Origin of the sequence: Acutalibacter sp. LFL-21, assembly GCF_025630755.1 — a bacterium.
GTDB lineage: Bacteria > Bacillota > Clostridia > Oscillospirales > Acutalibacteraceae > Acutalibacter > Acutalibacter stercoravium.
This window is the reverse complement of sequence record NZ_JAOTNT010000001.1, coordinates 1-55,474: the sequence shown is the minus strand read 5'-3', so window position 1 is coordinate 55,474 and position 55,474 is coordinate 1. Positions and strand designations below refer to the sequence as shown.

Annotated in this window: 59 protein-coding genes (1 of these 59 cut by a window edge); 19 read left to right on the top strand and 40 right to left on the bottom strand. The window is 58.6% G+C overall.

Annotated elements, in window-relative coordinates:
- The 3 genes in view from ODJ80_RS00295 to ODJ80_RS00285 are tightly spaced (at most 53 nt apart) and all read right to left on the bottom strand, a layout consistent with a single transcriptional unit that may run on beyond the window.
- Positions 1-426: the 5' portion of a hypothetical protein gene (locus ODJ80_RS00295; RefSeq protein ID WP_263040425.1), read on the bottom strand. It extends 201 nt beyond the left edge of the window; only the first 426 of its 627 coding nucleotides appear in the window; the start codon lies at positions 424-426; its stop codon lies beyond the left edge, outside the window.
- Positions 413-862 (bottom strand): hypothetical protein, encoded by a 450-nt coding sequence (locus ODJ80_RS00290; RefSeq protein WP_263040424.1) that lies wholly within the window; start codon positions 860-862, stop codon positions 413-415. The genes ODJ80_RS00295 and ODJ80_RS00290 overlap by 14 nt, the downstream gene beginning before the upstream one ends.
- A gap of 53 nt (positions 863-915) precedes the next feature.
- Positions 916-1,698 (bottom strand): hypothetical protein, encoded by a 783-nt coding sequence (locus ODJ80_RS00285; protein WP_263040423.1) that lies wholly within the window; start codon positions 1,696-1,698, stop codon positions 916-918.
- 323 nt (positions 1,699-2,021) lie between these two features.
- Between ODJ80_RS00285 and ODJ80_RS00280 the strand changes: the two genes are divergently transcribed.
- A complete protein-coding gene (locus ODJ80_RS00280) occupies positions 2,022-2,330 on the top strand; it encodes a helix-turn-helix domain-containing protein (protein WP_263040422.1) in 309 nt (102 codons plus the stop codon).
- A 61-nt stretch (positions 2,331-2,391) separates the two neighbouring features.
- Here the strand turns inward: ODJ80_RS00280 and ODJ80_RS00275 are convergent, their stop codons facing one another.
- On the bottom strand, positions 2,392-2,592 hold the full coding sequence (locus tag ODJ80_RS00275) for a tyrosine-type recombinase/integrase (protein WP_263040421.1): 201 nt from the start codon (positions 2,590-2,592) through the stop codon (positions 2,392-2,394).
- Between the two features lie 284 nt (positions 2,593-2,876).
- Here ODJ80_RS00275 and ODJ80_RS00270 point away from each other — a divergent pair, with 284 nt between their 5' ends.
- The 3 genes from ODJ80_RS00270 to ODJ80_RS00260 all read left to right on the top strand — a co-directional run bounded on the left by ODJ80_RS00270 (position 2,877) and on the right by ODJ80_RS00260 (position 4,581).
- Entirely contained in the window at positions 2,877-3,758 is an 882-nt protein-coding gene (locus ODJ80_RS00270) for a metallophosphoesterase (protein ID WP_317619837.1), read from the top strand.
- 76 nt (positions 3,759-3,834) lie between these two features.
- Positions 3,835-4,002: a hypothetical protein gene (locus tag ODJ80_RS00265; protein WP_263040420.1), complete on the top strand. Its 168-nt coding sequence runs from the start codon at positions 3,835-3,837 to the stop codon at positions 4,000-4,002.
- Between the two features lie 42 nt (positions 4,003-4,044).
- Positions 4,045-4,581 (top strand): metallophosphoesterase, encoded by a 537-nt coding sequence (locus ODJ80_RS00260; protein ID WP_263040419.1) that lies wholly within the window; start codon positions 4,045-4,047, stop codon positions 4,579-4,581.
- 70 nt (positions 4,582-4,651) lie between these two features.
- Here ODJ80_RS00260 and ODJ80_RS00255 read toward each other — a convergent pair whose 3' ends face one another.
- The 6 genes from ODJ80_RS00255 to ODJ80_RS00230 all read right to left on the bottom strand — a co-directional run bounded on the left by ODJ80_RS00255 (position 4,652) and on the right by ODJ80_RS00230 (position 10,323).
- Positions 4,652-6,466: a carbohydrate ABC transporter permease gene (locus ODJ80_RS00255; RefSeq protein ID WP_263040418.1), complete on the bottom strand. Its 1,815-nt coding sequence runs from the start codon at positions 6,464-6,466 to the stop codon at positions 4,652-4,654.
- Entirely contained in the window at positions 6,463-7,317 is an 855-nt protein-coding gene (locus ODJ80_RS00250; protein WP_263040417.1) for a carbohydrate ABC transporter permease, read from the bottom strand. Before ODJ80_RS00250 ends, ODJ80_RS00255 begins: the two co-directional genes overlap by 4 nt.
- A gap of 4 nt (positions 7,318-7,321) precedes the next feature.
- Entirely contained in the window at positions 7,322-8,647 is a 1,326-nt protein-coding gene (locus ODJ80_RS00245; RefSeq protein ID WP_263040416.1) for a hypothetical protein, read from the bottom strand.
- Positions 8,648-9,333: 686 nt separating this feature from the next.
- Entirely contained in the window at positions 9,334-9,588 is a 255-nt protein-coding gene (locus ODJ80_RS00240) for a hypothetical protein (protein ID WP_263040415.1), read from the bottom strand.
- A 117-nt stretch (positions 9,589-9,705) separates the two neighbouring features.
- On the bottom strand, positions 9,706-10,038 hold the full coding sequence (locus ODJ80_RS00235) for a hypothetical protein (protein ID WP_263040414.1): 333 nt from the start codon (positions 10,036-10,038) through the stop codon (positions 9,706-9,708).
- A gap of 3 nt (positions 10,039-10,041) precedes the next feature.
- A complete protein-coding gene (locus ODJ80_RS00230; RefSeq protein ID WP_263040413.1) occupies positions 10,042-10,323 on the bottom strand; it encodes a phosphodiester glycosidase family protein in 282 nt (93 codons plus the stop codon).
- On the opposite strand from ODJ80_RS00230, the gene ODJ80_RS00225 reads away from it, so the two are divergent.
- Positions 10,307-11,191 carry a HAMP domain-containing sensor histidine kinase gene (locus ODJ80_RS00225; RefSeq protein WP_263040412.1) on the top strand — a complete coding sequence of 295 codons (885 nt, stop codon included), beginning with the start codon at positions 10,307-10,309 and terminating at the stop codon, positions 11,189-11,191. The genes ODJ80_RS00230 and ODJ80_RS00225 overlap by 17 nt on opposite strands.
- 70 nt (positions 11,192-11,261) lie before the next feature.
- On the opposite strand, the gene ODJ80_RS00220 is transcribed toward ODJ80_RS00225, so the two are convergent.
- The 18 genes from ODJ80_RS00220 to ODJ80_RS00135 all read right to left on the bottom strand — a co-directional run bounded on the left by ODJ80_RS00220 (position 11,262) and on the right by ODJ80_RS00135 (position 27,108).
- Entirely contained in the window at positions 11,262-12,206 is a 945-nt protein-coding gene (locus ODJ80_RS00220) for a hypothetical protein (protein ID WP_263040411.1), read from the bottom strand.
- Positions 12,207-12,261: 55 nt separating this feature from the next.
- On the bottom strand, positions 12,262-13,317 hold the full coding sequence (locus ODJ80_RS00215; RefSeq protein WP_263040410.1) for a hypothetical protein: 1,056 nt from the start codon (positions 13,315-13,317) through the stop codon (positions 12,262-12,264).
- Positions 13,317-13,937: a 5-bromo-4-chloroindolyl phosphate hydrolysis family protein gene (locus ODJ80_RS00210; protein ID WP_263040409.1), complete on the bottom strand. Its 621-nt coding sequence runs from the start codon at positions 13,935-13,937 to the stop codon at positions 13,317-13,319. Before ODJ80_RS00210 ends, ODJ80_RS00215 begins: the two co-directional genes overlap by 1 nt.
- Positions 13,937-15,538 (bottom strand): vWA domain-containing protein, encoded by a 1,602-nt coding sequence (locus ODJ80_RS00205; protein WP_263040408.1) that lies wholly within the window; start codon positions 15,536-15,538, stop codon positions 13,937-13,939. Before ODJ80_RS00205 ends, ODJ80_RS00210 begins: the two co-directional genes overlap by 1 nt.
- 239 nt (positions 15,539-15,777) lie before the next feature.
- Positions 15,778-16,218, bottom strand: coding sequence for a GNAT family N-acetyltransferase (locus tag ODJ80_RS00200; RefSeq protein ID WP_263040407.1), 441 nt, complete (start codon positions 16,216-16,218; stop codon positions 15,778-15,780).
- 71 nt (positions 16,219-16,289) lie between these two features.
- Positions 16,290-17,093, bottom strand: coding sequence for a PHP domain-containing protein (locus ODJ80_RS00195; RefSeq protein WP_263040406.1), 804 nt, complete (start codon positions 17,091-17,093; stop codon positions 16,290-16,292).
- 7 nt (positions 17,094-17,100) lie between these two features.
- On the bottom strand, positions 17,101-17,841 hold the full coding sequence (gene phnL, locus ODJ80_RS00190; RefSeq protein ID WP_263040405.1) for a phosphonate C-P lyase system protein PhnL: 741 nt from the start codon (positions 17,839-17,841) through the stop codon (positions 17,101-17,103).
- Positions 17,828-18,637, bottom strand: coding sequence for an inositol monophosphatase family protein (locus ODJ80_RS00185; protein ID WP_263040404.1), 810 nt, complete (start codon positions 18,635-18,637; stop codon positions 17,828-17,830). The genes phnL and ODJ80_RS00185 overlap by 14 nt, the downstream gene beginning before the upstream one ends.
- Positions 18,630-19,862: an alpha-D-ribose 1-methylphosphonate 5-triphosphate diphosphatase gene (locus ODJ80_RS00180; protein WP_263040403.1), complete on the bottom strand. Its 1,233-nt coding sequence runs from the start codon at positions 19,860-19,862 to the stop codon at positions 18,630-18,632. Before ODJ80_RS00180 ends, ODJ80_RS00185 begins: the two co-directional genes overlap by 8 nt.
- 10 nt (positions 19,863-19,872) lie before the next feature.
- A complete protein-coding gene (locus ODJ80_RS00175) occupies positions 19,873-20,709 on the bottom strand; it encodes an ATP-binding cassette domain-containing protein (protein WP_263040402.1) in 837 nt (278 codons plus the stop codon).
- A complete protein-coding gene (locus ODJ80_RS00170; protein ID WP_178864301.1) occupies positions 20,702-21,586 on the bottom strand; it encodes an alpha-D-ribose 1-methylphosphonate 5-phosphate C-P-lyase PhnJ in 885 nt (294 codons plus the stop codon). The genes ODJ80_RS00175 and ODJ80_RS00170 overlap by 8 nt, the downstream gene beginning before the upstream one ends.
- A complete protein-coding gene (locus ODJ80_RS00165) occupies positions 21,570-22,655 on the bottom strand; it encodes a carbon-phosphorus lyase complex subunit PhnI (RefSeq protein WP_263040401.1) in 1,086 nt (361 codons plus the stop codon). Before ODJ80_RS00165 ends, ODJ80_RS00170 begins: the two co-directional genes overlap by 17 nt.
- Entirely contained in the window at positions 22,655-23,236 is a 582-nt protein-coding gene (gene phnH / locus ODJ80_RS00160; protein WP_263040400.1) for a phosphonate C-P lyase system protein PhnH, read from the bottom strand. Before phnH ends, ODJ80_RS00165 begins: the two co-directional genes overlap by 1 nt.
- A gap of 22 nt (positions 23,237-23,258) precedes the next feature.
- Positions 23,259-23,687 (bottom strand): phosphonate C-P lyase system protein PhnG, encoded by a 429-nt coding sequence (gene phnG / locus ODJ80_RS00155; RefSeq protein ID WP_263040399.1) that lies wholly within the window; start codon positions 23,685-23,687, stop codon positions 23,259-23,261.
- Positions 23,688-23,695: 8 nt separating this feature from the next.
- The gene (locus ODJ80_RS00150; RefSeq protein WP_263040398.1) at positions 23,696-24,574 is read right to left on the bottom strand and encodes a PhnE/PtxC family ABC transporter permease; all 879 of its coding nucleotides are present in this window, start codon (positions 24,572-24,574) and stop codon (positions 23,696-23,698) included.
- The gene (locus tag ODJ80_RS00145) at positions 24,571-25,365 is read right to left on the bottom strand and encodes a PhnE/PtxC family ABC transporter permease (RefSeq protein ID WP_178864306.1); all 795 of its coding nucleotides are present in this window, start codon (positions 25,363-25,365) and stop codon (positions 24,571-24,573) included. Before ODJ80_RS00145 ends, ODJ80_RS00150 begins: the two co-directional genes overlap by 4 nt.
- Entirely contained in the window at positions 25,358-26,149 is a 792-nt protein-coding gene (gene phnC, locus ODJ80_RS00140) for a phosphonate ABC transporter ATP-binding protein (protein WP_178864307.1), read from the bottom strand. The genes ODJ80_RS00145 and phnC overlap by 8 nt, the downstream gene beginning before the upstream one ends.
- An 11-nt stretch (positions 26,150-26,160) precedes the next feature.
- The gene (locus ODJ80_RS00135; protein ID WP_263040397.1) at positions 26,161-27,108 is read right to left on the bottom strand and encodes a phosphate/phosphite/phosphonate ABC transporter substrate-binding protein; all 948 of its coding nucleotides are present in this window, start codon (positions 27,106-27,108) and stop codon (positions 26,161-26,163) included.
- Positions 27,109-27,301: 193 nt separating this feature from the next.
- Here ODJ80_RS00135 and ODJ80_RS00130 point away from each other — a divergent pair, with 193 nt between their 5' ends.
- Positions 27,302-28,018: a GntR family transcriptional regulator gene (locus ODJ80_RS00130; protein ID WP_263040396.1), complete on the top strand. Its 717-nt coding sequence runs from the start codon at positions 27,302-27,304 to the stop codon at positions 28,016-28,018.
- Positions 28,019-28,028: 10 nt separating this feature from the next.
- Complete coding sequence (locus tag ODJ80_RS00125) at positions 28,029-28,856, top strand: hypothetical protein (protein ID WP_263040395.1); 828 nt, start codon at positions 28,029-28,031, stop codon at positions 28,854-28,856.
- Positions 28,857-29,208: 352 nt separating this feature from the next.
- Here ODJ80_RS00125 and rpiB read toward each other — a convergent pair whose 3' ends face one another.
- The 4 genes from rpiB to ODJ80_RS00105 are packed head-to-tail and all read right to left on the bottom strand — an operon-like array spanning position 29,209 to position 32,262.
- Positions 29,209-29,673: a ribose 5-phosphate isomerase B gene (rpiB, locus tag ODJ80_RS00120; RefSeq protein ID WP_263040394.1), complete on the bottom strand. Its 465-nt coding sequence runs from the start codon at positions 29,671-29,673 to the stop codon at positions 29,209-29,211.
- A gap of 12 nt (positions 29,674-29,685) precedes the next feature.
- On the bottom strand, positions 29,686-30,351 hold the full coding sequence (locus tag ODJ80_RS00115; RefSeq protein ID WP_263040393.1) for a ribulose-phosphate 3-epimerase: 666 nt from the start codon (positions 30,349-30,351) through the stop codon (positions 29,686-29,688).
- On the bottom strand, positions 30,348-31,268 hold the full coding sequence (gene alsK, locus ODJ80_RS00110) for an allose kinase (protein WP_263040392.1): 921 nt from the start codon (positions 31,266-31,268) through the stop codon (positions 30,348-30,350). The genes ODJ80_RS00115 and alsK overlap by 4 nt, the downstream gene beginning before the upstream one ends.
- Positions 31,269-31,281: 13 nt before the next feature.
- Positions 31,282-32,262: an alcohol dehydrogenase catalytic domain-containing protein gene (locus ODJ80_RS00105; protein WP_263040391.1), complete on the bottom strand. Its 981-nt coding sequence runs from the start codon at positions 32,260-32,262 to the stop codon at positions 31,282-31,284.
- 229 nt (positions 32,263-32,491) lie between these two features.
- Between ODJ80_RS00105 and ODJ80_RS00100 the strand changes: the two genes are divergently transcribed.
- Positions 32,492-33,277 carry an AraC family transcriptional regulator gene (locus tag ODJ80_RS00100; protein WP_263040390.1) on the top strand — a complete coding sequence of 262 codons (786 nt, stop codon included), beginning with the start codon at positions 32,492-32,494 and terminating at the stop codon, positions 33,275-33,277.
- A gap of 142 nt (positions 33,278-33,419) precedes the next feature.
- Here the strand turns inward: ODJ80_RS00100 and ODJ80_RS00095 are convergent, their stop codons facing one another.
- From ODJ80_RS00095 to ODJ80_RS00060, 8 genes are all read right to left on the bottom strand, one after another.
- Complete coding sequence (locus ODJ80_RS00095; RefSeq protein WP_263040389.1) at positions 33,420-34,127, bottom strand: SGNH/GDSL hydrolase family protein; 708 nt, start codon at positions 34,125-34,127, stop codon at positions 33,420-33,422.
- Positions 34,128-34,430: 303 nt separating this feature from the next.
- Positions 34,431-36,194 (bottom strand): glycoside hydrolase family 2 protein, encoded by a 1,764-nt coding sequence (locus ODJ80_RS00090; protein ID WP_263040388.1) that lies wholly within the window; start codon positions 36,192-36,194, stop codon positions 34,431-34,433.
- Between the two features lie 363 nt (positions 36,195-36,557).
- A complete protein-coding gene (locus tag ODJ80_RS00085) occupies positions 36,558-37,286 on the bottom strand; it encodes a sugar phosphate isomerase/epimerase family protein (RefSeq protein ID WP_263040387.1) in 729 nt (242 codons plus the stop codon).
- An 88-nt stretch (positions 37,287-37,374) separates the two neighbouring features.
- Positions 37,375-39,048, bottom strand: coding sequence for an extracellular solute-binding protein (locus tag ODJ80_RS00080; protein ID WP_263040386.1), 1,674 nt, complete (start codon positions 39,046-39,048; stop codon positions 37,375-37,377).
- Between the two features lie 100 nt (positions 39,049-39,148).
- Entirely contained in the window at positions 39,149-40,060 is a 912-nt protein-coding gene (locus tag ODJ80_RS00075; protein WP_263040385.1) for a carbohydrate ABC transporter permease, read from the bottom strand.
- A gap of 21 nt (positions 40,061-40,081) precedes the next feature.
- Positions 40,082-41,050, bottom strand: coding sequence for an ABC transporter permease (locus ODJ80_RS00070; RefSeq protein WP_178864318.1), 969 nt, complete (start codon positions 41,048-41,050; stop codon positions 40,082-40,084).
- A 257-nt stretch (positions 41,051-41,307) separates the two neighbouring features.
- Positions 41,308-43,491: an AraC family transcriptional regulator gene (locus tag ODJ80_RS00065; protein WP_263040384.1), complete on the bottom strand. Its 2,184-nt coding sequence runs from the start codon at positions 43,489-43,491 to the stop codon at positions 41,308-41,310.
- Positions 43,492-43,667: 176 nt separating this feature from the next.
- Positions 43,668-44,351 (bottom strand): HAD family hydrolase, encoded by a 684-nt coding sequence (locus ODJ80_RS00060; protein ID WP_263040383.1) that lies wholly within the window; start codon positions 44,349-44,351, stop codon positions 43,668-43,670.
- A 161-nt stretch (positions 44,352-44,512) separates the two neighbouring features.
- Here ODJ80_RS00060 and ODJ80_RS00055 point away from each other — a divergent pair, with 161 nt between their 5' ends.
- From ODJ80_RS00055 to atpC, 11 genes are all read left to right on the top strand, one after another.
- Positions 44,513-45,658 (top strand): NAD(P)-dependent malic enzyme, encoded by a 1,146-nt coding sequence (locus tag ODJ80_RS00055; protein WP_442863881.1) that lies wholly within the window; start codon positions 44,513-44,515, stop codon positions 45,656-45,658.
- Positions 45,659-45,773: 115 nt separating this feature from the next.
- Positions 45,774-46,343 carry an ECF transporter S component gene (locus ODJ80_RS00050; RefSeq protein ID WP_263040382.1) on the top strand — a complete coding sequence of 190 codons (570 nt, stop codon included), beginning with the start codon at positions 45,774-45,776 and terminating at the stop codon, positions 46,341-46,343.
- A gap of 197 nt (positions 46,344-46,540) precedes the next feature.
- The gene (locus tag ODJ80_RS00045; RefSeq protein ID WP_263040381.1) at positions 46,541-48,082 is read left to right on the top strand and encodes a S1C family serine protease; all 1,542 of its coding nucleotides are present in this window, start codon (positions 46,541-46,543) and stop codon (positions 48,080-48,082) included.
- A 929-nt stretch (positions 48,083-49,011) separates the two neighbouring features.
- Positions 49,012-49,698, top strand: coding sequence for a F0F1 ATP synthase subunit A (locus tag ODJ80_RS00040; RefSeq protein ID WP_263040380.1), 687 nt, complete (start codon positions 49,012-49,014; stop codon positions 49,696-49,698).
- Between the two features lie 73 nt (positions 49,699-49,771).
- Complete coding sequence (gene atpE, locus ODJ80_RS00035; RefSeq protein WP_178864322.1) at positions 49,772-49,990, top strand: ATP synthase F0 subunit C; 219 nt, start codon at positions 49,772-49,774, stop codon at positions 49,988-49,990.
- A gap of 45 nt (positions 49,991-50,035) precedes the next feature.
- Positions 50,036-50,524, top strand: coding sequence for a F0F1 ATP synthase subunit B (gene atpF / locus ODJ80_RS00030; protein ID WP_178864323.1), 489 nt, complete (start codon positions 50,036-50,038; stop codon positions 50,522-50,524).
- Positions 50,521-51,039 carry an ATP synthase F1 subunit delta gene (atpH, locus tag ODJ80_RS00025; protein WP_263040379.1) on the top strand — a complete coding sequence of 173 codons (519 nt, stop codon included), beginning with the start codon at positions 50,521-50,523 and terminating at the stop codon, positions 51,037-51,039. The genes atpF and atpH overlap by 4 nt, the downstream gene beginning before the upstream one ends.
- A 3-nt stretch (positions 51,040-51,042) precedes the next feature.
- The gene (gene atpA, locus ODJ80_RS00020; RefSeq protein ID WP_178864333.1) at positions 51,043-52,563 is read left to right on the top strand and encodes a F0F1 ATP synthase subunit alpha; all 1,521 of its coding nucleotides are present in this window, start codon (positions 51,043-51,045) and stop codon (positions 52,561-52,563) included.
- Complete coding sequence (atpG, locus tag ODJ80_RS00015; RefSeq protein ID WP_263040378.1) at positions 52,551-53,441, top strand: ATP synthase F1 subunit gamma; 891 nt, start codon at positions 52,551-52,553, stop codon at positions 53,439-53,441. The genes atpA and atpG overlap by 13 nt, the downstream gene beginning before the upstream one ends.
- A 70-nt stretch (positions 53,442-53,511) precedes the next feature.
- Complete coding sequence (gene atpD, locus ODJ80_RS00010; RefSeq protein WP_263040377.1) at positions 53,512-54,906, top strand: F0F1 ATP synthase subunit beta; 1,395 nt, start codon at positions 53,512-53,514, stop codon at positions 54,904-54,906.
- Between the two features lie 12 nt (positions 54,907-54,918).
- Positions 54,919-55,326, top strand: a complete 408-nt coding sequence (gene atpC / locus ODJ80_RS00005) for an ATP synthase F1 subunit epsilon (RefSeq protein ID WP_263040376.1) — start codon at positions 54,919-54,921, stop codon at positions 55,324-55,326.
- The last annotated feature ends 148 nt before the right edge of the window (positions 55,327-55,474 follow it).

Below are 55,474 nucleotides of genomic sequence, written 5' to 3'. Positions count from 1 at the left end.
ATACATATCCCGGCAGCCCGGTGTGGTGTTGTACAGCCCGCCCAGGCGGCAGCGGAGAAATTCCTGGTTGAGCTTCTCTGTCACCTGACGGTTCAATCGTTCCAGGGAAGACGGCTCCGCCATCGGCAGCTGGGAAGCCATTTTCCCCACAAAGTCTAGGGTGAGAAAGATGTAGGGCTTCTCCTGGATAGCTTGCCGCAGGTTATCCACCACATCTCCTTGGGGGTGGAGGGATTTCCCGTAGGCAGCCACCAGTTTTAGAACCAGCTGCTGCGTAGTGGGAATGCTTGTGTGCTTGTACAGCCACTCCCCGGCATAGAGGGTTTCCTCCACACATTCCAAGCTGCCGTACAAATGCTGGATCACCGGGAATGCTTCACCGTCCTGGCGCAGCATCCAGGCGGTAGGGGATTTAATCATGGGCACGCATTCTCTCCTCCTGTTCCAGGGCTTGGAGCGTCAGCCGGAAAATGTACAGGTTGGGGTAGTATCGGTCGTCCCGGAAAATCGCCATGCCCCGCTTTTCAAAGTGTTCCAGCAGAGCCGCCGCTACCGCTGCGCTGCGGGAGGAGCCATAGCAACACTGGCAGAGGAAAAGGCAGTCTAGGTGGTCGTAGACGAACCTGGCCACCTGCCCCGCTTGCTCCCGTGAAAACAGTCGGAATATGTCTTGCGGGTCGCTAAGGTTTACGAGGGCAGGGGTGATGTCGTTGCACAGCAGGCGCAGGGTGTGCTCTGGCTGCCGCGGCAGCGTGAACGGCTCGCTCCCCCAGTCTCCCAGGCTGATGAGAGCTGTTCTCGGGTCAAATCCTTTTGCCGCTTTGCGCCGCAAGTCCCATTGGCTGAGAATTTCCACTTTCATACTTATCCCTCCTGCCACCATTGTAACAGGAGGGATGGGGGGGAAAGGGGGCATTATTTACTGCAATAGAATATGTGTCCGTATGACCATATCTTCGGGGTGTAGCCCAACACCATGGCGCCTCCCGCGCTGGCACTGTATAGGGTTTCTAGCAGGCTGTCATCCACCCTCTCATCACTGTCAAAATCCATGTAGGTGTACCGTTGACTGCAGATCCGGCCGTTTTGGTACAGGGCCGAAAGCAGCAGCTCCACCTGCTTGTCCTGGGCCTCTCCCTCATCGCACACCAGCAGGTAATGGACAGGATGGCCACTGTTCACCAGTTGCACGGGACCTTGGTAGATGCGCTCCAGTTCCGGGTCAAATGCGTCTTGACAAAACAGCTGGGCTGTCTCCTTCTTTTGCTGCCCCAAGGTGGCTCGCTCCGGTAACAGAAATTCTTGAAAATCGTAAATATTGTGCTGAAGTTCCTCCAAATGGAACAGGTTGTACACGTCTCGATCGTCCTCTAAAAACCCCCAGCGTTCAGCGGCCTGCAGCAGAGAGCGGAGCACATCGTAGGTGATCTCCTGAACGGCCAGCTCTTTTACCGGCACTTCCGCTTCCCGGAGGAATTCCCGGCACCGGGCAAGAATGTTGTAGGATTCCAGGCTCACCGCCGCCAAAGTGATTCTTCCGCCCTTGATCTGCGATACGGTGATATAGCACTTGCCCTGCAACTTTTTTGAAAACAAGGTCTGCTTGGACTGAAACTCCTGAGCAGCCCGGCTGCGAGTCCCCCGGTCCTCGGGAAAGGTAAAACCATCTAAGACACCGTCAATCTTGTAAAACCACATAACCCTTCGCTCCTTTCGGTTCTGGCTTTAGGATATCAGTAGGGATGCCCTCTTTTCATCCCATGTCCTCCGCTACACTTTGAAGGATGGCTTTTCTCTCTTGCCGTCTCTGACGGCTGCGCTGGTAGGCGTGGGGATTTCTTCCCTGCCTGGTAACGGGAGACAGGCCTCCCCAGCCCTGCCTTTTTTTCATGTAGAAGGCTTGTTGGGCTTTTTTGCTCTGCTTTTTTAGAGGAACGAACTTTATCAACTTTCCACCCCCTTGCGAAAAGAGTTCCTTTGCAGTATACTAAATTTCCAAATTTATTCTAGGAGGGGAGCTTATGAACACCATTCCCTTTCCCGTGATTGACCTGGCGGCCACTGGACGGAATATCCAGCGGCTGCGGGAAGAGCGGGGCCTCACGGTCCGGGACTTGCAGGCCTATTTTGGTTTTGAGGAACCACAGGCCATCTACAAGTGGCAGAAAGGCAAAAGCCTTCCCACGGTGGACAACCTGTACGCCCTGGCCGCCCTGCTCCAAGTGACAGTAGATGATATCCTGGTGCCGCTAAAACTCCATATTCTTCCCCGCGAGCAGCAGGCCGAGCCCCGCTGCTCGCCTCCTTTTTTCTGGGAACTTGCCGCTTGAGCTTGTGACACTATCATACCAGGCCAGCGTCTGGTTGTCATTGAACTGGTGGTTGAATGGCTTATATGTCTAGCTTCCCCTGCATCTCCGCGCTGACCTCCCGTTTCTTCTCGTCAAAAGCATGGGTGTAGATGTCCAGCGTGGTGGATACCTGAGCATGGCCTAAAATTTCGGACACCGTGGACACATCCGCCCCACCGGAGATCATCAGGCTGGCGGCAGTGTGCCGCAGGCTGTGGACATTCTGTGGAGGTAACCACACATTACCCCGCGTGTGGGAGAAAGTGCAGCCCTGTTTTCACTTTCTACCCTTTGGACAAGAGGGGCGGTCCTGTTCTTCCCCGCAATCCCGCAGGGAATGGAAAATACAAAAGCTCCCACCGAGGAAAAGATGGGAGCAGCTCTTTGTATTTCGTGTTTCCCATTCCTGATAGGGAGGGCAGAAAAAGGGATAGGTGGTGAGTTCCCGCTTTTTCTCTCCCATTGCGGAATGAGCGCAGGTGTGGTATCTTTTTTTCAGACCACACAGAGGGAGGGAAGCTCACCATGACAAGAGAAGAAGCCGAAAAAGAATTGTGCCGTCTTTTGGAAGAGGCCGAAGCAGACATTCAGGCGGGGCGTACCCTTCCCGCGGAGGAAGTGTTTGCCCAGCTGCGGGAAGAGTTCGCTCCCCGGAACATCGTTTATCTCACCGGGGACACCCACGGACGGTTCGAGCGCATTGTGGACTTCTGCTCCCAGCGGGAGATGGACAGAGAAAACACCTTTGTCATCCTTGGGGACGCCGGGCTCAATTTTTACGGCGGCCTGCGGGACGCCCTAGGCAAAGAGCAGCTGGCAAAGCTCCCCTGCACGTTCTTTTGCATCCACGGCAACCATGAGCAGCGGCCAGGACCAGAGCTGGGATATGAACGCACCCAGTACCACGGCGGTTCAGTGTGGGTGCAGCCCCAGTACCCCAATCTCCTCTTTGCCATCGATGGGGAGGTGTACGACTTCTGCGGCCACAGCTGCCTGGTGATTGGCGGGGCTTACAGCATCGACAAGTACTACCGTCTGGCTAGGGGGTACGGCTGGTGGCCGGACGAGCAGCCCTCTCCCCAGATCAAGGAGAAAGTGGAGCAGGTTCTGGAGGAACGGAACTGGCAGGTGGACGTGGTGTTCTCTCACACCTGCCCTCTCAAGTACGAGCCAGTGGAGGTGTTTCTGCCAGGCATCGACCAAAGCACGGTGGACAAGTCCACCGAGGAGTGGCTGGACACCATCGAGTCCAAACTCCACTACGAGCGCTGGTACTGTGGCCACTACCACACGGAGAAGCAAGTGGACAAGCTGCGATTTATGTTCGAGGATTACGCCCTGCTCTCCCACACCCTTTCCATCGAGGAGGAAAAAGCTCTCATCGCTAAAATGGAACGCCGTGATTGACAAGAGAGGCCAGTTCGCCCTCTGCACCGGAGCGGTGGTGTACGGCGTCAAGAACAAACGAGAGGACTTCTCTTAGGTGGTGCTGCCCGTGGCCAGCTTTGACGCTGGATTCGGCACCACCGCCTTCAGCAAGAAATGGCAGACTAAGATTCCCGCCGCGTTTGTGGAACGGCAGAACCAGCACTTTGGGGTATGCCGGTACCGGGTGGGGGAGGAATGGGTGGGGGTGAAAATACAGCGGTGAATCCGGCATTTTCCGGTCTACGATAAAGGAGGGGATTCCAACATGATCTATTTCACAGCGGACACCCATTTCGGCCATGAGAACGTCATCCGGTTCTGCGGCCGGCCTTATGCCACTGCCGCGGAGATGGACGAGGCGCTGATTGAAAACTGGAACAGCCGTGTCAAGGGCAACGACACGGTGTTCATCTTAGGGGATCTATTATTCCGGTCGGACAACGCTGAGGAGATCCTCAGGTGCCTAAAGGGGAAAAAACGGCTGCTGATTGGAAATCACGATGGGTCTTGGATGACGAAAGTGGATGTTTCCCGCTATTTTGCCAGTGTTGACCTAATGCTGGAACTCTCCGACGGCCGCCACGCCTTGACCCTGTGCCATTACCCCTTGCTCACCTGGAAGCACGCCAAAAAGTCTTACATGATCCACGGCCATATCCACAATGACACCGGCGCGGACTTCTGGCCCCTCCTGGCTGCCCGGGACAACGTGCTCAACGCCGGGGTGGATATCAACGGCTATCAGCCTGTCACCTTTGACGAACTGTTGGAGAACAACCGGGTCTTTAAGAACGGAGGTTAGGCGGAAAAGAAAAATCCCCGCTCCCAGGGAGCAGGGATTGCTGGAGAACATCAAATGAAAAAACAATTTTTCACCGGATTTTCTCCTTGCAGAAAGTTTTCCTCCGTTTGTATCCCATGCCCAGAAGCAATCCGGCGCTCAGCGCGATACATCCTCCCACAAAAATCACCAGAGCAACAGCCTTTTGCCGGGACAGCAGCGCGCCCAGTTCCCCGCAAAGGTCACTATCCGAAAAAGCGGATAGGCCATTTTCCAGGAGCCGGAACGTCTCGCTGTAGTACCCTAAGTCGAAGATGGTCTCCGGGGGCAAGAGAGAGGCGGGCAGCGCCGCCTTTTGCAGGAGCAGAAACAGCCCTCCCAGGCTGGCGGCAAGGAGCAAAATCCAGAGGACTTTCGCCCTTCCCTTGCCCCGCTTTCCCAGGGAGAGGCACAGCCCGGCGCAGCACGCCAAGGGAGCCAAGGCCAGCACCCCCACGACCCCCAGCAGAGGCAGCTGCCGGGCGAACTGTTCCACGTCCCCCAGGCTGAACAAGCGGCAGTTCCTTCGCTCCTCACCGGGGAACAGGGCGGCCAGTTCCCGTTCCTCTAGGAAGGGCTGGGGGGCCTCCTCCTGGGGTAGCAGGTACAGGGTGCCGCCCTCTGCGGAAGCGGAGGGGGCGTCCAATTCTATTCCCTCCGGGGCCCAGAGTAAGTATGTGTCCGGGGCTGGGTCGCTGGGGACGGTTTCCACTGCCCATTCCTCGTCCTCCAGGGGACGGGAAGCGTACACCACGTAGGAGCCCCTCTGCTCCAGGCCGGTGGTAAAGGCCCGCTCCCCCTCCAGGGACAGGATATCCGTGGACACCCGGCGCAGCTGGGTGCTCCCCAGCAGTCCAGTGCCCTCCTCCAGCAAATAAAGGAAGGTTCCGTCCTCTTCCTGGCGGAAAGCGTCCAGAGGCAGGCTGTCAGTGGCCCGCTCCTGGTCATGGCGGGGACTGGCAACGGTGACTTGAATGGCCATCTCCCGGGAAATCATCCCTGAGAGGATGGTGCACTCCACCAGAATGGCCAAGGTTATCGCCAAGGCCCGGGAAAATCCCCGGTGGCGGGATTCCCCCGCCCAATCCTCCTGGAGGGCGATGCCCTGCACCAGCTCCTTGTGGAGCCCCAAAAACAGCAGCAAGGGCGGCAGCAAGGCCAGCAGGCAGCAGGCCAGCTGCACCGCCTGATCCCGGGCCCCAGTGGTGGCCAGGGACACAGACAAGGGGTACTGGGCGGGCTCTTTTAAGTAGGCCATGGGCTGCTCCACCATGTTCCAGGCCTCCAAAAAGGTGAGGACGATGACGCAGGCCAGGCCGTTTTTGCCGCAGGGCACCAGGATCCTCCAAAGAATGGTGAAGGTGGAGGCCCCGTCCAGCTGAGCGGCCTCTAAGATTTCGTCGGGCACCGCCCGGAAGCTCTGGGTCATGAGGAAGGTACCAAGCGGGGCGAACAGGGCGGGGAGCACCAGGGCCCATTGGGTATCCAGCAAGTTTAAAGTACCCAAAATGCGGAAGTTTGGCACCAAGGTCACCTGCAGGGGCAGCACCATCACTACCAGCAGCAGAAAGAACCACAGCTTCTTCCCGGGAAAATCATACTTGGCAAATCCCAGACCCGCCAGGACGGAGAGCACCACCTGGCCCCCCACCATCAAGGCGCACAGGGCGATGGTGCGCCAAAACACCAGCAGGTACTCCGGGGTGGCCAGAAATACCTTATAAACCGCTTCTAGGGAGAAGCCCGTCCCCTGGGGGAACAAGGCCCCCTGGAGCACCTGGAAGAAGGGACCCAAAATAGCCAGGAGCAGCAGCGCCGTCGCCGCCGCCGAGAAAACCCGCAGTACAGGGGAACAATGCCGTGTCATGACCGGGCCCCCTCCTTTCGCAGCACCCAAAGGGCACACAGACCCAGCCCCAGGGCGATGACCAGAAACAGCAGCACGCTGGCTACACTGAGGCGCTGGTAGTTGAGGTTCTCAAAGGAGTTGTTGAGGAAGTGCTGGAGCATGTACACCGATTCATGGGGGTGCTCCCCGCCCACCAGGAAGATCTCCCGGAAGCACTTGAAGGCGTTGATGAGGGAGAACACCAGCGCCAAAAACAGGGCGTACCACATTTGGGGCAGTGTCACCCAGCGGAAAGTTTGCAGGGCCGAGGCCCCCTCTACCTGGGCCACCTGGTAGTGTTCCGGGGGGATGGTCAATAGCCCGGAAAGCAGCAGCACTACGGCGTAGCCGGTGCTTTTCCAAAGGTAGAGGAGAAGCATCACCCAAAAGGCCGTTTGGGATTGGAGCCAGTCCCCCAGGGGCAGCCCTAAGGCCATAAGCAGCCGGTTTGTAAGGCCCCTCTCAGAAAACAGCAGGTCCACCAGCAGCACCGTACCCGCTACAGGCATCACATAGGGCAGCAGGAACACCGGCCGCAGCAGGGGGAACCGCCGGGACTGGCTTTTTAAAAACAGGGCCAAGGCGTAAGCCAGAATCAGGATCAAGGGCAGGCCAATCCCCAGGAACTTTAGGGTGTTCCCAAAGGCCGTCAGGAACATGTTGTTTTGGAACATCCGGCTGTAATTTTCCAGGCCCACGAAGAGCTGGCTTTTCCCGGTGCCCTGGGACAGGGAGTCCCACACCACCTGGCCAAAGGGGATTACATAAAACAGCAGGAACCCCGCCAGCATGGGCAAAATCAGGGCATACCCTTTCCATGCGCGTTTCATAGACTCACTCCGCCAAGGTCATTTCCATAGAGGAGATGGTGCGCTCCACCAGCTCTTCCAGGGGCTCTTCCGAGCGTCCGTAAGACCAGTGCCAGGTTTCGTACAGATTGTAGATGTCCATGTCCAAATCGGAGTAGACCTTGGCGCTGTCAATCCGTTCCACCGCCGCCCGGAGAGAGGCCATGGTGGCCTCCTGGGTGTTGGGCTCTAGGTAATCCAGAAGCACCTGGTCCTTCACCGGGAGGGCGGAAAGATAGCCGGAGTTTATGCCAAAGCTAAAGGTGGAACAGTAATGGTATCCGTTTACTTCAAAGCCCGATCCCGTCTGGGTGACCAATTCCTCCCGGAATAATTGCTCGATGAGGGCAAAGGCCTCCTGGGGATGGGCCGCGTTCCGGTTGATGGCGGCGTAGGCGGTCACCGCTGCGGTGACGCCCCCCTCCGGGTTGGGAATGGGGAACACGGTGTATTCCGTCTCGTCATAGGGCAGCTCCATCCAGGCGCTCCAGCTGGTCTCCCCGTTGCGCACCGCCGGAGACTGGGAGTACTGTTTGTCCTGGAATTCGGCAAAAGCTTCTCCCTGTTCCACAGCTTTCTGTAGCGACTCTTGGGTGACTAGCAGATTCTGCCCTTCGTAATCCGCCAGGACGCCCAGGCAGTTGGGGAACAGCTTGAAGGTCCTGAAGGAGAACAGCCCCTTCAAGGTTTCTTGGTCGCTTTGCAGCAGCTCGTCCAAGGTGGAGAAGGTGTAGTCCGGGTCCTCCAGGGCGCTTTTGTCCACCATCACCGTGGAGAAGGTGTAGGTCAAGGGCAGCAGGAACCGGCTGTCCCCGGCCACGCCCACGTCCATCACCGTCTGGTTGCAATTTTCCAGTTCAATGATCTCGCTGTTTTGCACCATCTCTTCCAGATCGAGAAACAGGTGGGAGTACATGCTCTTTTCCACGTTGGGGAAGATGGCCTCCAAAGGTTCCCCGGAGTCTGTCACCGTCCCAGGGATGGTGGCGTCTAGGATAAAGGCGTCCGGCCCCTCCCCGGCCATGATCTCTGTGCGCAGCCGGGTCAGCTCCGGCTCCCGGTCCTCGGTGTCGTCCGGCAGCACCAGCAGCTCATATTCGGTTTCATTTCCCGTGGCTGCCAAATAGCTGATCAACTCTTTGAGGTCCTCCCGAAAACTCTCGTCCGCGCAGATTACCACTGGGCCTCCCTCTTCTGAGGCAGTCTCGCTGGAGACGCCGGAGGCGCTGGGGATTTCTTCCCCGTTGGTACACCCCAAGAGCCCCCAACAAAGCACAAGGATGGATAGACAGAGCATTCCTACTTTCTTCATAGATCCCCTCCTCCTTTCCTCGGGAGCGGCAGGAAAATAGTATCAGCCGCCTGGCCGCTCACAAAACAAGCATGCATGTGCGTGAATATTAGGAAAGGCCAAGAAGTTCTCTTGGCCTTTCCTGTTGACTTGTTTTGTATTATAACAATTTTAAGGCATGATATTATCGCTTGTCAACAGACATGTTTTATAAAAATACACCACACATATCATGATATTCACCATAATCGAATGGGTAAATTCGATTTTTTAAGAGCAACGATACATGCCATGGGGATTGCGGAAAGCGGGAAGATTCACGCCTCCACCCGTTTTTGCGTCTGGGAACCAGCTCCCGCTTTTTCATGAAAGGCGTGACCGTAGCCGCATCCGCCCCGCCGGAAAGCATCAGGCCGGCCGCTGTGTGCCATAGGCTGTGGATGTTGAAGTCCGGGGGGCGGACGGCATTGTTTGAGAATCAACCACCAGAGGAAGGCGCTGGGGATTTGGGACGGTGGAACTGCGGCCACCTGGGGCGGGAAAACTGGAAAGTGCCCGGCTTTTGAGTTTTGTTGCGCGTTTTTGATTTGCTTTTCCCCTTGGCATCGTGAAGCACCCCACTGGTTATTCAGTAACGATACTGTCTAACCAGCGGGGTGCTGTTCATGCGATGGCTGTTTTTTAGCGCGGAAAGTACCTGCGGCGGTTCACTGAGTATTCTGCCGGTGGCGCCCTTCCTCCCGCAGCCGGGCCCGGTCTGCCAGACGGAGGACCAGCGTGGCCACGCGTTCCACCAGGAAACTGACAGCGGCGAAGCCCAGCAGCAGCCAAAGGGTTTCCACCGAGGGCAGCGCCACCTGGAACCTTGCCCGCAGCACCAGGACGGCGGCGTAAAACCCCGCTGTCATAGTGACGCACAGGAATGCCCGCAGGCGGTCCATGGGCCAGCTGGCTTTAAACACCGCCTGAATGCCCACCGTCCCCACCAGCAGGTAAAGGAGGGTGGAGAGCTGCTCCGGCGGCAGGGCTGTCCAGGAGGACAGGGAAAGAGGCCGGGAGCACTCCCGGCCCGCTTCGCTTTATGGCGCTCCCTGCTGTCCGGCACGAGCGGGAGCCAATTTTCCGGCTTGCTGCTTTTTAGCTTTCTTGCAGGATTTTTTGCCTTTACTGTGAGGGATGGTTTTTCGCCTTTCCCCCAGCTCCCGGCGAAGGGCTTCCAGCTTACTTTCGCAATACAGCAGGCGGATAGCCTGAAGCACCGCCAGCAGGCAGAAAACCGCCAGCAGCCCTGTAGAAATAGGGAGTCCCAAAAAATTCATGTAGGGGTTGAACCAGTCCAGCACTTCAAAAGCCGCCATGCACAGGGCAAGAATGATGGAACAGTGGGCGGTTACCTGAAACAGCTTTGCCATGCTTCACACCTCCCCAAAGTACAGGCAGTCCACAATTTCGTGGGCGTCCTTATAAGGTTTATTGACCAGCTGGCCTTCCATGGCCATCATGGTGGAGTGGCCGCCGTCCAGGTTGTAGGCCGCCTTGCAGCCCAGGTCCTGGAACAGCTGGGAAAGCTCCGGGAGCGTCATGCCCCGGGAATAGCCGGTTTGGCGGCCGTCCACCACTATCAGGCAGTAATGGCCCGGCTCGTAGTACCCGATGGCTGTGCGGGGGTGGGATTTTCGGATGTACCTGCTTGCCAAGCGGGCCATCCGACCCATTGCGGACATCACCCGCACGGCGGAGGCCATCAGCGCCGGGGACCTTTCCAAACGCATTGCGGAGCCTGCCTCCCGGGACGAGGTGCAAGAGCTGGCCATCACTTTCAACACCATGCTGGACAGGCTGCAGGAGTCCTTCCAGCGGGAGCGGCAGTTCACCTCCGACGCCTCCCACGAGCTGCGTACCCCCGTGGCGGTGATTTCCGCCTGCGCCGAGGAGCTGGCGGGGGAGCCCCTCTCCGAGGACGGCCGGGAAACCCTGGAGGCTGTTCAAAAGGAGAACCAGCGGATGAACAAGATCATCTCCCAGCTGCTGGTGCTCACCCGGGGCTACGAGGGCCGCTACCACCTGGAGAAAGAGCGGCTGCCCCTGCGGGAGGCGGTGGGCTCTGTGCTGGAGGAGCTGAACGATGCTGCCGCTGCCCAGAAAATTTCCCTGTTCAATCAGGTGCCGGAGGGCATGGAGGCATGGGCGGACCAAAGCCTTTTGACCCAGCTGCTCATCAACCTGGTGGGCAACGCTGTGAAGTATGGAAAGCAAGGGGGCTGGGTGATTGTCCGGGCCTCTCAGGAAAGAGAGGACTGCGTGCTCACCGTGTCCGACAACGGGATTGGCATGAGCCCCGAGGAATTGGAGCACATCTTCGAGCGTTTTTACCGGGCGGACAAGGTCCGGGACCGCTCCGGTTCTGGCCTGGGGCTTTCCATCGCCCAATGGATTGTCCACCTCCACGGCGGGGAGATCACAGCGCAGAGCCAGCCAGGCAAGGGAAGCCAGTTTACTGTTGCGCTGCCCCGGCGGGAGGGCGCCCCTTTTCCCAGCGAAAAAAAGGAGCGCAGCCGGCCATAAGGCCTGGTCTGCGCTTTCTGTTTTCCGCCCGGTGCTCTTCGCAAAGGGAAGGCGGGGCGCCTGTTCCTTCTCAGGGGTGGCTGAAGAAATACACCAGCCCCCAGCCTGCTATTCCAAACATTGCGGCGGCTGTCAAAACCAGGGAGGCGGCCATCATCAGAAAAAAGGAAAGGGGGATCAGGGCAAAGGGCATGCACAGAACATCGGATAGGCTGGGTTGGAGGCTGTAGCGCCCCTTCCTGTCCCGATAAAGGGTGTACTGGTTTCCTGGTTGAAAGTTGTGCCTGTTTTGGACGGTGGGGGGAATCCAGTGGGACATCCTGCCGGATTCCCAAAAGGAAAACAGGGGATAGGTGTCGGAGCCGCCGTCCCCATCCGACTTGTTAATCCATCCCTCGCAGCGGGCAGGCACCTCCTCCAGCCTGCCCAGCAGCTTTTGAAGCCCCCATGCCAGGGGGGCGGTAAAGGCACGGATCGCGTCGCCCAGCAGAGTGCGGGCAAAGGCAAAGCCTCCCGCGGCGCAGGCAATCCCGATGATGAGACACAGGGCGGTTCCGGGCAGGTTGGGATATTCCACGGTGTAATCGGAAAGCGCCGCCAGAATATTTCGCCCCTGGAACAGCAGCGCCACCGCGGAGCCCCCGCACAGGGCGCCCAAAAGCCCCCATACAGGCCAAAGGGACCGGACCTCCTTCCAACTGGCCCAGGCGCCTTGAGATTTGAGATAGACAATTGGAACCCTGTCCCCCTGGCAGAGGCTTGGACGAATGCCCCGAAGTTCCTTTTGGAGCGTAAAGGGCTGCCCCTCCCAAAGGCAGCGCAAAGTGATGAGGGTGGAGGAGCGGTCGCCGTCTATGGTGGAGGAATCCACCCATGTTTTGCGATATTCCAGGCCCGTCACCTGCGCTGTCAGGCGTACGGCCCCTTTCCACTGCTTTTCCCGGCGCATTCCACCGGCCATGAGGAAAAAGAACAGGGCGCACAGCGCAACACAGACTCCCATTGCCTGCCACATAGCGATTCGGCTCCTTCCATTCAGATTGTTTTAGATAAGCGGGGCTTCCTGTTGGTCAGGAGAGCGCCTGGATGATTTGATCCATCACCGCCGCGCTGGGCATGGAGACCACTTGGGTGACCTCTTGCGCCACGCCGTCCACCCCGAACTGGCCGATGTCCGTGGGCGCGTCATACACTCCGGTGCGAAAGCCGTGCTTCTCCCAGGCAATGCGCTGGATGTCCTCATCCAAAAGGGCCTGCGCCCCCTTCGCGCCCAGGGAATCGAGCGCAATGTACACATGGGAGGACCATACGGTGGGGGTGGGGTACAGCATCACGATATCCTCTTGAATCTGCGACCAGACCTCCGGCTCTTGAACGGCGAATTCCAGCAGCTGGCTTTCATATCCCGCGATAAGGGGCTTTGCCCCCATGCCGGTTTTCAAAAACTGGTCGAACAGGTCGGAGGAAGAGCTTTCCATATACCCAAGCCGCTCAACGATTTCCTGCAGCCGGGGGAGCACCTCCGGCAGGTCCTCCTCTGCGGCCACGCCCCCCGCCAGGGTGTTTGCCAGCAGGCCGGCGAACATGTTGCCAGAGTTGGACTTGGCCGGATCGGTAGTCCCCACAGAGACAGTGCCGTAGAGCTCTGGCAGGCCAATGTCAGCCCACTCCGCGCCGGACTCGATAAGCTGCGTGAGCCCCGCCATATCCACTGTGGTGACGCCGCCGCTCTCCTGGGCAATTCCCTGGCGCTTTAGGGCCTCTGCAACGGCGTTGTGGGTGTACAGCACAATGGGGGTGTTCAAGATAATTTCGCTGGCCTCCGGGGCTCCATGGGCTTTTTCGTACAGCTCCAGCGCGGTCTGGTTAGAGGGGAAGAGATAATTCTGGCCTTCCGCGTCCATGGTGACCATTTCGATCGAGCCGGCCCGGGTGTAATCCATGGAAAGCTTATAGCGCTCCCGCAGGATCTCCTGCACTTCCGCATCCTCCAGCAGGCCAATCTTTTCTCCGCCCACATAGCCTTGAATCTCAGAAACCTGCTGGGCATTCGTAAGCCACACATACCCGGCGGCTCCCAGGGCCACCACCAGCAGGAGGAGAAGGCCGATCCATTTTGCTTTCATCACTGCGCCTCCTTTTTCAGGGTACTTCCCTCCAGCTCCTGTTCCAGCACCTGGATGTCCACCTCTGTGTCCAGAAGTTCCCCCGCCATCAGCTGGGTGAACTGCCGCTCAAAGGCCTGGTTCAAAACGGGGAGCACGCTCTCTGTTTTGCGCTGGACCTCTAACACCTCTTGGGTGTGCAGGCCCAGGTTTTCCAGCTCCATATACCGCCCCAGCAGCCGTGCGGCGGTGTCCAAGTAGTAGAGGAAAAACCTTCGGGCCTGGGGAATTTTTTCCCGGTTCTTCTTCAAATAGGCCATCAGCCGCTGGGCTGTGGAGAAAAGGCGCTGTGCTTGCTCTGCCACAGGCGCTTTGGAAATTTCCTTTCCAGCGCGCTCCAGGGTTTCCAAGTCCTCCTGGGCCCCCTGCAGCAGGGCCTGCAGCTCCTCTCCATCCCTTAATCCCTCCAGGGAAATGCCGCCAATTTTGCGGCTGGGCTTTAGCAGGAGGAACAGGCCGAAGTACACCCCCACACTGAAGGCGAGGGAGACAAAGGGATTCCATTGCAGGGCCAGGAACAGCGCCAAAAACAGCCCCGCTGCCGCGCACAGGGAGAGCAATGCCCTTGTTATCTCCCGCATCAGTTGTACCCCTTTACACTGCGGAACGCCCCCACCAGGTCTTCCCGTCCGTCAAACACCCGGGCATTGGAGAACTCCGCCAGGCTTTCCAGCTGGCTTTCGTCCGCGTCCCCAAACATAATGGAGAAAATGGGCACCTGGCTGCCCAGGCTGCCGTAGGCATCGGCGAGCTGGCGGAAACTGCCGCCGGATTGGCCGTCGGTCAACAGAATGACCGCAGGTGTGTACTGGGAAAGGTCATATCCCCGCAGTTCCTCAATTCCCTGGGCGGCAGCCTGGTACATATCGGTGCCACCTCCCGGGCTCAGCTCCTCCACAACGGTATACAGCCCCTCCAGCTCCGCCCCGTTTCCCTGGGCGGTGTAGGTTCCCATGACCCGGTCGTTGAACGGGATAAGGATGTTGACCTCGTTTTCAGATGCCTGCAGCAGGCTTTCTGCCGCATTGCTCTGGATCAGGAGCTGCTCCATGGCAGCCTCCAGCTGCTGGTTCCCCTCGCCGGACATGCTCCCGGAGTAGTCCAGGCAGTAGATGTTGAGGGAAGGCTTTTTAAATTCGGTTTGATACAGCCTGAGCGCTTCAAACAGCACGTCTGAAGCCGGCATGTGGATGGGGGAGAGCAGGCGGTCTGGCTGAAGGCCCCAGTCCTCCCGGAACACGTCACGGTTTTCCGGGGCCACGCCGGTGTAGCTGGAGCGCCGCCCTGTGCGCTGGATTTGGCTCTGCGCCTCCTGAGAGAGGAGGTATTCCTGCAGGGAGAGGAACAACTCCTCCTTTTGGCTGTCCCCGCGGTCCACATAGGATAGGGGGGAGTCGGCAATTGTGAGGCCGTCGGTGGGGTACACTACGCTGAGCGTCTCCCGGCCCTGGGCCTCCAGCTCTTGGTTTGCCTGGATGATGAGGCACTCATAGTTGACCATGGCGTCAAAGTCCCCCTCTAGGAACATGTCCTTCAGCCAGTCAGAGCTTCCGGAAGAGCGGTCTACACCGGAGAGAAGCTGCGTCATTTGGGTGCGGAGCTCCTCCCCCTGCAGGTCCTCCAGCGAGATGGCCTCAGGGTTCCCCAGCAGAGCGTACAGGAAGCCAATGTAGGCGCAGGCCCCCGAATTGGACTGGCTGGCGCTGGTCATGCAGAATTTCAGCTCTCCGCTTTGAATGGGCCCGAGAAGGTCCTGTACAGTGACCTCCTTTCCCACAAAGCCCAGCTGTTCCGCCAGGCTTTGCCGGATGCCGAATACCACCGGGGTGATGGAGATGGATTGCGTGTGCTTCAGGTTCAGGGGGGATTCGCCCGCGTTCAGCCACAGGGAGCTGGCAGGCCACACCGCGTCATAGAGGAAGTCCTCCCGCTCCAGCTGGCGCATGATGTCCAGAGAGCCCAAATAGGTCATTTCAATGCGCGTTCCCTGCTGCCTGGCAAATTGTTCCAGGATGGGCTCCAGTTCACGGTTTTCCGAGCCGGACAAAATGCGCAGTACGCGGCTTCCGCTGCCGAGCACCGTGTCCGCTGTTTGTGTTTGGCTGGATGCCTCGCAGCCCGCCAGCAGGGCTGGAAGCAGCAGCGCGGTTAATAAGCATGTGAGTATTCTTCGAAGCTTCATAATGCCTCCTGTCACGGGGCATAAGTGCCCAGTATTCCTATTTTTATTGTAGGGAAGGCACATGGGCGCGTCTATCACAGGTGGGAAAAGGATAGGTAATGTTCAGGTTAAAACATGCTGAAAACCGGCTGGGGCAGCGGGGCTTTCCCACAACAGCCCAAATCCCCCCGGAGCTTGTGTCTCCGGGGGGATTTGGGGGTAAGCTTGGCACGGGGCCTTTTTTGCCGGGGCGGCTCCGCTTATGTGTCGATGCGCCGCAGCTCTGTAAGGGCCCGGTTGCGGTAAGTGAGGTCCGAACGGACGGTAAATCCCATTTTTTCCCAAAAGGTATTGCCCGCCTGGTTCCGGGAAAAGGCCACCAGAGCCGCCTTGTGGATCCCGATTTTCCGAAGGGCTGCCAGCAGCCGCTCCACCAGCTGCCGGCCAATGCCGCGGCGGCGGAATTCTGGATGGACCGCCGTGTGGTAAATGTAGGCCCGGCGCCCATCCGTTCCTGCTAAAATGCAGCCGGCAATGGATTCCCCCTCCACCGCCACAAAACAGGTTTCTGGGTTTCTCTGCAAAAACCGCCCAATGCCTTCCAATGAGTCATCCAGGTTGTTCAAGCCCATGCCCGGGCAGGAAAGCCACAGGGCATACACCTTTTGATAATCTGTCCATTCCATAGGACGGATTTCCATGCGGTGGCACCTCCTTGTTTTAGTAGAAAAAAGCAGGACAACGGTTCCTGCTTTTCGATCTTTCACGTCTTTTAAAAAAGAGGGAACGCGCTGGCCCCCTGTTCTCCCAGACGCTCCCCCTCGCCATAGCGGCCGTGGAAGTCGGAGCCGCCGGTGACAGCCAGTTGAAAGCGGCGTGCCAGCTCCAAGCACTTCTGCGTGTCCTCGGGGCTGTGTTTGGGATGGTAGGCTTCAATGCCCCACAGGCCGGCTTCTGCCAGGGCGGGGAGCGCCTGGAAGTTTCCGTATTGGCCTGGATGGGCCAGCACCGCCTTCCCCCCGGCACGGGTTACGCATTGGACCGCCTCCACGGGGTCCGCTGTGGGGAACTGCAAAGCGGCGGGGGCGGCTTCCCCTTTAAACAGCTTTTTGTACAGGGCGCCGTACAGCTCTTTGCACAGGCCGGCCTCCATAAGCTGGGCCATCAGATATTGTTTGCACAGCTGGCCCTGGGGGCCTGCCTGGGCCAGCAGCCGCTTTTCGGAGACAGGGTAGCCCGCCTGCGCCAGCGCCTGGGCGCTTTGCAGCACCGCCCGATTGCGCGCTTGGCGGATGGGGCGGCAGAAATCCTCCACGGCCTGCCTTCCTTCAGTGGGGATGGCGTACCCCAGCAGGTGAAGCTGGCGGCCGTCCCGCTGGCTGCAGCTGATCTCTACCCCCAGCACCACAGGGAGCCCAAAGGCCCTGCCCGCTTGGAACAGCTCTTCCCCGCCTGCCAGCGTGTCGTGGTCTGTGAGACCCAGGCCGGATAACCCACAGGCCTTTGCCTGCCGCACCAGCTCCCAGGGAGAGCGGTCCCCATCGGAGAAGTGGGAATGGGTGTGTAAATCCACCATAGGCGCCTCAGGCAAAGGCTGCCAGCTCTTCCATGGCGTAATCCATTTTGTAGTCCATGGGCACCATTTGCTTCTCGCGGATTTCATACCGCCAGTCCGCCAGGGTGCGAATGGCGATTTCGTCGTGGAACACCCCTACCATGGCCGTGCCCTGCCGCTTTAAATCCAGAATCATGTCCATAACCCAGCCCTTGCTGTTGGCGTCCAAGGAGGCGGTGGGTTCATCCAGCAGAAGCAGGCGGGGTTTGGTGATTAAGGCATTGGCGATGTTCAGCCGCTGCTTTTCGCCGCCGGAAAACGTAGCTGGGTACATGTCCCACAGCTGGGGGGAGATGCCCACCCGCTCCAGGTATTGGGCAGCGCGCTTGCGGGCCAAGGGCTCCTCTACCCCCCGGGCGGTTTGCGTGTGGGTGAGAATATCCAGGGCGGAGACACGGGGGATGACGCTGAAAAACTGGGAGACATAGCCAATTTCTTTTTCCCGCAGCTGGATGATCTTCCAGGGCTCGGCAGTGGCTAAATCCACGGTAGAGCCGTCCTCCCGGGTGTACCAAGCGTGGCCGCCAGTGGGGGTGTAGGTGCGGTACACGCATTTGAGCAGGGACGATTTTCCCGAGCCGCTGGGGCCGGTGATTGCCACCAGCGTGCCAGGCTCTACAGAAAAGCTGATGTCCTGGAAGCCGTCGATTTGGGCATCCCCCCGGATGTGCATGATAAATTCTTTGGAAAGAGAGTCAATGTTCAGCATGGGAAAGAATTCCTCCTGTTTTCTCCAATTTTGTTCGGATGGAAGCGGGGAGGAGGGACAGGCAGGCCTGGTACAGCTCTTGGTTGGAGGCCGCACAGACAAACCAGTCTTCCCCCTCCATGGGGACCGCGGCAATGGAGCAGCCCTGGGATTTTAAAACCGCCCAGGCTGCGGCAAAGTCCCACAGCTTGAGATGGCTGTTTACATAAACTCCGCCGCGCTCCTCTGCCACAGAGCACAGCTCCAGTGAAGCGCAGCCAAAATAGCGCACCCCCTGAAACTGGCGGGCAAAGCGATAGGCGTCCACGCCCAGGGCCGTAAGGGACTCCATGGTCTTTACCCCTAAGTGGAGCACTGCCTGGTGGGGAGCCGTGGGGCCGGACCGCCCAGCCCCATAGGGGATGGAGCCCTCCAGGGCTTTGCCAGAGCTTCCCTCCAGCACCAGCCCCCACACGGGTTCCTCCCGGTACAACAGCCCCAAGGAGATGGCGTAGCCGCGGCCGGCCTGGTAATAATTGGTGGTGCCGTCAATGGGGTCCAGCACCCAGGTCCAGGGCGAGACCCCTTGCCGGCGGGCGCCTTCCTCTCCCAGAATGCCGCAGAAGGGTGCTTCTTTTTGCAGCGCCTCTGCCAGGTACTGCTGCACCCAAAGATCGTGGTCAGTGACGATATCCCGGTAGCTTCCCTTTTCCCGCATGGCTGGAGAGATGCTGCGCCGCCGCTCCCGCAGGCGGGCTCCACAGGCCACCACCAGGTTTCGGGCAAAGTCCGCCAGGGGCCAAAGCTCCTCAATCATAGCGGGCCCCATCCTTCCCCACGAAATCATTGCGGTAGTGGAGGCGGGTCACTTCTTCGCCATTGATAAAGGTGGAAAGCACCACGGGGATTTTCCCTTTTTTGCTTACCAAAATCAGGTCGGCGCACTTGCCTGGCTGGATGGACCCCAGGTGGTCTGCCACCCTCACCGCTTTGGCGGGGTTCAGCGTGGCCATGTTCACCGCCTGGGGCAGCGGCAGGGTGCCGTCCTCCCACAGCTTGAACACCCCGTGGAGGATGGCTGCCGGGAAATAGTCGGAGACGAGAATGTCAGCGCAGCCGTTTTCAATGGCCTCCCGGGCGGAGAGGTTGTTGGAGTGGGACCGCCCCATCAGCACATTGGTGGCGCCCACCACCACGGCCATGCCCCGGCGGTGGGCCTCTTGGGCCACGGAGAGCTCCACGGGGAACTCGCAGATGCGGGCGTGGAGGTTTTGTGTTACATAGTCCAGCTTTTCCAGGCTGTCATCATCGTGAGAGGCAATGGGGATGCCGGCCTGAACCGCCATGTCCGCGGCCAACGCCAGCTGTTCCGCCGTGAGCTTGGTGCGGTTCATCCGCTGGGTGAGGATCTGGTTTTTCTCCTCCTCGGTTTGGCTTTGGGACATGACGTGGCTTTTGAAAAATTCCAGGTTTCTGTACTGCCCTTGGCCGGGGGTGTGATCCATAAAGGACAGCAGCTGCATGTCCCGGTTACGGATGAACCCCAGCAGCATGGAGTAGCCCCGGGTGTTGGTGATCTCATACCGGCAGTGGAACCGGTGGCGGATCAAATGGTCGCCCTCGTGAAAGTTGCGGATCAGCCCAATCAGCTTGGTCAAGTTTTCCGGACTGCGCAGCTGCTGCTTCTGGGCCACCCGCTCCCCGCCAAAATTGGTGTCCATAATGGTGAGGGAGTGGTACATGGTGGTGATGCCCTGGCACACCAGCTGCTTTTCCTGCTCCCGCATGGCCAGCTCGAAGTCGATCATGCTTTGGGGCCGGGGCTGAATGACCGTTTCAATATTGTCCGAGTGAATGTCGATCAGCCCTGGCAGCAGGAAAGCGCCCTGGCCGTCCAGAATGCGGCCGTCGGGGCTCTCGGGCCCCAGCCAGGGGTTTTCAGAAACCTCCTGAATCAGCTGATCCTGCAGCCGTACCGAGCCGTTTTCCAAGACCTGGTCCGGCAGCACCACATTTACATTTTGAATGACAAGCTCTCCCATGGCTTCCTCCTTACAACAACGAGCTGACCAGTGTTTGGGTGTAGGCGTGCAGGGGGTCCTCCAGGATCTGGTCGGTCAGGCCCTCCTCCACCACGCGGCCCCCCAGCATAACCATGGTCCGGTCGGACATCATGCGGATGACGGAGAGGTCGTGGCTGACGATCATCATGGCAATGCCCAGCTCCTGCTGAATGGTGCGGATCAAGTCCAGCACCTTGGCCTGCACGCTTAAATCCAGGCCGGTGGTCACCTCATCCAGCAGCAGGATGGGAGGATTGTTGGCAATGGCCTTGGAGATCTGCACCCGTTGCTGCATGCCGCCGGAAAAGACCCGGGGCTGTTCCCGCAGGCGCTCCACGGGGATCTCCACATGCTCTAAAAGCTGAGAGCTGCGGGCAATCATCCTGCCGGCGTTGCGGCTGCCTGCGGCGATAAGTTTTTCCGCAATGTTGGCCCCAGAGGAAATGTTCATCCGCAGGCCCAGCATGGGGTTTTGGTAGACCATGCCCATCAGGTGGTTGCGCAGATAGCGCCGCTGCTGAGAACTGGCCTCCAATATATTGGCTTTTCCATTCTGATACATGGTGAGGGTGGCCTCCCCGCTGGTGGCGGGCTGGTCAAAATAGAGGGTCTTCAGCAGGGTGCTTTTTCCCGAACCGGATTCCCCCACAATTCCCAAAATCTCCCCGGGGTACAGCTGAAAGCTCACATCCCGCACCGCCCAGATGGTGTGGCACACGGGGCAGCGCCCCTTTTCCAGGTCGGTATGCTCTTGGCAGTAGGGGCAGCCGGGGCCAAAGCGCACGGTAATGTGCCTGCCCTCCATTACGGGCGTTCTCTCATTCATGGGTTTCTTCCCCCTTTTCCTGGGATGCTTGCGCGTTGCGGCGCTTCAGGCAATAGCCTGTGTCAGAGCACTGGTAGTAGCGCTCTCCGGTCTCTGCATCGAAGATCTCGTCAAAGTAGACGTTCTCTGCACCGCAGAGCCGGCATTTGCGGCCGGAAAGGTCCTCCTGCTGGAAGGGATAGTCCTCAAAGGCAAGAGAGACCACATCGGTGTGGGGGGGAACGGCGTAGATCTTCTTTTCCCGGCCGGCCCCAAACAGGTACAGGCACTGAGACTGGTGCAGCTTGGGATTGTCGTAGCGGGGGATGGGGCTGGGGTTCATCACATACCGGCCGTCCACCAGCACCGGATGATCCGCCCCCCGGAAGGGGGAGCCCCGGGTGAGCAGCTGTTCAAACAGGTTGACCCAGATGCCTGTATACTCCCCATCGGCGTGGAGCTGCCGGGTGACCTCCTCGTGGGGGTCCACACTGCGCAGGGGCTCCGGCGTGGGCACCTGGAGCACCAGCACCTGGTCTTCCCGCAGGGGCTCCTCGGGGATGCGGTGGCGGGACTGGATGATGTCCGCCTGGGCGGTGTCCGTGGTGGTTTCCACACCGGTGGTGTCGCAGATGAGCCGCTTGATGCTCACCGCGTTGACGCTGTCATCGTTGCCCTGGTCGATGACCTTCAAGGTGTCATCCGGGCCGATGAGGGACATGGTCAGCTGGATGCCGCCTGTGCCCCAGCCCCGGCCGATGGGCAGCTCTCGAGAGCCAAAGGGCACCTGGTACCCCGGCACGGCAATGGCGTGGAGCACCGCCCGGCGGATTTCCCGTTTGGAGCCCTCGTCCAAAAAGGCGAAGTTATAGTCGCCCCGCTTAGTTTCCTTGCTCATCTTCAAGCCTCCTTTTCCGTTTCCGCAGGCTGTCCAGCTTGGACTGGAAGGTCACATAGTGGGGCAGCTTCAGGTGGGAGATAAACCCGTTCATCTCCAGGCAGTCCCCGTGGAGCAGCACAAATTCCATATCGCTGGTGGGGCTGTCAATGGAGAGGGTCAGGGCGTGGTCCAGCACAGACATGGCAATGGCCTTGGTGTCGTTGCGGCCGATCACGCAGCCGTAGCCCACGCCGATCCCCTCGCCGCCGGCACGGGTCCCCATCAGGCCCTCTACCTCGGTGACAAAGATTTCGCCCACATACCAGGCGGCGCCCTCATCCAGGGGAGAGTCCACCTCAATTTCCAGGCTGCCGTAACGCAGCTCCCCAATGGTGGGGTGGGACATGCCAAATCCCCGAATGTCGCTGTATGCCAGGCCAGAGACAAACCCGGTGTCCGCCCGGGTCAAAGTCTGAAGAATGGCGCTGCGCGGGGCGGGGAGGGGCAGCTTTTCCATGGTGACGTCGCAGGGCTGGGAGTGGTCCTCCTCCACCTGCTCAATCAAGCCTTCCTCCCGGAGCAGGTCCAGCACCCGGGGGGCTGTATCCGAGAGCTCTCCTTCCGGAGAGGCGGGAATTCCGGCTTCAAACTGCTGCCGCCACTGGCGGAGGTCCTCTTCGGTTTCCTCCAGCAGGCCGAAATTCAGCAGGCGGTGGACGTAGTCATAGGTGGGGCCCAGCACCTGGCCGCCGGGGATATCCTTAAAGGCCGAGCTGATCCGCCGGCGAATGTGCATTTGATCGCCGGAGACTGTGCGGGAGGTGTAGTTGCGGGCCAACGTGCTGCGGTAGGCCCGCAGCAGGAATACGGCCTCCTCTGGGCTGCCCTCGCACTGTTTCAGGGCCAGGGCGGCGTAGTCTGGGGCGTACAGGCCTGCCTCGGACATAATGCGGTCAATGAGCAGGCCCATCCGGTCCCGCAGGACCTGCAGGTCTACAGGGCGCTCCCCCTTGGAGCGGTACTCCTTCAGCAGCTGGATGGAAGCCTGGATGGCTTCCTGCCCGCCGGTAACTGCAACATAGCCCATCAGCCCTCACCTCCTATCTTCACCTTGCGGGGAATCCCCATAACCTGGCCCTGGGGGGTGAGGAAGTATAAATCCACCCCGCAGGGGAACTCGAACGCCTGTGCCTGCCGCTCTTCCAGCCAGGCCCGGCAGGGAGCGGGCAGGGTGACGGTGACCGCCCCCTCTACACCGGGGCCGGTGAGGGAGAAGGCCTCTCCTCCCGTCAGGGAGTCCGTCAGCAGGAAGAGCGTTGCGCTTTTGTGAGGTTCCGGCAAGGTGCCGGGTTTTGCCTTCTCGATAACGGGGCCCGGTTCCCCCATGCGGGGAAAGAACAGGTAATCGGCCTCTTCCAAAGGAGCGGGCACGCCATAGGTCAGTTCCCGCAGCTCCTCGGCCAGGGCGGGGGCTCCGTCTACATAAAAGGAACGCCAATTGTCCAGCAGGGTCAGGGCCACCGCCTTGAAGGGGGCGCCGTTGCCAACCAGCCGCTTTACATTCTCCTCAATGGAGAACACCTTGCCGGGCTGGGCCAAGGCATTCATCAGGGCCTTGAACACCTGCTGGCAGTCAAATACCGGGTCAAACCGGTTCTCAGTCCTCATATCGCTTGTCCTCCCAGTTTCCTCAATATTCCACGTCCAGGGTGTTGAACTGCACCCGAGAGGCATTGTGCCGGCAGATCTCCCGGCGTTCCTCCTGCTGCTGGCGCTTCTCTTCCTGCTCCAGGGCCAGGCGTACGGCCTCCCACTGGGGCAGCCCCGACCGGCGCAGGGCGTCCAGCACAGCGGCGGAGAAAGCCTTGTCCAGGTCGTCCCCCATCAGAAGGGAGAAACCCTTGGTTCCCTCCAGCTCCACCATGGCCTCAGCGGCCAGCAGTTCCCCCAGGTAAAACTCTGCCTTGGCTACGGTTTCCCGCATCCGCACCATCACCAGGGTTTTAGCGGGCTTGCGGATGACCGCAACCTGGTGCTGCTCCACGATGGGGCGGGCCAGTTCCTTTACGCGCTCTGCCGGGCATTTTTCTATAATTTTAGAGAATCTCCTTGGTTCCATAGCTCCTCCTATTTGATTTTCCCATTTCTTTCTTTGATGGCGGTGAACCCCAGCTCCATGGCGTAGGTAAAAGCCAGCACCAGGGCAATGGCCACAATGGCCTGGCCGTAGGCGTAACGGGTCATGCAGTTGGAGATCACATATCCAATGCCCCCGGCGCCCACCGTGCCCAGCACGGCAGAGGCCTCGAAGTTGCTTTCAAAGCTGATAGAGGTCCAGGCCAGCATGCCGGTAAACGCGGAGGGAAGCACGGCGCTGAAGAACACTTTTACCCGGCCGGCCCCCATGGCGCGCAGCGCCTCCAGGGTTTCCTGGGGAACTTCCTCATAGCATTGGGCAAAGCTTCTGGCAAAGAAGGAAGTGCTGAAAATGCAGATGCCGATAATCCCCGCGGAGGGGCCAAAGCCCACGCACACAAGAATCAGCAGAACCCAGATGATGGAGGGGATTGCCCGCAGGAAGGTGAGCACTGCGGAGAGCACGGCAGCCATCCATTTGAAGGGAGTCAGGTTTTTGGCCAGGAACACCGCTAAAACCATGCCGCCCACCAGGCTGTACACCGTGGAGAGGATGGCGACGGCAATGGACTCAAACAGAGAGGTAAAGGTGACGTCGATCTGGCTGAAGTCCACCTTACACAGCTTGCCGATGGCCTCAGGAATGCGAAGGACCCCCTCCCACACTTGGGCCCAGTCCAGATCCATAAAGAACAGGGCGGCCACGCCCAAAATGGTGAACAGGGACAGGAACCACTTCAGAGCCCGGTCACGGGCGGGGTCTTTTACCCGGATGCGGCCCCTTCTGTCCCGCAGGAGCAGGCCGTTTTTTTCGGCCGGCTCTTCTACGGCAGAGCCGGCAACGGGGTAGATTTCGGTAAAATCAGTCATGCCAGCACCTTCTTTCGCAGGAAATTGGTCAGCAGGTCGACCAGGATGACAATGACGGCCACCAGCAGGATGACCCCCATGGCAGAGTGGTACCGGAACTGCTTGATATAGCCCATCATAATCAGGCCGATGCCGCCGCCTCCCACAGCGCCTACCAGAGTGGAGGAGCGGATGTTCACTTCCAGAGAGTAAAGCAGCCAGGAGAGAAACCCGGGCAGCGAGGCCGGTAGGATCACCTGGGTGATGATGGACAGGCGCCCAGCCCCCACGGCCTGTAGCGCCTCCAGGCTTTCGCCGCCCACCTCGTCGATGGTCTCAATGAAGGAGCGGATTAGAAAGCCGCAGGTGGTGATCAGAAGGGCCAGGGTTCCCACCACGGTGCCAATGCCGAAGGACATAATCAGCAGAAAGGTCCAGATCATGCTGGGGATATTCCGCTGCAGCGAGGCAAAGGCGCGGATGATCTTTTTCAGGGGCCGCCAGGGGGCCGTGGTGTTAGAGCCCAAAAAGGCCAGTGCCAGAGAGATCACTGCCGACACAAGGCTGGCAACCATGGCCATAGAGATGGTCTGCAGCACCCCAATGCCAATGGTTTCCCAGTCTGCAATTTTTGGGGGGAGCAGGTCTACAAAGATGAAGCTCCAGAAATTCTCCATGTTGAGCAAAAACTCTACAGGAGTGTACTGCGTTTGCAGGCTGGCGATGAGGAACAGCGCCGCAATCAGAAGGAACGCCAGGGTGGCGGCCCGCTTCTGCTTTTTCGGCGTGAGGGGAATGGTCCTTTTAGCCATGGGCTGCCTCCCCTTCCAGCCCCACAGTGAGCTCTTCAATGGGGGCGTCGTAGATGGTTTCAATCATAGAGTTGGTCAGCTCCTGGGGCGGACCGTCAAAAACCACACGTCCCTGGTGGATGCCCACGATCCGGTCCCCATATGTTTTGGCCACGTCCACCTGGTGCAGATTGACAATGCAGCCGATATTGCGCATCCGGGCCATGTCCCGGATTTGGTCCATGATGATCTTAGAGGAGCTGGGGTCCAGGGAGGCGATGGGCTCATCGCACAGCAGCAGGGCAGGGTCCTGCATCAGGGCCCGGGCAATGCCCACCCGCTGTTTCTGCCCACCGGAAAGCTCCCCAGCCTTTTTGTAGAGCATCCCCTCCAGGCCGATCATCCGCAGGAGTTCCAGGGCCTTCTCTTTGTCCGCCTCAGAGTAGCGGCCCAGAACGGCGTTGGGGGTGGACATATAGCCCAGCCGCCCGTGGAGCACGTTCTGGAACACGGAAAGGCGGTAGACAAGATTGAAGGATTGGAAAATCATCCCAATGCGGCGCCGGATGGCTTTCAGGTCTCTTTCCCGCTTTACCTGGGCCATGTCCGTTCCCTGGAACAGGATTGTGCCCTCTGTGGGATCAATCATGCGGTTGATGCACCGCAGCACGGTGGACTTCCCAGCGCCGCTGGGGCCGATGATGACCACCACTTCCCCCGGCTTTACCGAGAAGCTCACATCCTCCACAGCCCGGGTTTGGCCGTAATATTTTTTCAAATGGGTTAGTTCTAACACGTTTTCCATGCCAACGCTCCTCAGTCGGAAAGATTGTAGGTCTCTTTCAGATCGGCCAGATAGTCGTAATCGCTGTCGGAAATCTCCACAAAGCGCTTGGGCTCCTTGCCCTCTTCATCCCCAAAGTACTCGGGGTCATCATAGCTGAGCAGAAATTCTTTCACCTTGTCCTTCAGCTCTTGGGGCAGGTCCTTCTGGATGGCGAGAGGCGAGCCGGGGATGTCAGGGGATTCGTGGATGATGCGCAGGTCCTCCTCGTTTACCGAGCCTTCTTCCACCTGGTTTTCATAGACGGAGGAGCCCACCGCGGCGGCGTCCACATTGCCCTGGGCCACCGCCTGCAAAGACCCCTGGTGGGAGCCGGCGAACATGGCGGAGGAGAAGAACTTCCCATCGGTGTGCAGGTCGTCAAAGGTGAGGCCCAAATCCGGGAAAGCGGAGAGGATTTCATCGGTGGGGATCACATTGCCAGAGGTGGACTCGGGGTCCACAAAGGCAAAGGTCTTGCCCTGAAGGTCCTCCAGAGACTGGATATCGCTGTCCGCCTGGACCACAATGTAGGATTTGTAGCCGCCCTTGGTTCCCACTTGCCCCTGGACCACCAAACACTCGGCCCCGGCCCGCTCCCGGGCAGTGACATAGGAGAAGGGCCCCAGGTACGCCAGCTGGGCGTTGCCCGTACGCATGGCCTCCACGGCGGCGCTGTAGTCGGTGGCGCGGTAGGTGGTAACCGGCACGCCGATGGCCTCGCTCATCTCCTGGGCCATGTTATCCCGCAGCTGCACGGATTTTTCCGTGTCCTCCCCAGGGATCATCACCATGACGAACTCCTCCAGGCCATAGCCGTTTTCTGCGGTGGCCTGGGCTTCTGCGCCCGAGGTGGTCTGCCCGCTGGCAGAGCATCCGGTCAAACTTGCCACCGTCAACATAGCGCCCAGCAGCAGCGCTCCCAATTTTCTTGCTTTCATACGAAGTTGCCTCCTTTGTTTTGGGTTCTTGTGTCTCTTCATTTCATTTCTGCAACGCCCACATGATAAAAACCTCCTGTAAAGGTGCCAAGGGTGAAAAGTTAAATGACCGTTAAAATATGGCCCCGGGGGTTGTGCCAAAACAGGACAGGAGGTATAATCCAAAACAGAATACCGAAAGGGGGGACGCGCCTTGAAAGAAAAGGAAGCTGGCTGGGAGCGCATTGCAGAACAGCTGATACAGGATCTGCGCAATGGGAAATACAGCCCGGGAGACAAGCTGCCCAGCGAGAATAAGCTGGCCGGGGAATTTCAGGTGCCCCGTTCGGATGTGCGCCGGGCTTACAGCCGCCTGAAGGAGCTGGGATATATCTACTCCCTGCAGGGGTATGGCAGCTTTTTTGCGGGGAAAAAGGAAAAGATCCCGCTGGCCATGGTGGGGCGGACAAGCTTCTCTGAAAAAATGAAGGAGCTGGGCATCCCCTTCCGCTCAGAAAACATCCGGGCCAAAAGAATATCCTATAATCCCTCCATCTATGAGAGCCTGGGGCTGCCCGAGGAGGAGCCGGTTTGGAAGGTCTCTCTATTGCGGATTGTGGACGGCGCCCCCGCGGCTGTGTACACCCGCTACCTGCCGGAAAGATACTTTCCCCATCTCCCAGAGGATGCCGGGTCCATCCTTTCCTTCCACGCCTATTTAAGAGAAAATGGGCACGAGCGCTTCCATGGGGAAAACTCCCAAATGACGGTAGGGCTGCTCACCCGCCTGGAGCAGGAGATGCTGGAGCTGCCAGCGGCCTCCACCGGGCTGGTGTTCAGCAGCAAGACCGTGGAGGACGGCAGCGGGGCCATCCTCGAGGTTTACCGCACTGTTTACCGGGCAGACCGGTTTATCTTTGTCTATTCATAAGGGGGCTTTTATGGTTGTCACATTGTTTCCCGATGGGATTCCCTGTGTGGTGAAAGAAGAGACCGACCTTTCTTTCCTCCACCGGTGGGGAAGGGTCTTCCGCGTATTCGACCGCCAGGATTCCGGAAATCTGTGCTTCGGCCTGGAGCGGGAGGGGCGGCGGTACTTTTTGAAATATGCCGGGGCAAGGCCCCTCTGCTTTGATGGCGAGCCCAGCGAGGCTGTCCGCCTCTTGGAAAAATCCGCCCAGGTCATTCGGGACCTGGCCCACCCGGCACTGCTGCCCCTGCTGTGGGATGGGCCCGTGGCCGGAGGGTATGCGCTTTTGTTCCCCTGGACAGATGCCCTGTGCATGGGAAAGCAATATCCCACCCGAGCGGCCTTTTTGGCCCTCCCCGTGGAAAAGAAGCTGGCGGTTTTTCAGGCTGTGCTGGCGTTCCACCGCCATGTGGCGGAGAGGGGCTATGTATCTGTGGACTTTTACGATGGCTGCGTAATGTATGAGGAGGAGACCGGCCGCCCCCTTCTCTGCGATGTGGACGCCTACCACCGGACGCCGTTTTTTAACCCGGTGGGGCGGATGTGGGGTTCCTCCCGCTTTATGGCTCCGGAGGAGTACCAAAAGGGAGCCCCTGTCGATGAACGCACCATGGTGTACACCATGGGTTCCTTTGCCTTTGAACTGTTTTCACCGGAAGGGAGGGAGCTTTCCCTTTGGCCTCTTTCCCCGGCGGCCTGGAAGTGCGCTGGAAAAGCGGCTTCATCCCAGCGGGAAAACCGGTATCCCACATTGCGCTCCCTGGAAGAAGCATGGGACCGGGCCCTGGGGAGGGTGTAAAAGGGCGGGGCAGGTTTTGGTGAAATCCGCTGGATAAACTTCCCTTTGAGGAAAGGTGTTTTTGGGATCGGTTCCAATTTTTTTCGTGAAATTCTTGCCATTGCATTCAGCGTGCTTTCTATAAGAAGAAAACAAGAACGTTTTCAGCAGGAAGCTGAAGCAAGGCGGCAGGGTTTATTTTTTGCCGGTAAAGCTTAACAGCGCATCAGGGAAGTGCCCGGTTTCTCAGAAAGGGAGGCCGCGCACCTTTTTTGTTAAGCCTTAAAGGCAGCAATGAAAAAACCTGCCTTTGACAATGTCAAAGGCAGGTTTTTTACCGCTCTCTGCAGGGGGAACTTGCGGACCTTGATTCCTATAGGAAATTATGTTTTGCGATTTCCCCGGTTTCCTCTAAAGCTTGGATTTCATCCAGCCGGATTTGATGGCGGCCTCCCTCATATTTGCCCTGAAGCCATTGATCCACAATCATAAGCGCCAGGTCTTTTCCCACCACGCGGCTGCCCATGGCCAGCATGTTGGTGTTGTTGTGCTGGCGGGAGAGCAGGGCGGAATAGGGCTCTGAACAGCAGACGCAGCGGATCCCTTTTACCTTGTTGGCGGCAATGGAAATCCCAACGCCTGTACCGCAGCATACAATTCCCTTCTCACACTCTCCCCTGGCAACCGCGGACGCGGCCAGAAAGGCAAATTCCGGATAGTTGCACCTCTCTGCGCTGTACGTTCCAAAGTCCTTGTAGGGGAGGCCCAAGGCCTCTAAGTGTGCCATGATTTCCCGCTTTAATTCCAGGCCCACATGGTCCGATGCCAATGCAATCATTGTGTTCCTCCTTTACAGCGCCCGCAGCGCCCGCATGGTCGTTTGATAATCGCCCTTGCCAAACAGGGCGGAGGTCCCCAGGATAAAGCCGTCCACTCCCAAGGGCGCAAGCCGCTGAATCACAGAGGGGGAAATCGCGCCGTCCACTGCCAGGCAGTAGTGGTAACGCTCCTTCCAGACAGCCGCCTTTTGGATTTTTTCCTCCACAGCAGGCTGGTATTTTTGTCCGGAAAACCCTGGGGTAACCGTCATCAGCAGCAGGTAATCCGTCCAAGGGAGCAGGCCTTCCACCGCTTCCAGGGAAGTGCCCGGGTTGAGGACCAGCCCGGATTTCCCTCCCCTTTCCCGGATATGGCTGAGGGTGCGGGCTGTGTCTGCCTCCGCCTCCCAATGAATGTAGAGAATGTCCACGCCCAAATCCAAGAAGAGATCGGCCACTTCTCCAGGATTGCTCACCATCAAATGGGCGTCGATGGGCTTGGAGGTGTGGCGGCGTACACATTGAATGTCCTCTAAGCCCAGGCCGAAGTTGCGGACAAAATGCCCGTCCATAACATCCAGATGAAAGATGTCCGCGCCCGCCCTGTCCAAGGTTTCCGTCTCCTGTGCCAGACAGTCGAACCCCGCGCACATCATGGAGGGGCAGAGCAGCCGGGGGCTTTCCTTTGTGTGTTTCACGATAGCACCGCTTTCCTTTCCTGATCCAGCGCCCACGCCAGGGCAACAGCCCCCCGCGCGCCGTTTTCCACGGCGTCCTGGGAGTGGAGGATCTGCAGGCCCTGTGCCGGGTAGGGTTTTCGGGTGTGGGCCAGAATTTTCTTTTTCAGAGATTCTAAGGGAAAACCGGCCATGTGGAGCACGCCGCCGCCCAGGACCAGGTACTCCGGGTCGAGAATATTCAATTCCGCGGCAACTGTGCAGGCAATTTCCTCCAGGAAATCCTGCAGGATGGGGGAAGAGCCCTGTTCCAGGAACAGCCGGCCTATAGGCAGGCTGGGGAAATATGTGTCCCGCAGATGGGACAGCCTGCGGCCGGAGGCAAAACATTCGGCGCAGCCCAGGTTTCCGCAGCCGCAGATTTCCCCGCTGCCGCTGCGTGGAATGTGCCCCAGCTCTCCAGAAACCCCATTCTTGCCGGAAAGGGGGCGGCCATTGTAGAAAATGGCATTGCCGATCCCTGTGCCAATGTAGATCCCAACGGAAAGGCCCTGGGAGGGGATGCCCAAATCCAACATGTCGCAGGAAAACAGCAGGTTCACGTCCCGTTCAAAGTAGACGGGGACATGGGCCAGGCGCCCCAGGTCCGCGGCGGAGAGGCCGTCTATCCCGGGAACATTGGGCGCCTGCAAAACATGGTGCCGGTTCCTGTCCAGCGTGGCGGGAAAGCCAATCATCACTGCCTCTGGCCGTGCCCCTCCTCCGTGCTGTGCGCAATAGTTCTGGATAAAATCCGCCAGCTCTTTGGCAGGGGATTCCCCAGTGAGCACGGCCTCCTGCGGCACCTTTTGAAAATGCCGGATCTCTTCCCCCTGGGGGCCAAGGGCAATGCGGAGGTTGGTTCCGCCAATGTCCATGCCAATCACATAGGGCTTCATGACAATCTCCCCCTCACAGTGCCAGATGGGGCTCGCCGTCCTCTGCCTCCATGTCGATCAGGGCCTTCATGTGGTGGCCGTATTTGGTTTCCAGCTCGGCCTGAGCCTGGTCAAACTTGTTCATCGGGTAAATCATGGTGGGAATGTCTTTGTAGCACCAGGCGCCGCTGGCGAGCATTTCCGCCGCATGGCGCGCGCCGGTGTCAGAGAGTTGGGCCTGGCGCGGGTGCACGGACAGCATTTCGATGGCTTTGATGTTCAGCTGCTGTACATCTACCAGCCGTTTCCCGCCGGTGTGATACGCCCCCACGCAGAGCTGGCCGCACATGCGGGTGAGCTGGATGGCAGTGTCCAGAGATTCGTTGGTTTCCCCCCACTCCATCACCATCTCAAAGCCGGGGTGGCCGGATTCAGTTCCGTATTTTTCCAGGGCCTCTTGGGGGGAGTAGGCCTCTTGGGCGCCGTACTTCAAGGCATCCGCACGGGAGGATTCCCGAATATCCACTGCCACCACATAGCAGCCGCGGGCCTTCAGCAGGCTGATGGCGCCGCAGCCCATATAGCCGCAGCCCACCACGCACACATGGGTGCCGGGCATGGAACAATGGGCCTTGCTCACAGCAGAGTAAATGCAGGCCAGGGGCTCCAGCACCAGGTCCTCGTCCCGCACGTTCTCTGGCAGCTTGACCACAGTGTCCTTGCTGGGGTTGGCCACAGCATACTGAACCATGCCCCCCGCGCCGGGAAGGGTACTCCCCCACAGGCCGGAGACCCGGTCCCCCACGGAAAAGCCCTCTACGTTTTTGCCCACCTGGACGATGGTTCCCATGGGCTCGTGGCCAAAGGCCCCTCCGTTTGTCTTCCACTCATAGTGCTCGGAATAGCACACTCCGCAGTATTTTAATTGGATCAGCACGGAGTCCTCGTTCATCTCCGGCATAGGGACTTCTTGCAAAACGCTTTTGCCCGGCAGTGTTGTAATGATCGCTTTCATGCTGCTTTTCTCCTTGTCTTATGTGGATTTGCAGGTTCAAATATAGCACAAAAGCCTTTTGAATCAGCAGGAGACCAAAGGGGAAAAGGTGGATTTTCCCAAGATTTCCGCACGGTTTTCCCCTTATCCTGCACATCCGGGGAAAAGGTGGACGATTTGACACATTTGGTTGACAATTTCGTGTTCTGGGGCTACAATGGAGCTATCTTTTTGAAAAGGCGGTGAAGCGGTGAGGCTGTATTCTTTGGGCGCCGCGCCCCGGACCCTTTCCAACTGCCATCCCCACAGCCATGAGCTGTGGGAGATCTCTGTAAACGTGCTGGGGGAGGGGAAAACGTGGATCGGAGAGGAGTGCTACTCTTTTACCGAGGGGACAATCCTTTGCATCCCCCCTGGAATGGAACACTCCAAACGCTCGCAAGAGGGATTCGTCGACTACTATTTCCACACGGAGGAATTTCTCACGGCTGATAACCGGCAGGTCCCCGCGGACCGCCCTATTTTGCTGCAGGATGACAGCGAAAAAAGCTTTGAGAGGTTGGTGCGGCTCTTTTTAAATCTGCATTACCAGAAAAAGCTGGAAGAGCGCCCTGTGGTCCTCTCCCTATTCCGGGCGGCGATGCAGCTGCTGGCGGCATGGATGGCAGGGGGCAGCGCCGTGCCTTTGGTAGACCAGGTAAAAAGCAGGATTATCGCCGGTTTTGCCGATCCGGAGTTGGATTTAAAGGAAATCCTTTCCTCGGGGAATTACACGGAAAATTACATGCGCCGCAAATTCCGGGAGCAGACGGGGCTTACCCCCACGGAATATCTGGCGCGGCTGCGGGTGGACTACGCCAAGCAGCTGCTGGAACAGAAAAAGCTGCTGAATCTCTCCATTGGGGATATTGCCGGAATGTGCGGCTATTACGACGAGCGGTATTTCTCACGGGTATTCCGCGCTAAAACAGGGATGTCCCCTCGAGAGTACCTGCTTCAGAGCGGGCTTTCCGATGATGGGCCCGAGGATGCCTGAAGCGCCCCCCGGAGCGCCGTTGCCGTGGGAGAGACGGAGGCTGCGGCTTCCCGCCGGCCCGTCCCTGGCAGGAAAAAGAAAAGCGGAATACAAAAAGGAACCCCTGCCAACCGGCAGGGGTTCCTTATACTTCTATGTAAGCTTATCCGTTTTCCTTAAAGCACCGCACCCATTCCTGGGCCAGCAGCCAGTGGCCTGCCGGGGTGGGGTGGACGCCGTCAGCGGTCCAGTCTCCGGGGCAGCTGCGGGCAGCAGCCTGGTCAAAGAGCTTCTGAGTGTCGATGCAGGGGATGTACAGGTCCTCTTTCTCCCAGTAGTCCTTGGCTAGCTCTCGGGTGATCTCCCGGCGCAGGTCCACTTCCCGGCGGAAGGTGTCCCAGTGCTCCTGCGTGGCGGGGCCTTGGAGCACATAGGGCTCCAGCAGGATGAGTTTCACCCCGGGCAGGGCCTGGGTGATCTCCTGGAGCATCCCCTGGTAGACCCGGCGGAACTTGGGGGCGTCCACACCGTTGTGATCGCCCAGCTCGTGCCACACGTCGTTGACGCCGATCATAATGCTGATCACGTCGGGGCGCAGGTTGATGCAGTCCACCTTGATGCGGGCGTCCAGGTCCACCACCCGGTTGCCGGAGATGCCCCGGTTCAGGAATTCATAGCGGCCGGGCTCCTCGGCGCTGAGCTGGGCGGCAGCCAGCAGGGGGTATCCCATTCCCAGCACGCTGTTGGTAGAGGCCTGGCGCTCCTGAGCGGTAAGGGCAGGGTCCAGCCAGCTCTCCATGGCCCGGACCACGTCCGTGCGGTACACGTCGGTGATGGAATCTCCGGTGAATAAAATGCGTGTTTTTTTCATGGCGTATGCTCCTCCGTTGTCTTCAAAAGCCCAAGGGGCTTTGCTTTCTTTGCTATCATTGTAGCACAGAAAAACGCGGGAGGGTAGAGGGAATCTCTCTTCCTTTGTGAAGAGCCCGAGCCGTAAAGAGAACGGTAATTTCAGCCGCTTGTTCAAACAGCGGTTCAGGGTATGGCTCAACGTATATCACATGCGGAAGCGGGGCACAGGGGCGGTTGAAGCGAGCCAGAGCAAAAAAGCGCTCCCGCTCCAAACTCCTGGAGCGGGGGCGCTTGCCGGTGCAAAGGTACCCTGTAGGGCAGCTCAGTCCTCAATGGCCGCTTTCTGCTGGTTGATCTTCTGGATAAGGCTGATATCGAATTTCTGAACCCGGCCATAGGTGTACAGGCCGTTGACTTCCTGCTCCACGTCGTACAATTGGGTGTAGCAGAACCCGAAAATCTCCGGGTTGTTCAGCAGGGCCTCGGTCAGGCCCTTGTAGCGGGCGAAGAACTCCTCTGGAGTGGCGGACGCGTTGCCGTAGCCCCAGCCCTCCACCGTGTCGTCCGGCCAGCGGATGCCGCCGTACTCGCTGACAAAGATGGGCTGGTTGTCATAGGGCTGGTTGAAGAAAGGAGCCCGGCCGCTGGGCCCTTCGGGGGCGGAGTTGAAGAAGGGGTCCTCCGCGGGGATGACACCGCCGGTTTCCCGGATGCGGTCCGTCAGGCCGTCCCAGCGGGCTTGGAAGCTCTGGGTGTCCTGGTCGTAGTCATGGATATCGTAGACCTCCGAGAGGACACGGTAGTTTCCGCTGGAGTCAATGCAGGGACGGGTGGGGTCCAGCCGCTTGGTCAGCTTGTAAAGGCTGGTGAGCAGGGCGTTCTTCTCCCGTTCCTCCCGGTAGCCCCAGGTCTCGTTGAAGGGGCACCAGCCGATAATGGCCGGGTGGTTGAAGTCCCGCTCCACGGCTTCGCTCCACTGGTTGAGGTACGTCTCGGTGGACAGGGGATGGGCGTGATCCAGGCCCCAGTTGGGATATTCGCCCCACACCAGGTAGCCCAGCCGGTCGCAGTGGTAGAGGAAACGGGCCTCAAAGACCTTCTCGTGGAGCCGGGCGCCATTGAAGCCCGCGGCGAAGGACAGCTGGATGTCCTTCACCAGGTCCTCTTCCGTGGGAGCGGTGTAAATGCCGTCGGGATAGAAGCCCTGGTCCAGCACAAACCGCTGGAATAGGGACTTGCCGTTTAGAAGGAACTTCCGGCCCTGGAACTTGGCGGTGCGCAGGCCGAAGTAGCTCTTTACCCGGTCCTCGCCGAAGGAGAGCAGCAGGGTGTACAGGCCGCCCTTGCCGGGTTCCCACAAGTGGGTCTCCGACAGATCCAGCTGGGCTGTAAAGAAGCCGTCCTCCACAGAAAGCGCCGCCTCTCCCACGGGCTTGTCCTCCCACAGGGCGGTGAGCTGCAGCGTTCCCTGCCCCTGGACCAGCCCGGTGACAGTGACCTTGCCGTTGGCGGGGTCGGGATAGTATTTGGCGGACTGGATGTGGCGCTCGGGGACAAATTCCAGCCACACAGTCTGCCAGATGCCGATGGTGCGCGTGTAGTCGCAGCCGGAGGATGCGTAGAGATGGGCCTGCTTTCCCTTGGGCTGCAGGCCGCTGCGGACGTCGTCCTTCACAGCCACAAACAGCGTGTTAGGGCCCGGGGCCACATGTTTTGTGATGTCAAAGCAGAAGGAGGTATAGCCGCCCTTGTGGGAGCCCACCAGAGTTCCGTTGACATACACAGAGGCCTCGTAGTCCACAGCGCCAAAGTGCAGCAGGACCCTTCCGGACAATTCCTCCTGGCTGAGCTCAAAGTTTCTGCGGTAGGCTACGCCGCTGATAAAATCGGTGTAGCCAATGCCGGAAAGCCGGCTCTCCGGGCAGAAGGGGACCAGGATCTCCCGGTCGAAGCGCTTCTTTTCCCACAGGCGCCGCTCCACGGCGCTGCAGCCGAAGTCGAACTCGAATTCCCAGGGCCCGTTCAAATTTTTCCATGTTTCCCGCTCCCACTGGGGATTGGGATGTTCAGCGCGCGGTATATTCACGAGCTTCTCCCCCCCTATAGGTTGAAATTGGTAGGAACAATGCGATTATACCCGCAGAACAGCTAGAAGTAAATATCTAAAAACAACTTTTTTGTGATCTTTCTTTGGCGTTGAAACGATGTTGCCCCGGAAAAGCGGGGCCCTCTATTGGGGGCAAAATTCCCCGATCTCCGTCAGAGCGGCCGCACCCTCGGGGCACAGCGGCAGGAGTGCGCGGCCCTCCCCTTTTCGGGTGGAAAAAGCGCGGGGATTGTGAAAAAGGAAGTGCAAAAGCAGCCGTAGTAATCTGACTACCAGAAAAGGAAGAAAGGCACGGCATCAAGCCGCGCCCTTCTTCCTTCTGTATTTTTTTGTATTGTGTCCTTATTTGGCGTCCTCTTCCTTGAGGAACTCTATGCAGCGCTTGACTTCCTCCAGGCCGGTGGGGTCCAGGCCCTCGCTTTCCACAATCATGGGGAATCCCAGCTCGATGGCGGCCTGGCGCACTTCCTTCACCGGGGCGACGCCCTGGCCCAGGGATTTCCCGGTGTGGTTACCCATGCCATCTTTCAGATGGATCATGCGGATGCGGTCCTTATGCCGCCGGATGAACTCCACAGGGTTCTGCTTGGCCACAAAGGTCCAATAGGTGTCCACCTCCAGCAGGATGCTGGTGCGGGCCAGCAGCTCCTCCTCGGGGACCAGCCCCTCAGGGGTGGGGGCAAAGTCGCAGTCGTGGTTGTGATAGTGCAGGGAGATCCCCTCTGCCTGCAGCTTGGGGATGAGCGTGTTGACCCGTTCCACAAAGGCGTCGATTTGCTCCTTGGTCTCCAGCTTGGCATAGGGGATGATGATATCCTTGCAGCCAATGGCCTTGTGATAGGCAATGGTCTGGTCCAGAACCTCGTCCTCCAGCTCGGCCAGGGGGGTGTGGGTGCTGGAGACCTGCAGGCCGTATTCCTCCAGCCAGCTCTTTACATCCTCGGCAGAGTTGCCCATAAAGCCGGCGAACTCCACAAAAGAGTAGCCCATTTCTGCCACTTGCTGCAGCGCGCCCCGCAGGTCGTGCTCAGTCAAATCTCTCACGCTGTACATTTGCAGTCCATATTTCATAATGGTTCCTCCCTTTTATGTCATGCGGAAAGGACCCCGCCAGGGGCGGGGTCCTCGCGCAGTGATAACCGGTTTTTTCAAACTTGAATTACTCGACACGGGCCAGGTAACGGTCATACGCAGCCTGGGTGATCTCGATGGCACGCTCCATGCCGCTGGCCTCCAGGGCAGAGATGTAAGCGTCCCAGTTCTCCTCGATGTCCAGAGCGCCGCTGATAAACTGGGCAGTCTGCTCCTTCACGATGGTGCTGATGTCAGCATACAGGGCAGCGCGCTCGGTGGACTCATCCTGAGTCAGAGTGACAGAGGAGGGCAGGCGCCAATCGTCGCTGAACTCGCTCCACACGTCGTAGCAGGCCTGGTCCTTCTCGGGCACACCGGCCAGCTCACGGGTCCAGTCAGACCAGTTGGCAATGCCAGCAGAGGGGCACAGGTAGCTGGCCACAGTCTGGGTCATGGTCCAGCCGTTCTCGTTGTTCAGAATCTTGTCGGTAAAGACAGGTTTGCCATTCTCATCAAACTCGAAGGTGTCGCCCTCCACACCGTAGTTGGCCAGCAGAGCGCCCTCATCGGTGTACAGGTAATCCAGCCAGCGCAGGGCCACCTCCCAGTTCTCGCTGTCAGCGGAAATGGCGGTGTTGCCAGAGGTGTAGGAGTCGCGCAGGCGGATGTGGCCTTCGTCACCCTCGTTCATAACGGGAGGATTGACAGGGGCCAGGTTCATGTTGGGATCCTCGGAAGCAGCCTCGTAAACAGAAGGCATGGTGTACAGGGCGGCGAACAGGCCGGAAGCGCCGGTAACCACCTTGGCCATGTCGGCGGTACGCTCGTCAGTGGCCATGAAATCGGGGTCGATCAGGCCCTCGGTGTACCACTGGTGCATAATGGTGACATACTCTTTCCAAGCGTCCATGTAGGGCCCAAAGTTAACCTTGCCAGTCTCGTCCAGCTGCCAGCTGTTGAGCACATTCAGGCCGCCAGACATGGTGCCGAACTCGCCGTCGCTGCCGCTGAAGTTCAGGATTAGAGGAGCAGTAGCGCCCTTCTCGTTCTTGAACGCGGTAAGGACTTCGTGGTAATCGTCAAAGGTTACAGGGGTATCCAGGCCCAGGTCGTCCAGCCAGTCCTGGCGGATCCACAGGCCCAGCCAGGGGCCCTGCTTGGACTGGCGCAGCTCATACACAGCGCCCAGCCGGCCAGAGTCGGTGGTGGAGAGCAGCTCATACTGCACATCGGAGGTGCGGACCTTCTCGTAGTTGGGCATGTACTCGTCCACCAGATCCGTCAGATCCAGGAAGTAGCCGTCGTCAATGGCGGCGTCCACGCCTTCTGCGTAGTAGGAAGCGCCTACATAGATCATGTCGGCCAGGTTGCCAGAGGCGATCATCAGGTTGAAGTTGGTCTGGTAGTCGGCAGAAGACACCATCTCGAACTCCAGATGGACACCGGTGCGGCGCTCCATCTCCTGATAGAACTCGTTGTCGTTCCAGTCGGTGGTCATGATGGCCGCATTCGAGTCATCCGCCACAAAGTAAGAAAGGGTGGTGGGCTCGTCCACGATGGGCAGCTGGAACTCGCCGGTTTCGGCGGTTTCAGCCTGGCTCTCATCACCGGATTCCGCAGCAGCGCCGCTTTCCTCCGTTGTGCTGGAGGGAGAGGCTTCGCTGGAGGTGGAGCTTCCGTCGTTGCCGCCGCAGGCGCCCAGGGACAGCACCAGCGCCAGGCTCAGCAGAAGAGCGACCAGTTTCTTGGCGTTTTTCATGTTGCTTTCCTCCTAAAACTTTTAATTATAACGGGCTTCCGCAGGGAAAGCCCCTTTGGCAAAGCGCAGATGCGCTGTTGCTTCGTAAAGCAGGTGGCCTTTACCCCTTGATAGCGCCGATCATGACGCCGGATTCGAAGTACTTCTGGATAAAGGGATAGAAGATGAACATGGGCACAGTGGACACCATAATGGTGCAGTATTTCATCAGCTGTTTATAAAGCACTGCGTCGCCGGATTCTCCCGAGGCGAGAACGCTGATGTCCACGTTGGCGTTGCTGCTGCTGTTGGTATCGACCAGCAGCTCCTTCAAAATCAGCTGCAGGGGCTTTTTGTCCTCCGAGCGAATGTAGATCATGGCGTTAAACCAGCTGTTCCAGTTGCCAATGACGTAGTACAGGATAACAGTGGCCAGGGTGGCCTTGATCAGGGGCAGCATGATCTGGAACAAAATGGTGAACCGGCCCGCGCCGTCCAGCATGGCAGATTCCTCCAGACTGTCCGGCACATTCTGCATGGCCGTGCGCACCAGGATGAGATAGAAGGCGCTCATGCAGTTGGGCAGGATCAGGGCCCAGCGGCTGTCATACATATTCAGGGTCTGGGTTACCAGGATGTACAGCGTGACAATGCCGCCGGAGAACAGCATGGTGAAAGAGATAATCAGCATCAGGGGGTTTGCCCAGATAAAATCCTTGCGGGAAAGGGCGTAGGCCGCCATCACGGTGAGGAACATGCCCAGCACAGTGGTGCCGATAACATAGATGAAGGTGTTCAGGTAGCCGGTCCAGATGCTGTTGTCATTGAATACCAGCTGATAGCCGTTGAGGGTAAAATCCTTGATGTACCAGATTAAGCCTCTCTGGTTCATCACCCAGCTGGCATTGGAGAAGGAGGCGCAGAACACATGCCACACGGGAAGGATGCAAACAATCATAATCAGGGCAAAGAAAAGGATATTGCAGAAGTTGAAGATCCTGCTGCCCCTAGCCTTGCTTTTGACCATTGCCATGGTGAGATCTCTCCTTTCTTGTTAGAACAGGCCGGTTTCGGTGTACTTCTTACTAATGGTGTTGGCAATGATCAGCAGCACGAAGTTGATCACCGAGTTAAACAGGGAGACGGCTGTGGAATAGCCGTAGTTCATCTCTTGAATGCCCTTGCGGTAGATGAAGCTGGAAAGAATGTCCGCGGTTTCATATACCTGGGGGTTGTAGAGCAGAATTGTCTTTTCATAGCCTACAGAAAGCATTTGACCAATGCGCAGGATGAGCATGATCATAATGGTGTCGAGAATGCAGGGAATGGTCACACGCATAATGCGCTGGAAGCGGCTGGCGCCGTCGATCTCAGCGGCCTCATAAAGGGTTTGGTCAATGCCCGCTAGGGCCGCCACATAGATAATGGCGTCGAACCCTAGGTTTTTCCATAGGTCTGATAGAACGTATATGGGCCGCCAGTTTGCGGCGTTGCCCAGCAGGTTGTCATAGTTTCCCGTGACAGCGCCCACAAGCTGGGTGAGGGGGCCGGTGGTGGAGCAGAAGTCCACGATAATGCCGGCCATGACCACCATAGAAACAAAGTAGGGCATGTAAGAAACAGTTTGCACCAGTCTCTTATAGCGCTTGCTGCGCAGCTCGTTGAGGAGCAGGGCAAAGATGATGGTGATGGGGAACTCGATGCACAGCTGCAGCAAGCTGAGGATCAGCGTGTTGCGGATGGTGCGCCAGGCGAAAGCGGAGTTGAAGAAGTCCGCAAAGTTTTCCAGTCCCACAAAAGGAGAGCCGAAAATGCCAAGCTTGGGCTTGAAATTCTCAAAGGCCATCAGCAGGCCGCCCATGGGGATATAATGGAAAATGATGTAAAACGCCAACGCGGGAAGAACCATTAACACCAGGGCCCAGTTTTTGGTGGTGTTTTTTCGGATGTTTTCCCAAGTGTACTTTCGTGGCTTCCGCACCCGGGTAATGGGACTTCGGGCGAACGCCGCAGGCTTGCTCATACGCACTTCATTCCTCTCTTCTCTAAAATTTGCAGCCCGCTGAAAATCATCCTGCAAAACCTGCAGAATTCGCGGGCTTTCGAGCAACCGGCACCCAGTGTCGATTTTTCATAAAAACATGTTAACGAATTTTTAATAAACTGTAAATAGCCAAAATTTGCCCCGCCCGTTCCGCAAAAAAATGGCATTCCCAAATATGGGGAATTTCCAGTGTTTATGCGGCCCGAGCGGGGCAAAAATGCAGTGAGGAAAGGGCGTTATTTCTTTTCGACAAACTGCCCAGGAGTGCTTCCTTCATAGCGTTTGAAGGCGCGGATCAGCGCGCGGGAGTCGCCGTATCCTACAAGTTCCGCGGCCTCCCGCACCGTTTTTCCCTCTGTGAGGAGGCGTTTGGCGGCCTCCAGGCGCACGGCGTGAAGGTCTTCCAACAGGCCGTGGCCCGTCAGGTCCTTGTACTGGTGGCTGAGGGTGGAAAGGTTCCTCCCCAGCCGGTCGGCAATGAGGGAGACGTTCAGGAAGGGGTCTTGGTAATTTTCGCGGATATAGCTTTGCACCTGCGCCACCAGCTGGTTGTCGCGCCTTTCCGCCGGATCTTCCCGTTCTGGCTGGAGTTTAGCGTGCTGGAACAGCGTGAGAAGCTGTTCTCCCATTTCCTGGGCAGTGGGCGCTGTCATGGCGCGTGCCTCCAAGGGGTGATCCTTTTCCTCCAGATAGGGGAGAAGGGCCTCGATAATGCTGACACACCGGTTGCGGATAAGCTCTACCGGCAGGCGGGGATCCAGCAGGTCCTCCTGTAGGATCGTGTCCAGCAGCTTTCGCACCCGCTCTGGCTTTCCCGATGCCAGGGCGGCGAACAGCTGCTTGCGGTGCAGGGGGAAGTCCCCAAAGTAGCTGGGATATTCCAGAAGGTCCCGGGCCAGCCACACCCCGGGCCGGCGGGACTCCTGCCAAAAGGAATCCCGGTCAGCGGCACGCTGAATCCAGCTCCAGGCCTCGGGGGCGTTGGAGAGCTGCAGGCACACCTCGCTGACATAGCACACCAGGGGGAGGCCGGCTTCCTCCTGCGCCTGGGCGGCCTTTTGGCGGATTTCCTCCAGTTCCACGGTGTTTTGTACCAGCGCCACCACAACGCTGTTCCCTATGGTGAGGCAGACCCCATCCTGGCGGTCCAGAAACACCTGTTCCACCACCTTGCACAGGGGCACGCGGCCGTGGGGGCCGCCCTGTGAGGCCTCACAGGCAGTTCTCTCCGCCGGGGACGGAGAGAAGGACAGCAGCCGGTAGGGCTGGCTTTCCTCTAAATAGCGGGAGAGGCAGGAGGAATCCTGCGTAAATCCCAGCAGGTACTGCCAGATTGCCAGCGCGTCCTCCCGCTGCTCTGACGCCAGCACCTGTTTTAACAGCAGTTCCTTCTCTTTGGCGAAGTCCGTAAGGGCCTGGGAAAATTCAGCCAAGGAATGGTACTCGCTGTCACGCCCCGCGGCAGACCGCTTGACGATGGGCAGAATCTGGCGGAAAGGGGACCAGGTGCGGCGGCTGAGGAATACAGCCAGGATCACCCCGGCGACAATCACCAAAATCAGTGCCGCCAGCTGAATCAGCAGCGGCTCCAGCGAGCGGTAATAGGCGTTTTCCAGCACCAAAAGCCCATAGCGCAGGTTGCTGAGGCTTTCCCCTGGATACACCGAGTAGAGCCAGGTTTGCCCGGAAAGGCGCACCCGGCCTTGGGCGCTGTCCTTTCCCGCTGCCAAGGAAGCGACCTGCGCGCCGCCTGGATCGCCGCAAAACAGCGTGCCGTCCGCCTCCAGCACGAACATTTTTGTGCTGTCCGTATCCAAAAAGGACTCCTCCCGGTCCAGCTGGATCAGGATGCCCAAAGAGGCGTGGAGAGTCCGGTAGCGGCTGTCGTAGCAGTTTTTGGAGATCAGCAGGTAGCCGTTTTGCCCATCCTGGGAATAAATGGTGCGCACGCTGGCGTTGACGCCGCTTTCCTCCAGCTTGGCGAGGAGGTCCTGGTATTGAATGTTGAGATCCCAGGTGGAGATGCCCGCCAGGTCAGGGTGGTAGGTGCTTTTGTTGGAGACCAGGTACCCACTGCTGGGGAAATAGGCAAAGCAGCTCACATAAGAGGCGCGCTGCTGGCTGGCCACTGTCAGCACGGGGATAAGACTGCACATGTCGTATAGGGCAGTGCTGCTGACGGTTTCCTCCAGGGAGAGGCTTTCCAGCAGTTCATTTTCCGAGAGAAGGTCCAGGGTGTTGGCTGCTTCCACAAGGCTGCTTTCCAAATCCCCCTGGGCGGTGCGCAGCGTGACTTCCTGATCTTTGGCGATGGAGCGCTGGATCTCCTGACGCATTCCCACCACCTGTGCCAGGGAGAATACCAGGGGGATGAGGCAGACGCAGAGATACGTTGCCAAGAACCTGCGGTATAGTTTCACACGCGCTTCCCCCTTCTCAAAACCCACATCTCTTCACGATGGTTTTGGCGAATTTTAATAAATCATAGCATAAAAAGTCCGGGAAAAGCAACCGTGGTGGAGACAATTCCCAGAAAAAATCCCGGAAAAACACGGTGCGGCCCCGCTCCCGATAGCTTGCGCCGGCAGGGTTGCTTTCAGCATCCTTCACGCAGGGCTGCGTCACGCAGCTCCTGGGCGGTAGAGGCTAGAAGGGCGGCCCCGTTTTCCCGCAGCTCCGCTTCGTCCCGGAACCCCCAAAGCACCCCGCAGGGGACCATGCCCGCGTTCCGGCCGGTCTGCATGTCCACGCCGCTGTCGCCCACATAGAGCACCCGGCCCGGCTCAACCCCCAGGTCAGAGGCCATCTGCAACACAGCTGTGGGGTCTGGCTTTTTGGGGACGCCGTTTCTCTGGCCATGGCACTGGTCCACCAGCTCCCCGAAGAGGGCGCCGGTAATGTACTGGGCCATGTTGTCCGGCTTGTTGGAGAGCACCCCCAGCTTCATCCCCCGGGCCTTCAAATCCCGCAGGGCTTCCGGAATGCCCGGGTAGGGCTCCACCAGCTTCATGGGTTCGCTTTCATAACGGCGGTCATACGCGGCGCGGAAATCCCGCACCTGCTCCTCGGAAAGCTGCGCCCCCACGGTTTTCAGCATCCGCCGCATCAGCACATCCGCCCCGTTGCCCACCAAGGACTTATAGGTCTCCACCGGGATTTCCGGCAGGCCGTATTCCCGCAGGGTGCTGTTGCCAAAATAGGCGATTGAGGCCAAGGTGTTGGCCAGGGTGCCGTCCAAATCGAAAATGCAGGCGTCAAAACGCCGGAGATTCTGTTCCATCTTTCCTGCCTCCTTTAACGAGTATGGGTCTATTATAAAAAGGAAAGGCGGGAAAATCAAGCGCTGCCCTTGCGCGGCCGGAAAAGCCGTGCTATAATCCATGTAAATGTGGAAGAAAAATGGAGGGACTCATTGTGGATCATGCGCAGAAGGCTTTGGAGATGCACCGGGAGTGGAAGGGAAAGATCCGGGTAACCACCCCCTGCGTCTTGGAGAATAAAGAGGACCTGTCCGTGGCCTATACCCCTGGGGTGGCCGCCCCCTGTCTGGAGATCCAGAAGGATGTGGAGAAGTCCTACGAGTACACCCGCCGGGGCAACCTGGTGGCGGTGGTCACCGATGGCACCGCTGTTTTGGGTTTGGGGGACATCGGCCCCGAAGCTGGAATGCCTGTAATGGAGGGCAAATGCGCCCTGTTCCAGGCCTTTGCCGGCATCGACGCCTTTCCCATCTGCGTGCGCTCCAAGGATGTGGACGAGATCGTCCACACGGTGGAGATGATCGCCGGTTCCTTCGGCGGCGTCAACCTGGAGGATATTGCCGCCCCCCGCTGCTTTGAGGTGGAGGCCAAACTGAAGGAGCGGCTGGATATCCCGGTGTTCCACGATGACCAGCACGGCACCGCGGTGATCACTGTTTCTGCCATGCTCAACGCCTTAAAGCTGGTGGGCAAGAACATTGAGGAGGTCAGCGCGGTGGTCAACGGCGCCGGAGCCGCCGGCACTGCCTGCACCAAGCTGCTCATGGCCCTGGGATTGAAAAACGTGGTGGTCTGTGACAGGATGGGCGCTTTGGTCCCCGGCCTGCCCGGCATGACTCCCGCCCAAGCCCAGCTGGCGGAAGAGACCAACCCCCAGCGGAAGTCCGGACCCCTGGCAGAGGTGATCCGCGGGGCGGACGTGTTCATGGGCTTCTCCGCCCCCGGCGTGCTCACCGGGGAGATGGTGAAGACTATGGCTCCTGACGCCATCGTGTTCGCCTGCGCCAACCCCACTCCGGAGATTTTCCCCGAAGAGGCCCTGGCCGCCGGCGCCCGGGTGGTGGGCACCGGCCGCTCCGACTATCCCAACCAGATCAACAACGTGCTGGCTTTCCCCGGCATTTTCCGGGGAGCGTTGGACGTGCGGGCCCGGGAGATCAACGACGAGATGAAGGTGGCCGCGGCCCAGGCCCTGGCCGGCCTGATCCCCGCGGAGGAGCTCAGTGAGCAGAACATCATCCCCTCCGCCTTTGACAAGCGGGTGGTCCCCGCAGTGGCCAAGGCCGTGGCGGAAGCGGCCCGCCGCACGGGTGTGGCCCGAGCTTAAAAAAGTGTGAAAAAAATACTGGCGTATCCCGCCGGAATGTATTATAATAGAAAAGGAGCCGGTGCCCCGTTGGATCGCGGGGCGAGGGGCTCTATCCAAAGAGAAGATGACAACCATGAAACATGAAAACAAAATGATCTACCGTGTAACGCTGACCGCCGTATTTGCGGCGCTGGTGTTTGTCTCCAGCATGTTGAGCGTGCCCATCCCCGTGGCCATTGGGGATGTGACCCGCATCCACTTGGGCAATATTTTCTGCCTGCTCTCCGGTTTTGTACTGGGGCCTGTGGGCGGCGGTTTGGCGGCGGGCTTGGGTTCTGCGCTGTATGATATGACCAATCCGGCCTATATCGCCTCCGCTCCCTTTACCTTTGTCTTTAAGTTCCTCCTGGCCGCTGTGTGCGGCTGGGCGGCCTATGCCAGAGGCAGCCGGGCGGAGAACCATGGCCAGAACATTCTGGCGGCCATTGCGGGCAGCGCCACCTATATGGCGCTGTACTTGGGCAAGAGCTTTATCGAGGGCATGCTTCTGGGAAGCGCCCTGGTCCCCGTGCTCCTTTCCGTGGGTACCAAGGCCGTTACGTCCAGTGTCAACGCTGTTATCGCCGTGGTGGTTTCCGTGCCCTTGTGCGCGGCTATTCGGCTGGCGTTGAAAAAAAGCCATCTGCTGGAAAAGCTGGGCTAAAGCCTTTCTGAAAGCGCCCTGCGTAGCTTGGGATTTTTTCTCAACGCGAAGTTTTTTGAAAAATCATCGAAGAGTTTACAAGCCGTCACATCCTTTTCACATAGCCGGGGGATAATAAGGGCACAACAAGGGGATAAAAAGGAAACCCCTTGGGAGCATCTACAATCTCCCAATGCTTTGGAAAGGAGCAATGGTTTATGTATAATCCTTATGATGAGAACAACATGGGTGCTGCGAATAACACCGGCGAGCCCATGGAGCAAGATACTGAAAAGAGGGAAAACGAGAGCGCGGAAAGCGCCGCCCAGGAACCGGCTTCTGTGGAGTCTTCCGAGTACCACTACACGGGCAGCCAGGTAAAAGACCGGGATTCCCAGGCTTCTACCCCCTATGGCGGACAGGGATCTCACAATCCCTATCCCACCCAGAGCGGCTGGCAGTATGGCAATCAGCCCCAGCAGCCCAGCACCTACACGTGGAACGGCGCTACCCAGCAGCACAATGTCCCTTATTACACGCCTCAGAAGCCGCCCAAGCAGAAGAAGCCCCGGGACGGCAAAAAGGTGAAAAAGACCGCTTTGGCTGTGATTGCCGCGGTGCTCTGCTGCGCGGTGGTCTCCTTCTCTTCTGTGGGCGTTTTCGCCCTGATGATCCAGAACGGCATTGTCAATGTGGAAAGCACCGGCTCCAGTGAAACGGCAGCCTTTACCTTGTATAAGAACGCGGACAGCAACGATACCTCCAACGCGGTGGTCACCACGGATAGTTTGACCCGCCAGGAGGCCGCACAGAAAGTCATCCCCTCTGTGGTCTGCATCCAGAATTACCAAATCAGCCAGCAGGGCTTTGTCTTTGGCTATGGCGGCAGCGACAGTGGCGAGTCTGATTCTTCGTCTCTGGCAGGCGAGGGTTCCGGCATTATTATTTCAGAGGATGGCTATATTGTCACCAACCAGCATGTAATCGACAACGCCACCAATTTGAAGGTGGTCACCAGTGACGGCATGACTTATGAAGCCTCCTTGGTGGGTGAGGATACCCAGACGGACCTGGCGGTCATTAAGATTGACGCCACCGGCTTGACAGCGGCGGAGTTTGCGACTTCTTCCGACCTGCAGGTGGGCGATGAGGTTATGGCCGTGGGTAACCCTGGCGGCATGCAGCTCAACTCCAGCGTGACCTTTGGCTATGTTTCCGCGCTGAACCGCCCGGTTACCAACAGCGACACGGGGTATACTGTCAACTGCATCCAGACGGACGCGGCCATCAACCCCGGTAACTCCGGCGGTGCCTTGGTGGACATGAATGGCCGTGTGGTGGGCATTAACTCCTCTAAGATTGCCGCCACCGATTATGAGGGCCTGGGATTTGCTATCCCCTCGGATACGGTGCAGCCCATTGTCTCCGATCTGATGGAATATGGCTATGTGCAGGACCGTCCCATGCTGGGCGTGACCGGCGGCTATATTGACCAGCTGACTGCCAGTTTTTATGGCGGCACCTCCGGCTTCTATGTCAGTGAGGTTGTCAGCGATGAGGCAACTCGTTCTGGCCTGCAGCGGGGCGATATCATCACCGCCATTGACGATACCCAGGTTACCAGCGCCAACACCATCGCCAATTATATCGCGGACAAAAAGCCCGGGGATACAGTGACCCTTACTGTGTATCGCTCCTCTACTGGTTCCAGCGGTACGGTGGAGCTGGCCCTGTCGGAGAACACGGGCACTTCCAACTAAAGTTTTGAGTACAAGTTTCTTTTTCATAAATCTCCTTTTTCAAGCAAGGGGGGCGGGACGCAAGTCCCGCCCTTCTTGCGTCTACAAAAAGCCGGGGCGCGGGCGGCTTGGGCTGTCCCTTTCCGAGAGACCAGGAGCGCGAAGTGGGAGCGGCAGCTTGCCGCCGCCCTTCTTGCGTCAACAAAAAGCCGGGGCGCGGGCGGCTTGGGCTGTCCCTTTCCGAGAGACCAGGAGCGCGAAGTGGGAGCGGCAGCTTGCCGCCGCCCTTCTTGCGTCTACAAAAAGCCGGGGTGCGGGCGGCCTGGACTGTCCCTTTCCGAGAGACCAGGAGCGCGAAGTGGGAGCGGCAGCTTGCCGCCGCCCTTCTTGCGTCTACAAAAAGCCGGGGCGCGGGCGGCCTGGGCTGTCCCTTTCCGAGAGACCAGGGGCGCGAAGTGGGAGCGGCAGCTTTCTGCCGCCCTTCTTGCGTCTGCAAAAAGCCGGGGCGCGGGCGGCTTGGGCTGTCCCTTTCCAAGAGACCAGGGGTGCGAAGCGGGAGCGGCAGCTTGCCGCCCGAGCCTGTGAGAGAATGAGAGAGTGTGTGGTCAGATTCACTAAATTGAAAAATAAAAATATGGGTTCTATTCATAATCGAAAATGCAAAAACGTCTTTTTGCCAGTATTTTTTATGAAAAAGGAAACAATTTAGTTGCGTCTACAATTTTTTTGACGGACTCTTGACAGCTGGACCCGGAAAGCGTATGCTTGGGGTGAATTGATGGTCCAAGGATGAGCTGGGAGTGGAAACAGTGCCCGGTGTTCAGTGGGGCAGGAAAGGCTTGTTTTCCAAAAAGGGTAAAGCTCAACGCGGAGGACAAGTGCCACACTGATCCCTTTTGGACCATTTTATCATGCAGGGCTGCGTGGTTAGCAGCAAAGGGGTGATTGTTTTGGACGGGATCCGCGACACGTTGATGGAGGAGCTGGACAGCCATACGGCGTTTACCATTCCCATTTTCGGGGGAATTCCTGTGGCGGAATCGGTGGTGGTCACCTGGGGGATCATGGCCTTTCTGGTGATTCTTTCCATTCTGTTTACCAGACATCTGAAAAAGGTGCCTGGCAAGGCTCAGCTTGTGGCGGAGATCTATGTGGGATTTATCAATAAATTTACCCGCAACACCCTGGGCGAAGAACATTGGCGCGGCTTTGCCCCCTATTTTGGCACCATTGGGCTGTACCTGGCCGTAGCCAATATGATCGGCATGTTTGGCATTACGCCTCCCACAAAGGATCTGAATGTTACGGCGGGGCTTGCCTTGATGAGCTGCGGCCTGATCTATGGTTCCAGCTTTAAGATCAAGGGCCTGAAGGGAGGGCTTCACAAATTTATCGAACCCATCCCCCTGCTGCTGCCCATCAACCTGATGGAGGTCATCATCCGGCCCTTGTCCTTGTGCATGCGGTTGTTTGGCAATGTACTGGGGGCCTTCATCATTATGGAGCTGATCAAGCTGGCAATTCCAGCGATCTTGCCCATGGCGCTGAGCATGTATTTTGATGTGTTCGACGGCATCATTCAAACCATTGTCTTTGTGTTTTTAACCGCCCTGTTTACCGCAGAGACAATTGAGTAAAGCACAGTTGGGAATGAACGGGCCGCAGCCCGTTATTCATAAAAAGATTGAGAGAATAAAGGAGTAGATCATCATGAGTGTTGCACTTGGAGCCGCTATCGCAGTTTTGACCGGCATTGGCGCCGGTTTGGGCATTAGCTTTGCCACCGGCAAGGCTGTAGACGCCATTGCCCGCCAGCCTGAGGCTGCCAGCAAGATCCAGAGCTCTCTGCTCATCGGCTGCGCTCTGGCCGAGGCCACCGCTATTTACGGCCTGGTCATTGGCATCATGCTCATTCTGTTTGTGGGCTAAGAGCAAAGGCAATTTTAAAGCAAAACGAGGAAGGGGCGTATTGGTGTGCTGAACCTGGACTGGAACATCGTCTGGACCATTGTAAATATCCTGGTGCTTTTCCTGCTTTTAAAGCATTTCCTGTTCAAGCCCATTACGGAAATGATGGAAAGCCGCACTGCGGAGATTGAAAACAATTTGAAGGACGCTGAGGACCAGAAGCAGAAGGCTTCGGAGCTGACCGCCCAGTATGAGGAAAAGCTCCAGGGGGCCCATGCGGAGGCCGCCCAGATTGTTTCTGAGGCCAGGCAGCGCGGCCAGCGGGAATATGACGCCATTTTGAAGACCGCTGGACAGGACGCCCAGAAGGAGCAGGAGCGCGCCCGGGCAGATATGGAGCGGGAGCGGGAAGAAATGCTGCGGGGCGTGCAGGAAAACGTCACCGAGCTGGTCCTGCTCACGGCCTCCAAGCTTTCGCAAAAGGAATTGGATGAAGAATCAGACCGCAAGCTGGTGGATTCTTTCCTCTCAGAAGCCGGTGGTGATGAGCGATGAGAACACTGGAGACACGCTATGCGCTGGCACTGTTTGAGCTCATCCGGGACGAGGAGGGCTTGCAAGCAGCCGCTGCTCTTCTGCAGAAAGAGCCTTCTCTGTGGCAGGCCTTGAATGACCCCTGCGTCCCCCGGGCTGAAAAGGACCGGGTGCTGTGCCGCCTGCTCCAGGGCCGGGTAGCCCCGGTCCTTTTGAGCTTTTTCCGGCTTTTAAGCCAGCGGGAAAGGCTGCCCTTGCTGCCCGCTATTCTGAAAAGCTATCACCTGCTGTGCCTGAAAGCGGAGAATGGGGCCCAGGCGCTGTACCGCTGCGCCCGCGAACCCGACCCTTCGGACCTGGCCCGCGTGGGAGAAGCGTTAAAGCGGCGTCACGGCCTTTCTAAAATTGAGTTTCAGGTGGAGCTGGACCCAGGGCTGCTGGGGGGCTTTGTCCTGCAGCTGCAGGGCATTACCTATGACAAGAGCGTGCGGGGAATGCTGCAAGGCCTGCGCCGCTCTCTGAAGGAGGGGAAATAAATGATGAACGGCAAACCGGAGGAGATTGTATCCATTTTGCGGGAAGAGATCTCCCATTATGAGGAAAAGACCCAGATCAGCGAGACCGGCTCCGTCGTTCAAATTGGCGACGGCATTGCCACGGTGTATGGCCTGGAAAATGTTATGTACGGCGAGCTTCTGGAATTTGAAAACGGTGTGAAGGCCCTGGCCATGAACCTGGAGACCGGCAGCGTGGGCTGTGCCATTCTGGGCCCGGAAGAGGGCATTGAAGAGGGGGACCAGGTGCGGCGCACAGGGCGCCGGGCAGACGTGCCTGCTGGTGAGGAAATGCTGGGCCGTGTGATTGATGCCCTGGGCAACCCCATCGACGGAAAGGGCCCCATCCATACGGAGAAGACCATGCCCATCGAGCGGGAAGCCTCCGGCGTGGTCACCCGAGAGCCTGTCACGGTGCCGCTTCAGACCGGCATTCTGGCGGTGGACGCCATGGTGCCCATTGGCCGCGGCCAGCGGGAACTGATTATCGGCGACCGGCAGACGGGTAAAACCTCTATTGCGGTGGATGCCATTCTCAACCAGAAGGGGCAGAATGTTATCTGCATCTATGTGGCCATCGGCCAGAAGAACTCCACCGTGGCCAAGATTTACAACACCCTGTCAAAGCATGGGGCCATGGAGTACAGCATCATCCTGAACGCCTCTGCCAGCGAGCCGGCCCCTGTGCAGTATATTGCCCCTTATTCCGGGGTGGCCATTGCGGAATACTTTATGAACCAGGGCCGGGATGTGCTCATCGTCTACGATGACCTTTCCAAACATGCTGTGGCCTACCGGACGTTGTCCCTGCTTTTGAAGCGCTCTCCCGGCCGCGAGGCTTATCCAGGCGACGTGTTTTACCTTCACTCCCGCCTGCTGGAGCGCGCCTGCCGCATGGCCCCGGAATACGGCGGCGGTTCCATCACCGCCCTGCCCATTATCGAGACCCAGGCCGGTGACGTGTCCGCCTATATCCCCACCAATGTTATCTCCATCACGGACGGCCAGCTCTACTTGGAGTCCAACCTGTTCCACTCTGGCGTGCGTCCCGCTGTGAACGTGGGCCTTTCCGTCTCCCGTGTGGGCGGCGCGGCCCAGACTAAGGCGGTGAAGAAGATCGCAGGTTCTCTGCGTATTGACCTGGCCCAGTTCCGGGAGCTGGAGGTGTTTACCCAGTTCAGCTCGGACCTGGACGCCGCCACCAAAGAGGCGCTGGACCACGGCAACCGCTTGGTGGAAATCTTGAAGCAGCCCCTCTATCACCCCATGAAGGTTTCCCGGCAGGTGGTCATCCTCTATGCCGCCACCCAGAAGCTGTTGGCCGATGTGCCGGTAGAGCGGGCCCGGGAATTTGCCTGGGGCCTGGCGGACGAACTGGAGAAGGAGCGCCCCCAGGTGATGGAGGAGATCGACAAAACCGGCCAGCTCTCCGAAGCGGGAGAACAGGCCATCCGGGAGTGCTGCGAGGACTATAAGAAGCGGGTGAGCGCCACATGGCAAGCATAACGGAGATCCGCTCCCGCATGCGGAGTGTGGAACAGACCCTGAAGATCACCAACGCCATGTACCTTATTTCTTCGGCAAAGGTGAAGAAGGCCCGCAAGCAGCTCTCAGAGGTGGAGCCCTATTTTGACCGGCTGGCAAAGACCATCTTGGATATTTTCCGCCACTCCCCAGACCTGCAGCACCGGTATATCGAGGGCCATGAAAAGCCCAAGGAAGAACGGAAAACAGGCTTTGTGGTGATTACGGGAGACAAGGGCCTGGCCGGCGCTTACAACCACAATGTTCTGAAACTGGCAGAGAGCTACCTGGCCAGGAAGAAGGACCCCACCTTGTTTTTGATTGGCCAAATGGGCCGCCACTATTTTGAGAAAAAGAATATCTCCATTGACGGGGAGTTCATGTATACGGCCCAGGACCCCACGCTGGAGAGGGCCCGCGAGATTGTGGATACGCTTGTGGGGTTGTTCGAGCAAGGGGCGCTGGATGACATTTACCTGGTGTTTACCCACACCTATTCCGCTATGCGGATGGAGCCGGAGATCATCAAGCTTCTGCCCCTGGACCGGGCCATGCTCAGCGCCCGCCGGGGCCTTTCCGAGGCGGACCAATACAGGGACGTGGTGCGGTATGAGCCCTCAAAGGAGGCCGTGCTGGATGTGCTGGTTCCCGGCGTTCTGAAGGGCTATATGTTCGCCGCGCTGGTGGAGTCCTTCTGTAGTGAGCAGAATGCCCGCATGACAGCCATGGACACAGCCTCTGACAGCGCGAAGGAGATGCTCAGCTCCCTGTCCCTAGAGTTTAACCGGGCGCGCCAGGGCGCCATCACCCAAGAGATTACAGAGATTGCCGGCGGCGCCGCGGCTCTGACCCAGTCCTGAGCGGCGGGTTTTTGGGGGAATACAGCCGGGGAGCAGCCTCCCCGAGACCATAGAGAAAGGGGTCCCTTTCATGGAAGGAAATCGAGGAAAGATCCTGCAGGTCCTGGGGCCTGTGGTGGACGTTCAGTTTGAAAACGGCAGTCTGCCCAAGATCTACGACGCGCTCACCGTGGAGAACGGCGGGGAGACGCAGGTGCTGGAGGTGCTTAAGCACTTGGGAGATGGGGCGGTGCGCTGCATCACTCTGGCCACCAGCGAGGGCTTGACCCGGGGCATGGAGGTCACTGCCACTGGCGGCCCGATCTCTGTGCCCGTAGGGGAGGGGACCCTGGGCCGGATGTTCAACGTGCTGGGAAATCCCATTGATGAAAAGGGCCAGGTGGACTGCAAGGAGAAGTGGCCCATCCACCGGGAGGCCCCCGGCTTTGCCGAGCAGAGCTCTCAGGTAGAGATTTTGGAGACGGGCATTAAGGTCATTGACCTACTGGCCCCCTATGCCAAGGGTGGCAAGATCGGCTTGTTTGGCGGCGCCGGCGTGGGCAAGACTGTGCTCATCCAGGAGCTGATCCGCAACATCGCCACCGAGCACGGCGGCTATTCCATTTTCACTGGCGTGGGAGAGCGCACCCGCGAGGGCAACGACCTGTGGCGCGAGATGACGGAGTCCGGCGTCATTGAAAAGACGGCCTTGGTCTTTGGCCAGATGAACGAGCCCCCCGGGGCCCGTATGCGTGTGGCGCTGACCGGCCTGACCATGGCTGAGTATTTCCGGGATCGGGAGCACCAGAACGTGCTGCTGTTCATCGACAACATCTTCCGGTATGTTCAGGCGGGCTCGGAGGTCTCCGCGCTGATGGGCCGCCTGCCCTCCGCCGTGGGCTACCAGCCTACCCTGGCCAACGAGATGGGCGCGCTGCAGGAGCGCATCACCTCTACCAAAAACGGGTCCATCACCTCGGTGCAGGCGGTGTACGTCCCCGCCGACGACCTGACCGACCCGGCACCTGCCACCACCTTCGCCCATCTGGACGCCACCACTGTGCTCTCCCGTAAGATTGTGGAGCAGGGCATCTACCCCGCGGTGGACCCGCTGGAGTCCACCTCTCGGGTGCTGGAGCCCGACGTGGTGGGGCAGCGCCATTACGACGTGGCCCGCAAGACCCAGGAGGTGCTGCAGCGCTATCGCGAGCTGCAGGATATCATTGCCATTCTGGGCATGGAAGAGCTGGGTGACGAGGATAAGCTGGTGGTCAGCCGCGCCCGCAAGATCCAGCGGTTTTTCTCCCAGCCCTTCTTTGTGGCCCAGGCTTTTACAGGCAAGGAAGGCCGCTATGTGGCGGTGGAAGATACGGTTAAGGGCTTTGAGGCCATTTTGGGCGGCGAGCTGGATCAGGTCTCTGAGGTGGCGTTCCACAACATGGGCACCATCGAAGAGGTCTGGAAAAAGAGCAAGGAAGAGGTGTAAGGAGGGATCCTCTTGGCTTCCACGTTTTATTTGGAAATGGTTTCTCCTCAGAACATATTCTTCTCTGGAAACGCGCGACAGATTATCCTGCCAGGCCCGGACGGCTCTTATGGCGTGCTGCCCAACCACGAGCCAATGGTCACTGCCATCACGGCTGGAATTGCGCGGTATCAGGACGAGGAGGGCCGATGGCATGTGGCAGTGGTCAGCGACGGCTGTGTGGAGGTTATGCCAGAGCGCGTGATCGTTTTGGCGGCTACTATCGAGCGGCCAGAGGAGATCGACCGTAACCGCGCCCTTGCGGCGAAACATCGTGCGGAAGAGCGCCTGCGCCAGAAGCAGAGCCAGCATGAGTATTATCAGACGCAGGCGGCCCTTTCCAGGGCGCTGGCCCGCCTCAAGGCAAAATCAGGAAAATAGAACGCAATGGAGAGCAGTATGCTCTCCATTCAGCCTGTAGAAAAACCTGCTCCGGCAATTAAGCCAGAGCAGGTTTTTTGCTTGGAAACGAAAGCGGAAACGGAAAAAGCATCAAAACAACAGCTACACTTTTCCCCCATCCTGTTCG

Bases quoted from the DNA above. Each gene is read 5' to 3' on its own strand.
- ODJ80_RS00290 (WP_263040424.1), bottom strand. From the start codon at position 862: ATGAAAGTGGAAATTCTCAGCCAATGGGACTTGCGGCGCAAAGCGGCA.
- ODJ80_RS00285 (WP_263040423.1), bottom strand. From the start codon at position 1,698: ATGTGGTTTTACAAGATTGACGGTGTCTTAGATGGTTTTACCTTTCCC.
- ODJ80_RS00280 (WP_263040422.1), top strand. From the start codon at position 2,022: ATGAACACCATTCCCTTTCCCGTGATTGACCTGGCGGCCACTGGACGG.
- ODJ80_RS00270 (WP_317619837.1), top strand. From the start codon at position 2,877: ATGACAAGAGAAGAAGCCGAAAAAGAATTGTGCCGTCTTTTGGAAGAG.
- ODJ80_RS00260 (WP_263040419.1), top strand. From the start codon at position 4,045: ATGATCTATTTCACAGCGGACACCCATTTCGGCCATGAGAACGTCATC.
- ODJ80_RS00255 (WP_263040418.1), bottom strand. From the start codon at position 6,466: ATGACACGGCATTGTTCCCCTGTACTGCGGGTTTTCTCGGCGGCGGCG.
- ODJ80_RS00250 (WP_263040417.1), bottom strand. From the start codon at position 7,317: ATGAAACGCGCATGGAAAGGGTATGCCCTGATTTTGCCCATGCTGGCG.
- ODJ80_RS00245 (WP_263040416.1), bottom strand. From the start codon at position 8,647: ATGAAGAAAGTAGGAATGCTCTGTCTATCCATCCTTGTGCTTTGTTGG.
- ODJ80_RS00235 (WP_263040414.1), bottom strand. From the start codon at position 10,038: ATGGCAAAGCTGTTTCAGGTAACCGCCCACTGTTCCATCATTCTTGCC.
- ODJ80_RS00225 (WP_263040412.1), top strand. From the start codon at position 10,307: ATGTACCTGCTTGCCAAGCGGGCCATCCGACCCATTGCGGACATCACC.
- ODJ80_RS00220 (WP_263040411.1), bottom strand. From the start codon at position 12,206: ATGTGGCAGGCAATGGGAGTCTGTGTTGCGCTGTGCGCCCTGTTCTTT.
- ODJ80_RS00215 (WP_263040410.1), bottom strand. From the start codon at position 13,317: ATGAAAGCAAAATGGATCGGCCTTCTCCTCCTGCTGGTGGTGGCCCTG.
- ODJ80_RS00210 (WP_263040409.1), bottom strand. From the start codon at position 13,937: ATGCGGGAGATAACAAGGGCATTGCTCTCCCTGTGCGCGGCAGCGGGG.
- ODJ80_RS00205 (WP_263040408.1), bottom strand. From the start codon at position 15,538: ATGAAGCTTCGAAGAATACTCACATGCTTATTAACCGCGCTGCTGCTT.
- ODJ80_RS00200 (WP_263040407.1), bottom strand. From the start codon at position 16,218: ATGGAAATCCGTCCTATGGAATGGACAGATTATCAAAAGGTGTATGCC.
- ODJ80_RS00195 (WP_263040406.1), bottom strand. From the start codon at position 17,093: ATGGTGGATTTACACACCCATTCCCACTTCTCCGATGGGGACCGCTCT.
- phnL (WP_263040405.1), bottom strand. From the start codon at position 17,841: ATGCTGAACATTGACTCTCTTTCCAAAGAATTTATCATGCACATCCGG.
- ODJ80_RS00185 (WP_263040404.1), bottom strand. From the start codon at position 18,637: ATGATTGAGGAGCTTTGGCCCCTGGCGGACTTTGCCCGAAACCTGGTG.
- ODJ80_RS00180 (WP_263040403.1), bottom strand. From the start codon at position 19,862: ATGGGAGAGCTTGTCATTCAAAATGTAAATGTGGTGCTGCCGGACCAG.
- ODJ80_RS00175 (WP_263040402.1), bottom strand. From the start codon at position 20,709: ATGAATGAGAGAACGCCCGTAATGGAGGGCAGGCACATTACCGTGCGC.
- ODJ80_RS00170 (WP_178864301.1), bottom strand. From the start codon at position 21,586: ATGAGCAAGGAAACTAAGCGGGGCGACTATAACTTCGCCTTTTTGGAC.
- ODJ80_RS00165 (WP_263040401.1), bottom strand. From the start codon at position 22,655: ATGGGCTATGTTGCAGTTACCGGCGGGCAGGAAGCCATCCAGGCTTCC.
- phnH (WP_263040400.1), bottom strand. From the start codon at position 23,236: ATGAGGACTGAGAACCGGTTTGACCCGGTATTTGACTGCCAGCAGGTG.
- phnG (WP_263040399.1), bottom strand. From the start codon at position 23,687: ATGGAACCAAGGAGATTCTCTAAAATTATAGAAAAATGCCCGGCAGAG.
- ODJ80_RS00150 (WP_263040398.1), bottom strand. From the start codon at position 24,574: ATGACTGATTTTACCGAAATCTACCCCGTTGCCGGCTCTGCCGTAGAA.
- ODJ80_RS00145 (WP_178864306.1), bottom strand. From the start codon at position 25,365: ATGGCTAAAAGGACCATTCCCCTCACGCCGAAAAAGCAGAAGCGGGCC.
- phnC (WP_178864307.1), bottom strand. From the start codon at position 26,149: ATGGAAAACGTGTTAGAACTAACCCATTTGAAAAAATATTACGGCCAA.
- ODJ80_RS00135 (WP_263040397.1), bottom strand. From the start codon at position 27,108: ATGAAAGCAAGAAAATTGGGAGCGCTGCTGCTGGGCGCTATGTTGACG.
- ODJ80_RS00125 (WP_263040395.1), top strand. From the start codon at position 28,029: ATGGTTGTCACATTGTTTCCCGATGGGATTCCCTGTGTGGTGAAAGAA.
- rpiB (WP_263040394.1), bottom strand. From the start codon at position 29,673: ATGATTGCATTGGCATCGGACCATGTGGGCCTGGAATTAAAGCGGGAA.
- alsK (WP_263040392.1), bottom strand. From the start codon at position 31,268: ATGAAGCCCTATGTGATTGGCATGGACATTGGCGGAACCAACCTCCGC.
- ODJ80_RS00105 (WP_263040391.1), bottom strand. From the start codon at position 32,262: ATGAAAGCGATCATTACAACACTGCCGGGCAAAAGCGTTTTGCAAGAA.
- ODJ80_RS00095 (WP_263040389.1), bottom strand. From the start codon at position 34,127: ATGAAAAAAACACGCATTTTATTCACCGGAGATTCCATCACCGACGTG.
- ODJ80_RS00085 (WP_263040387.1), bottom strand. From the start codon at position 37,286: ATGAAATATGGACTGCAAATGTACAGCGTGAGAGATTTGACTGAGCAC.
- ODJ80_RS00080 (WP_263040386.1), bottom strand. From the start codon at position 39,048: ATGAAAAACGCCAAGAAACTGGTCGCTCTTCTGCTGAGCCTGGCGCTG.
- ODJ80_RS00075 (WP_263040385.1), bottom strand. From the start codon at position 40,060: ATGGCAATGGTCAAAAGCAAGGCTAGGGGCAGCAGGATCTTCAACTTC.
- ODJ80_RS00070 (WP_178864318.1), bottom strand. From the start codon at position 41,050: ATGAGCAAGCCTGCGGCGTTCGCCCGAAGTCCCATTACCCGGGTGCGG.
- ODJ80_RS00060 (WP_263040383.1), bottom strand. From the start codon at position 44,351: ATGGAACAGAATCTCCGGCGTTTTGACGCCTGCATTTTCGATTTGGAC.
- ODJ80_RS00055 (WP_442863881.1), top strand. From the start codon at position 44,513: ATGCACCGGGAGTGGAAGGGAAAGATCCGGGTAACCACCCCCTGCGTC.
- ODJ80_RS00050 (WP_263040382.1), top strand. From the start codon at position 45,774: ATGAAACATGAAAACAAAATGATCTACCGTGTAACGCTGACCGCCGTA.
- ODJ80_RS00045 (WP_263040381.1), top strand. From the start codon at position 46,541: ATGTATAATCCTTATGATGAGAACAACATGGGTGCTGCGAATAACACC.
- atpE (WP_178864322.1), top strand. From the start codon at position 49,772: ATGAGTGTTGCACTTGGAGCCGCTATCGCAGTTTTGACCGGCATTGGC.
- atpH (WP_263040379.1), top strand. From the start codon at position 50,521: ATGAGAACACTGGAGACACGCTATGCGCTGGCACTGTTTGAGCTCATC.
- atpA (WP_178864333.1), top strand. From the start codon at position 51,043: ATGAACGGCAAACCGGAGGAGATTGTATCCATTTTGCGGGAAGAGATC.
- atpG (WP_263040378.1), top strand. From the start codon at position 52,551: ATGGCAAGCATAACGGAGATCCGCTCCCGCATGCGGAGTGTGGAACAG.
- atpD (WP_263040377.1), top strand. From the start codon at position 53,512: ATGGAAGGAAATCGAGGAAAGATCCTGCAGGTCCTGGGGCCTGTGGTG.